This window comes from Helicobacter sp. (assembly GCF_014799995.1).
Taxonomy (GTDB): domain Bacteria; phylum Campylobacterota; class Campylobacteria; order Campylobacterales; family Helicobacteraceae; genus Helicobacter_D.
Genome location: NZ_JAAVGY010000003.1, coordinates 1 through 57,671, shown reverse-complemented (window position 1 = coordinate 57,671; position 57,671 = coordinate 1). Strand labels below are relative to the sequence as shown.

The window sequence follows — 57,671 nt, the reverse complement described above, 5'->3', positions numbered from 1 at the left end:
TTAGTGAGTTTAGAGCAGTCATAAAGATAGCAGGCGTTTCCTTGCCGCTTTTGCGAATCGCGCATAAGGATTCAAACCCACTCTGTCCCGTAACCATTACATCAAGCAATAAAATATCAAACTTCTCTTCATAAGCCAAATTAGCAGCCTCAATGCCATCGCTCACGCATACTACGGAATATCCCTCTTCCTCTAAACATTCCGCAATGATTTCTTGCAAAGCCATATCATCTTCAAGTAGCAAAATTTTCGCTTTCATTCTTTTCCTTTTATCCGCAAGATTATACCACAAGCAAAGAGTGCGAATCCAATTTCTTTACGTTATAATTTTGCGATTCAAACAAAAAGGCGTGGTATGGAATTAGAAAGAGTCTTGGAATCCTATCCTAAACATTTAAGCAAAATTCACCGCAACCTACCATTCACTTTAGATAAAAAAACCTGCGTATATGGCGCAAGAGGCATTGGCAAGACAGAAGCTATCTTGAATTACTACGCACAGACAGAATTTAACACATTCAAAAAAATGTATTTAAACCTAAACGATTCTAGGCTAAATCCTCATAAAATTTTAGAATCCTTGCCAAGTTTTCTCCAACAAGAAAAGATTGAACTTCTGATTATTGACCATTTTAACCCCTCTCTTTTTTCACCTGCCCTACTAGATTGCATTACCCATACACCACACATTACAATCATTTCGCAATCCCCTTTGACGCATAAGGATTATTCTCTCTTAGAGATTCCGCCTATTACTTTCCAAGAATGGACAAAAATGCGTAAAATGCCTATGGAGGAGAGTTTAAACCTATATCTAAAATTCGGTAATCTACTAGAACATTTAAACGAATACAAGAAAGGAGAATTTTTAAAGATTCTTGCTGGAGATTCTAGTAATTTTTGGATTTTGCAAAATCTTATCTCGCATTTAGGGCAGAAAGTCTCTATTCACCAAATCTTTACCAAACTCAAAAAAGAGGGAAAACTCTCAAAAGACAGATTTTATGAATATTGCAAGGATTTAAATGCAAGCAAAATATTGTTTTGGCTCACGAAATTTGAACACGAATCCACACCCAAAAAATTATACTTTTGGGACTTTACGCTTAAAAACGCTATCTCTTATGAGCGGAATTTTGCCTTATTGTTTGAAAATATGATATTTTTAGAATTGCTCTATCATTTCAAAGAGACAATCTTCTATACCGATAAGCTAGACTTTTATTTGCCCAATCTCTCTATTGGGATTCTTTGTGTGCCTTTCATTCAACCCTCCATTCTTGAAAAACGTTTGTATAAAATTACCAAAGAGCGTGAATTTTGCGATTCGTTTTTAATCCTAACACTCAACCATAAAGAATCGGGCGAGAATTTAGGCACACCTTACCAAATCTTGCCTTTTGGAGAATTTGCCTTGCAGGATTCTCTCCCCAAAATCTCTTAAAGTGTTTTCGCTCAAAAAATAATAAGAATCCTACGATGATAAAATAAAGAAAAAGTAAATTAAAAGAAATCAAGCCCAAAGGCTTGAGGAGAGTTATTTCAGCATAAAACGTCTTAAAGCGTCTTCTACTTCTACCGGATTGGATTTAGAAATAAATTCATCTGCATTCAATGAGCGCGCCATATCTTCATTACTGCTTCCACTCATAGAGGAATTGACGACAACAGGAATCTTAGAGGTGAGCGCATTGGCTTTGATTTGTTTAATAACTTCAAACCCGCTTGCCTCTGGCATTTCCAAGTCTGTAATAATAATCCCGATTTTAGAAATATCTGTCCCGTCAGCGAAAACATAATCTAGTAGTTTTTGCCCATTTACAAAAGACTTATGCTCCACACCGATTTTCTTAAGAATGTTTTGCATTGTTCTAATAACACTTGGAGAATCATCTGCGAGTAAAACTTCTTTGCTAGTGATAATCTGCTTAATCTTATTCATTTCATCGTTTTTCTCGGTTTCAATCCAAGGGAATACATCTACAAGCATTTTTTCAATATCCACTACTTGCACTAAACGTCCGTCAAAATAACGCGTTCTGCTGACGAGTTTGCTATTTAATCCAGAATTACCAATTCCTGCACTTTGTTCAATCTCTGTCCATTTTTTGTTTAGGATTCTATCTGCCTCATAGATTTTTACCCCTACCGTCCATTTAGAAAACTCGCAAATCATAATCACTTCGTCATCGCCGGGACTACGTGTAATTGCATAAGGTTCAAGATTTTTAGATTTATCTCTTGAATCATAATAAAACCATTTACGCAAATCAATCAAAGGAATCGTGAGCTCACGAATTGTAATCAGCCCCTCTACCAACGAGCTTCCCTCGTGAGAAACCACCGTGATTTCTCCACGATATTTGACAACTTCACGGATTTTAAACACATTGACTGCATACAAATCTTTATCTTTTTCAAGCCTAAAGCATAAGAGCTGTAATTCGTTGTTTCTGTGTAGATTGGTTATTTGATCAACATTGGATAAATTTGACATTTCCAAACCTTAAATTTAAAAATTTCCACTATTATAACATAAAGCGCATAAAAGTTTTAAATAGTTTTATAATATTCTCTAAAGGATTCGCATTTTTCAAACAATTCCGCTTGCGTTCCATTGGCGATGATTTTTCCATTTTGGAAAAAATAGATTTTTTGCGCTAATGAGACCGTTGAGAATCTATGAGCAATAATAATCACAATCCTATCCGCAAGCAAATTACTTAATGCTTCCCGAAACTCTTCTTCTGTTTTGTTATCTAATGCACTTGTGGCTTCATCTAAAATTAAAATTTCCGGATTCTTATAAAGCGCACGCGCAATGGCGATTCTCTGACGCTGACCCCCGCTTAAATTTGCGCCAAACTCATTTAACATTGTGTGAATACCATTTGGCAGTGATTCCACATATTCCAAGATTCTCGCTTGCTGCAAAGCAATCTTGACTTTTTCTTCGTCCATTTCACTACCATAAGCAATGTTTTGGGCAATACTATCATTAAAAATAAAAATTCTCTGCGTTACAATCGCGATTTTTGAGCGCAAACTCTCTTGTGTAAATTCCTGAATATTTGTCTCATTAATGCTCACTTCTCCACGATTTGGCTCATAAAGACGCAAGAGCAGATTAACCAACGAGCTTTTACCCCCTCCACTACTACCCACAAGTGCGATACTTTCTCCAAGTTTAATTTCTAAATTAATATTGCTTAACGCTTGCTTTTCTTGGTAGAACAAATCCACATTCTTAAATGCAACTTTTTTTATCTGTTCTTTTAAATTTTTTTCTCCATCTTGGATTCTTGGGCGTCTATTCAGCATTTCAAGGATTCTATCACTTGCAGCAAAAGCGATTTGAATTTTACTATAAAGATTGTTTAATGCCTTAAAAGGTGTATAAATCATAAAAAGCGCGGTTACAAAAGAAAAAAATGCCCCTGCAGTAATCTCATCATCAATGACTTTATATCCACCAATCACAATTACGACTGCAATCGCAATCGCACCTATCGTTTCCATTAAAGGTGAAGTGAGTTCAGAAACCCTCACGGTTTTCATTGAAAGTTTAAACCATTCTTTATTCTGATTTGCAAACTGCTGACACTCTATTTTTTCGCCCGCACTCACCTTGATGAGTTCCACATTATTAAAAATCTCAATGAGTTTAGAGGACAAATCTGCATTTTTCTCTTGTAGTTTTTTAGAATTTTTGCGCATACTCTTTGCGATTCTTGAGATAGGATAGAGAGCCAAAGGCATTACAACAAGTCCATAAAACGCTAATTCTGGGCTTTGGTAAATCGTTACACCAATTAACCCAATGATTGTTAATCCGTGTTTAATTGCATCAACAAAATAGTTTGAAACCGCATTTTGTATCGCACCTACATCGCCTATAACGCGTGAGATGAGTTCTCCCTTGCGATAACGATTAAAAAAATCCATTTCAAAAGTCAAGATTCTGCTTAAAAGAATTTCTTTAATTTGGCGCACAATGTCTTGCCCTATGAAATTCATAAAATAACTCTGAATCCACGCCCCCGAACCTTTAGCAAAATATGCCAATACCACCAAAAAGGGCAGAATCTGAAGCATTGTGGTATCTTTTTGAATAAAAATATCATCTAAAACAGGCTTGACAAGATACGCACTTGCAGCAGTTGAGCCTGCAACTAAAATTGTGCCAATCACAGCATAGAGAAAATATAATTTATAATTTTTGACATAAGGAAAAAAATGTTTAAAAAAATTTTTCAAAAACCAACTCCTTTAATTATTTCTATCAAAAAATAATCGTGTCATAATTGACTTTTGGCTGATATTTAATCGGGGACTCATCGGTATAATAAACCCTCTCGCCCTCTACTATGCGACTTTGCACGCCACTAGGTATTGTGAATTTACGTTCCAATCCGGGGTCAATTTCTAGGATTTTATCAAAAAAGTAAGCAAAGGCTGGTGCGGGTGCGATACCTCCCGTCTCACTATGCCCCATAGGCGTATTATCGTCTTTACCATACCATACAATCGCCTCAATACTAGGGGAGAATCCACAAAACCACGCATCTACATTATCGTTTGTTGTCCCTGTTTTCCCTGCTAATTCAATGCCCTCTACTTTTGCGCGTTTTCCTGTGCCTGCATTCACTGCATTTTGCAAAATATCCACAATCAAAAAACTCTGCTTAGGCTTGCTTAACTCACGCTCTTCACCGCTAAAATACGCTATATCTCCCCGCGTATCTACGATTCTATCTATAAGCATTGGGGTGATGACTTTGCCATAATTTGAAAACACCATAAAGTTTTTTGCCATCTCCAATGGAGAAGCCCCAAAACTCCCTAATGAAATCGTCAAATTTTTCGGCACATTTTCAAACCCATACTCTAAGATTTCGTTATAGATTCTATCAAATCCCACTTCTTCCACAAGATTGATTGTTGCTAAATTCAAGGATTTCGTTAAAGCAGTCTTAAGCGAGATGAAACCGCTCAAAGATTTTGCATAATTTTTGGGTTGCCACTTTTTGCGCACATTCCCCACCCTATACTCATAAGTGCGTGCAATGTCTGGAATCTGATAGTTTTGTGCCAATCCCGAATTGATTGCGCTAAGATATAAAAAGGGCTTAACGCTACTGCCAATTTGTCTTTTACTCTGCGTTGCACGAGAAAAATTACTTTTTTGATAATCCACACCCCCAACGAGTGCAAGAATCTTTCCTGTTTTGTTCTCTAGCACGACAAAAGCACCATTTAATTTTTCTTGTAAATCCTTGTCCTCTTTATGCCGTGATAAAATCTGTTCATAGCCAAAATACAATGCCTCTTGTGCAATGTCTTGATAATCCAAATCAATATTTAAATAAATCTTATAACCTGCGGTTTTTAAGTCCTCTAATCCCACTAACTGCCGCTGCACTTCATCTACCACATAGGGTGCGACATTTTGGGTTAATGTATCATTATAGACTTTAGGCTGCTCACTAAGCCCGGAATCTAGCACTTCTTGGGAAATCCAACCCACTTCATACATTCTTTGCAAGACATTGTTTGCGCGTCCTAAAGAGAAATCATAATTTTTTGTCGGGTCATAAAAACTCGGCGCACGTGGCAAAGAAACTAGCATTGCGATTTCTTTTAGCGTCAAATCTTCCATATTTTTACGAAAATACCCAAGTGCTGCGGTTCTGATTCCATAGAATCCGTGCCCGAAATAAGTATGATTCAAATAAACTTCTAGGATTTTTTCTTTGGTCAAGATTGTCTCTAAACGCAATGCCAAAAGAAATTCTTTAATTTTTCTTTCAATCGTTTTTTCACGCGTCAAAGCGATATTTTTAATCAACTGCTGCGTAATTGTACTTCCGCCCTCTGCATAGCGGGCATTTTTAATGTTTTTAAGCATTGCCCTTGCAATCGCATCAACATTCACACCGGGGTGTTCAAAGAATAAAGTATCCTCAATCGCCAAAAGAGCCTCAACTACGCGCGGAGGAATCTCCTCAAAAGTCGCGTAAAATCTAAATTCTTTATCAAAGATATTTGCAATTAATCGTTCCTGCCTATCAAAGATTTGCGTTGCAATTGGTGGCTGATAATGAACGATTTTATCTGTATCGTTACGAATTTCAGAATAGATTTGCACAACAAAAATCACGATTCCAATAGCAAAAACAATCCCAAAAACAGCTAAGATTCTCAAAAAAATTTTTATAAAACTCGCAAACAAACTCATAAATTCCCTAAAAATAAAAACTTTTAGATTTTAACATAGAAATTCTAAAGACGAGTTTTAAGCAATGCAATTCTGTGTCTGATATTGCGGGTTGTCATTGCAAGCCGATTTATCGGTGTGGCAATCTGTTCTACTATCGCCGTCATTGCGAAGCCTTTGTAAAAGGCTGTGGCAATCTATAATGCTACACTTCAGTAAATCAAACAATGGAATCGTAAAATTAAAGGCAAGATTTTAGATTATGGATTGCTTCGTCATTCGCTTACGCTCATTTCTCGCAATGACAGGATTAGAGAATCACAAGTATGCAAGATTATGGATTGTTTCGGCTAAAGCCTCGCAATGACGCGGTGGAAAATGTCATTGCGAGAATGCGTAGCATTCGTGGCAATCCATATATTGCATAGATTCAGTGTCCTACCTCGTCATTGCGCCCTTCCGCAAGGAATCGTGGCAATCCATCACTTGATAAAAAGGCTAAAGAGGCATTAGAAAGTATAGCGCACTTCTAGTTGCAAACGATTTCTGTCTTCAGAATCGGGAGCTGTTGCGGCTAGTTCTGCACCGCCATTTACACTTTTTGGTGTTACATTTTTATCCCTATCAGTCGTGAGCATCGCATAATACGCACTTAGAGTTAGGTTTTTGTTATATTGCCATCGCACGACAGGAGTGATTTCTTGGAAATCAATATCCCCTCTGTTTGTCCCAAGATATTTCAACTCATTTGTCCCATTGACATATTCAATGCCGACATTAAGATTATCCAAAACATCATAATTCAAGCTAGCATAGAAAACACTCAAGGAATTACCTTCAAGCACTCCGGGCATAGATTGTCCCTCAATTGGCAATGTAGAAATGCTCACACCTGTGGCGTTGTTTTCAAACCAAATTTGCCCTACTTTATTAAAGCTTCCCTCATTATCCAAAGAAACCGCATAGGAATCTTTTGTATTGCCCATATAGCCAAGCTTCAAGGCTAAAGGCACTTCATAGTCGTGGAATCTCACGCCTGCTTCCAAAGTATAGAGATCTGCTCCGCCACGTACTCTTCCGACATAAGCTGCTTGCGCAAGCAGATGTTTAGGATCATTGTCTAAATTCGCAAACGCATATTGCCCTGTGATATGGAAAAGGCTGTTATTGAAGCCTAGTTGCAAAAACATTCCGCTATCTAAAATATCATCAATCTTGAATCCCCAAATCTGCCCCTCAATATTTCCCGCACTCGTTTCATAGTTTGCCAATGCTGCAAATGTGTAGAGTGGCTTAGTGATAGAGCCACCATTGTTTGTTCCTGTCGCAGGATCTACATAGCCTGTTTGGAAATCATCAATACTCCAAGAATCAAACGCCCCACCGACAAATGTCCAATGCTCCAAATCCGAATTGACTGCCAAAATCCCTGTTCCTCTATCATCTAGCGGGTCGTTTAGCGGAGTAGTAAGAATCATTTTACCTACTTTGACCGTTGTATTGGTAAAGTCTGGAGTAATGACGGCATTAAACTCTCCTACACCGAAGCTGCTATCTTTACCCGAACCTAGTCCTTTGCCTAAACCCGGAAAATCATTCCCGTGATTCACATTTTGCTCTGGGTTATGGTAGCGCACGCTTAGATTCATAGACACTGCGTCCATTACGGGAGTTTTGAACAATGCCTCCGCACGCCATTGGTGTCTTGCAGCACCTTTATCCGCATTGTTTTTGACATAGTTTCTATCGGTATATCTATCATCTCTGTAACGATAACGCAACATACCGCTGACATCTACGCCCTTGATTGCTTCTTCTAAATCCTGCGCACTTGCAGAGCTTGCGATTCCGCATACTGCGATACAGGCTGCTAAACTAAGTTTTACAAATTTCATTTTGACTCCTTGTTATTGTTAAAGGGTGTGAATTTACTTAAAATTTACTTAAAATTTACTTAAAATTTACGCTTAGGGGGCATCAAAGTAATGGCAATTCGCTTTGACTTTAAATTAAATAAGAAAAAGCGCGAGAGGAACTAGAAGCGGAAGCAAAAAATCTAAAAATCACATTTTATTCTTTTTCCTTTTCAAGTTTATTAATTTCTTTCAAAAATTGTTTCTTGTATTTTTAATCTCAAAATAAAATTCTAATTAACTCATTGCAATATAGCAAGCAGTAAAGAAGTAACAAAAGCCGAACACTGCCGCACTTATCATTAAAATCTCCATTACAACTCTCCTATCTCTTTGATTAATTTCTTAATTTTTACTTGCAATATTATAATACCTATTCTAAGCACTATAACAGCAAAATAAGGTAACAATTAATAAAAGTGCATTGTGGATTCATTGCTTTTTGTAAAAATAAAAGCAATTAGAGCAAGCAAAGAAGTAACTGCATAGTTACGCCAAGTCTTTAGGTCGTCAAGTTCTGCTTTCTTTTTGTCTAATTTACTCATATAGAGATTATATCGCAAGACTAATTAATTTTAATCTGAAAATGCTATAATTCTACTAATAAAGGATACAAGCTATCCGCCACTTATTTCTAAGTGTCTGCTTGTAAGGGATTCCACCCCTTAATCCAAAGAAACAACCTGCGCTAAATCACAAACAAAACAAATGACAATACAAAAACTACTACGAAAGAGCTAATACATTTCAAAGCAAATCTTAACAAAACATAATTTAGCACATCTTGCTAAAACCCTAGCGGATATGGAACAGAGGCTAAAAGCAAAAAGTAGAGTAGAACTAGAAAAAAAGAGAAAAAGATGTTTTTGAAAGATTCAAAATGATTTTTGAGTATTAAGAAAGTATCAATAACAGATTTAATTTACAATGTTATTTTAAGTTTAGTTTAAATTTGAGTGATTTTTTGCTTTGCGATTCTTTTTTATTTCTTTTAAAGAGCTTGTAGAAGCGTATTTATTGCATAAATTAACAACAGAATTGCAAAATGTAAGAAAAGGTGAAATTATAGATTATGGATTGCTTCACTTACGCTTATAATGACGCATGGAAAGCTTTCATAAGCGCATAAGGAGAGATTAAAGCGCAAAATACTTCGCTTCCTTTTGTGGCACAATCAAAGCGGAGGTCGTAGCCTCTGGCGTCATTTGATAAGTTTGACTTAAAGTTATGCCAAATTCCTCTGGATTCAAAAGCCTAAACAGCCCCTCACTCAATGCCAAATCCGGACACGCAGGATAGCCAAAGGAGTATCGCTGCCCGCATTGAGAATCTAGCCCAAGCTCTCTACGAACCCGAATATGCACAAAATCTGCTAATGCTTCTGCTAAATCCATACCCAAAGCATGCACTAAATAATATTTATGGTATTGGGATTCTTGGTATAACTGCTGCTCAAAAGGCGCGAGTTTGTGTCCGCTTGAGACTAAATGCAATGCGCAAATATCGCCTTTGGGATTGAAATAATCCGCAAGACACAAATAAGGCACTTTACGACTTCTTGGAAACAAAAATTCTTCTCTTTTGCTAAAGGTAGAATCCGTGCTTAACTCCAAAATCAAGCCCTCTTCTAAATTCTCTGGCTTCTTTGTGCGCGTGTGGAAATATCCATAAAGCACAATAGGCGCAAAGATTCCTTGCGTGATTAATTCTTGCTTGAGCGTCTCAAACATCGGCTCTAATTCGCGTCTCTTTAACTCCAAATATTCGTCTTTCTTGAGTTTGCTATAACCCCAACGATGCTTAAACAACAAGTCTTTATCAAGAAGTCCGAAGACTTCCTCTATCTCTTTTTCGTTTAAAGACAAGACTTTGCGCCCCAAAAATGGCACTTGATAAGTAGGATATTCAAAGCTTAATTCACATTGTGTCGGCAAGGGTTTAGAATCTTGCACGCTTGTTTTTGCGAGTTTTTGGGCTAAACGCGATTCCTTGCGACTTTCTGCCTCACTCGCCTTTGAATGCGCCCTCTGGCTTGGCAAAGTCAAATCGCTAAAGTCTCCACTCTGAATGATTTGCATTGCCGCCACACTATCAAAGGCGTCTTTACAATAGAAAATAATGCCATCATAATTTGGCTTGCAGTATTCCTCTACAAAATTCCGATTAAGTGCCGCACCGCCGAGCATAATAGGAATCGTGATTCCACGATTTTTAAGCTCCTCTAAGTTTTCTTTCATCACCAAAGTAGATTTGACGAGCAAGCCACTCATTCCGATACAATCTACCTTTCTTGATTCTATGACTTCCAAAAACCGCTCTAATTCCGCCTTGATTCCGATATTAATCACTTCAAAACCATTATTGCTTAAGATAATATCTACTAAATTTTTACCCACATCATGCACATCACCTTTGACCGTGCCAAGCACAATGGTTGTTTTATGCTTGCTTTGTTTTTTGGGTAAAAATTCATTGAGGTAATCTACACTCTTTTTCATCACCTCCGCACTCTGTAAGACAAAAGGCAGCTGCATTTCACCCTTGCCAAACTTCTCGCCTACGACTTTCATCGCGTCAATTAGAATCTCATTGATAATTCTTTCAGGAGAAATGCTTTCTTTTGCTAGGGGCAGAAGTTTTTGCATTGCAGTCAAATCACCATTAATTAAGTATTTAGCGATTCTTTCTTCCTTGCTTAAATTCTCCTCCTCTTTTGTGCTTTGCAACTGCATACCTGCTTTGGATTCAAAATGCTTAATAAACGCATAAAGAGGCTCACTTGTGCGGGAATCGTTAAAAATCAAATCCTCGCAAACTTGAATGTCCTCTTTCTCCATTTGCGCATACGGAATCAAATGCGCGACATTTACAATTGCAGTGCTTAAACCGCTTAAAATAGCGTGGTGCAAGAAGACAGAGTTTAAGCAAATTCTCCCCTCTTTGCTCAAGCCAAAGGAGATATTAGAAAGCCCTAAAGTGCTTCCGGCTTTAGGATAAAGCCTGTGTAGTTCTTGAATCGCTTTGAGCGTCTCTATCCCTGCGGTGAAATATTCCTCATCTCCGCTCCCAATCGTAAAGGTAAGCGTATCAAAAATAATATCCTCTTCCCGCAGTTTATGCACATTTACAGCGCGTTCCATCATTCTTTTAGCACATTCAACTTTGCGCGCAAAAGTCTTGCACATTCCTTGTTCGTCAATGCTCAAACACACAAGCACCGCACCAAATTTTTTTGCTAGTTTCGCGACTTTATCAAACTTCTCTACGCCGTCTTCTAGGTTAGCAGAATTAATAATAGGGCGTCCGCCGATGAGTTTTAAGGCGATTTCTAACGCACTAACTTGCGTGGAATCTGGCATTAGAGGCAAGGGAATATGAGTTGCATAACGCGTAATGAGTTCTCGCATATCACGACTTTCATCTCTCCCTGCAAACGCTACGCTAACATCTAGGCAATGCGCCCCACTACGCACTTGAGCACTTCCGACACCCAATGCCCCTTCATAATCTTCGGCGAGTAGTAACTCACGAAACGCCTTAGAACCTGTGGCATTAGACCTTTCACCAATGAGCAGTGGAGCGGGCTCTTGCTTGAGCTCTAACGCGCCAAAAAGCGAAGCGATGCTCGGCTGATAATTCCCCTTTGGTGGCAAGGGAATCGCATTTTTTGTTTTCTGCACAAGCAATCTAATATGCTCTGGCGTCGTCCCGCAACAACCCCCAAGCAATGCCACTCCGGGAATCTCTAAGAATCCCTTTTCAATCTCGCTAAACTCCTCTGCCTCCATAGGATAGAAAGTTACACCCCCACGATTGCTTGGCAAACCCGCATTGGTATGGATTGAAATAGGGAATTTACACACTTCGCTTAGATGAAGCAGATGCTTGCGCGCCAAATCCGGTCCAAGCCCGCAATTCATTCCCAAAGAAAGCAGTGAAAAAGGCTCTAAAATATGAAAAAGCGTGGTAATGTCTGTGCCGATTAGCATTGCTCCATTGGTTTCAATCGTAACAGACACCATTATAGGAATCTCTGGAGCAATTGCCTCACACGCGTGCAAAGCGGCTTTGATTTGTAAAGGGTCTTGTGCAGTCTCTAGCAAGACAATATCCGCGTTTGCTTCTCTAAATCCCTCTACACATTGACAATATCCTTCAAACATTGTTTCATAATCAATATGCCCCAAACTTGGTAATTTTGTGCCCGGTCCTAAAGAAGCCGCGACAAAAAGCGCGTCCTGCTGATTTTCTAGCGCATTTTTGCGGTAGGATTCCATACAATCTTTTGCGAGCTGAACTCCACGTATTGCAATTTCTTTGCATTGGGATTCTAATCCATACTCCGCCAATACCCAAGGCATTACGCCAAAAGTATTGGTTTTAAGGATATTCGCTCCTGCTTGTAAATAGCTCGTGTGAATCCCTGCAATCACCTCCGAAGCATAGAGATTGAGAGCTTCGGAGCAGCCCTCTAGCTTCTCACCTCGTGCGTTTTCTCCCCAAGTGGGAATGGCTTGCTTTTGAATCTCTGTGCCCATTGCGCCATCAAGAATCAAGACGCGTTTTTTTAATAGTTCTTGAATGCTCAATTTAACGCCTTTTTGTCGCACGACTTAACCATAACCAAAGCCCACCCAACAAGACAACCAAAAACACAGGAGCTAAGGCGGGATAATCCCCTATGAGCTCAAAACCTTTGATGAGGATTCCACCCGAAAAATATCCCAAAACCCCGATGCTTACACTCCAAATCACCGCACCAATCGCATTATAAAGGTTAAATTTCACCAAAGAATAAGAGGTTAGTGCAACCGCAAGCGGCACGAGGGTTTTAAACCCATAAATATATTTTTTGATAACTAAAATCACCGAACCATACTTGCGCATAAGCAAATGCACTAAGGCAAGTTTGCGCCGATGTGTCGCAAGATAGGGCTGCATCATTGCCTTTTGATAACGCGCAAGATAAAAAAGCAACCAATCACCCAAAAAATTTGCCACACCGGCTACTAAGATACTAAGGCTCAAATCCATTTTCCCCGCAAAGCTCAAAATGCTTGCACCCACGAGCGCAATAAATCCTCCCCCTAAGGAATATAAAAATAAAATCGCATAGCCATATTTCGCAATTAAATCTATTGTTTCTTGCATATCTGTCCTTAAGTTCTAGCAATCAGGAATAAAACTTTAGCAAAATTTTTCTTTTTTGTAGTAGATTCTGCTTATTTTTATGGCTTTAAAAAACAAAAATACAAAATCTTATCCTTTAAGATTCCATTAATTAGTTTGATGAATATATTAAGATTATGGATTGCTTCGCTTTTGCAGTCCTCGCAAGGACGCACTACTTTTGCGCTTTTAGAGTTAAAAACGAAAGTTTTTATTCAATCATAATTAAACAAAAACTTTGTAGAATTGCGCAAATTTTATTCTCAAGGATTCATCTTATGGAAAAACCTGTGGCTAGCAAAGAAGCAATTAAGCAATTTTTTGATTTTTGTAAAGAAAATGAAGTAGAGTTTATTGACTTCCGCGTTACAGACATCAAAGGCGTTTGGCATCATTTTTCTTTCAGTGCAAGCTCTATTGATGAAAGTAGTTTTGAGGGGATTCCATTTGATGGAAGCTCTTTTCCTGCGTGGCAACCCGTAAATAAATCAGATATGATTCTAATCCCAGACCCTGTGCGTTATTTCATTGACCCTTTTACTGCGGATACGACGGTGGTAGTGTTTTGTGATGTGTGGGATATTTATGAAAACAAACCTTACGACAAATGCCCACGTAGCATTGTCAAACGCGCGGTAAAACACCTACAAACAAGCGGAATCGGGGATATAGCTTATTTTGGTCCTGAAAATGAATTTTTTATCTTTGATTCTATTAAGATGAAAGATTCTGTAAATTGTCAATATTATGAAATTGATACCGAAGAGGGAGAATGGAATCGCTCTAAAGAATATGAGGGGGTGAATCTTGGACATCGTCCGGGCACAAAAGGAGGCTATTTTCCTGTCGCACCGGTGGATTCTATGGTAGATTTACGCGCAGAAATTGTCAAAGTGCTAAACCAAGTAGGCTTGGAGACTTTTATCGTGCATCACGAAGTGGCGCAAGGGCAAGGCGAAGTGGGGATAAAATTTGGAGATATGCTAGAGGCAGCAGACAATGTCCAAAAGCTCAAATATGTCGTCAAAATGGTTGCCCACCTTAATGGCAAAACAGCGACTTTTATGCCAAAACCACTTTATGGCGATAATGGAAGCGGAATGCACACGCATATCAGCATTTGGAAAAATGGAAAAAATCTTTTCGCAGGAGACGCTTATGAGGGCTTAAGCGAAATGGCAATGCACTTCTTGGGCGGTGTCTTGAAACACGCAAGAAGCATTGCAGCTTTTACCAATGCCTCCACTAACTCCTACAAGCGATTGATTCCGGGGTTTGAAGCACCAAGCATTTTAACTTACTCCGCACAGAATCGCAGTGCAAGCATTAGGATTCCTTATAATAGCGGAGAAAAAGCAAAAAGAATGGAATTTCGCTTCCCCGATAGCTCAAGCAATCCCTACCTAGCCTTTGCAGCACTTCTAATGGGTGGCTTAGATGGAATCATCAATAAAACAAACCCCGGTGCTCCTATGGAAGTGAATCTCTTTGAACTCACCCTAGATGAGATTCGTGAAAAAGGCATTAAACAACTTCCACACACTCTAAGAAGTGCGATAGAAGAAATGCTATTGGATAAAGAATTTTTCAAAGCAGGCAAAGTCTTCACTGAAGATTTCATTCAGACTTACAAGCAATACAAATTTGAAACCGAAATTTGGCCCTGGGAAGCACGTCCGCATCCTTTTGAATTTATCACAACTTATAGCTGCTAAGATAATCTTGAATATGGCTTGCAATTCTGTTAAATTGCAAGCCACAACACCAATCAAAATCATCGCGATAAAGATTTCATCATAAACTTTTCCTATCAAGTCAATTTTATTTTAAAATATCTAAAATTTTGTTATAATAAAAAATTCTATCATTTTAATTTTTAGGGATTTAATATGGAGTCTTCAACCATCAAACTTCTAAGTAACTATATGCCAATGGTTCAACGTTATGAATCTCAATTTGCGTCATTCAACAACCTACTTAGCAAAACGACATTAACAGGAAAAATCAGCTCACTTGATATTGCGGAAAACCTCTTTACTTATATGGAAGAGACGCAAGAAAAGTTTGAAAATCTTCAAGATAAACTCATTGAAACCATATTAGAGCAAAACTTTTTCAATTCCTATGAAGAGGCGGACACTTCAGTCAAAATTGTTTCTGAAATTTTAAAATTCTATTTTCATAATCGCCACGAAGACATTTTGCAACTCGCAAACAGCAGGCATTTACTAAACTTATGCCTAGAATTTGATTCCCATAAAGGTAAAGACCCAGAAAAATCCAAAGCAGCCTTAGAAACGATTACCTCTTATCTTAAAAAATTTGGTTCTAATAGTACATTATATAAAGATATATTGCTTTATGAAAATGATGGTTCGCTTTTGCAAACGATTGATTTAGGACAAAAATACGCTATTGCCTATAAAACCAAATTAGCATCTGTCCTCGAAGCGCACAAGTTGGAAAGCTATGGAGAATTTTACCAAAAGGTTGATTTCTATAACACCAAAGAACAAGAGCAAGAAAGAACAGAATTTTTCTTTGTCGTGCCTTTGCGCCAAAGCAAAGAGCAAGCACCCATTATCACATTGGTTTTAGTTATTAATTTTCAAGAAGAATACAAAACAATCCTTGAAAGTTTCCCCTATCGTTTGCCACAATCCAACCTTATTATCATTGATTCTAAAAATCATATTTTGTTTTCCGATAATACGCGTGTATTTCCAAATGGGCAATTACTCAATCTTGCAGAGCACAAAGACTATACCTTTTTAGAATATCGTTCTAAAGCTTGTATGGTTGCATTACGAGAAATTGGAAACATAGGCGGCTTTACAAGCATTGCTGAACAATGGCGTATTTGTAGAATCGTGCCGCTTTACATTGCGTTTGACACCAAAAAACAAACCAATCATAAAATTGACCCCTTTTTATTGGAAAATTCTTTATTGGTTACAAAAGACTTGGATATGGTGATTGCAGAAAGCGAGAATATCAACGAGGAATTGGGAGATGTTGTTATTAATGGTGAAATCATTGCGTCTAAAAGCCACTCCTATGCGCTCAATCCGATTCTAAACAATATCCGAATCCTAAGCGAAGAAATGAATACACTCTGTGTCCAATCTACAGAAGAGCTACAAAAAGGAATTTATAATGCGCTCTTTAATGTCATTAGCTATTATTCTCAATACTCTGTGCTAATGATGGATAGCCTCTTTAAAGAATGCGGCAAGGATTCCAATTGGATAAAAAACGAAACAGAATTTAAAGCTTATTTGAGCGAACACGCACAAGGGAATCTCACACCTGAAACACTTACAAACACAAAAACACTTTTAGAGCATTTAAAAGAAACATTTAGAAACTTTTATAATATCATTTTGTTTGATAAAGAGGGTAATACCTTGCAAAACGCTTTAGACGATGCACAATATAATGCAAAAAAAGTTAGCATTATTGACCGCCTTAGTAGCAATACTGATAACCTCATCACCTCAAACTATGAACCCACAATCTTCTATGACAACAAAAAAACATTCCTTTTCTATAATGTTATCAAAGGGGAAAATAATCGCTTCTTGGGTGGTTTGCTTTATGTTTTGGATTCCAATAAAATTCAAGAATTTTTAACTAATGCTTTGCCTAAAGAAGATTCTGCGGTTTTATCAGATAAAAGTGAAATCTTTGGCGTTGCATTTGATAGTCAAAAAAATATCCTAGCAACTACAAAAGAGGATTTTAATTTTGAAAACTATAATTTAACTGAAAAATTTGACTTCAAAAATTTAAAAAGTTTCAAAAAAATTATTCCGATTGGACAAAAACATTATTTGATTTGTAGCGAAGTATGTAACCCTGCCCAAAGTGCTTTTACCGAATACACAAAACGTTCGCTTTATGTAATGATTTTTGTTGCAGTTAAAGAACAAGTTGAAGAATATCCACAAGTCGCACAACAACCCGCAGCAGAAGCTCCTAAAGACCAATAATTAGCGAGATTCTATCTCGCAATCTTAATCAATCTTTAGCACTGCTAAGAAAGCTTCTTGTGGCAAAGCAACTTTACCAATAGCTTTCATACGTTTTTTGCCTTCCTTTTGCTTTTCTAGTAGCTTGCGCTTACGCGTAATATCCCCTCCATAGCATTTTGCTGTAACATTCTTACCCATTGACTTGACGGTCTCGCGCGCAATGATTTTATTGCCTATGCTTGCTTGAATCGCCACTTCAAAGAGCTGACGCGGAATCATCTCTTTCATTGCCTCCACCAATTCCTTACCGCGTTCATAGGCTTTGGATTTTGGCACAATGATACTAAGCGCATCTACAATCTCATTAGCAACACGAATATCCAGCTTCACCAAATCCCCCTCTTGATAATCAATAGGTTCATAATCAAAACTCGCATAGCCTTTGGTGCAAGATTTTAATTTATCATAAAAGTCCATTACGATTTCATTTGTTGGAATCCAATACTCTAGCAAAACACGCGTTTCTTGCAAATATTCCATTTTCTTTTGGATTCCACGTCTTTTGTTTAGAAGCGTAATGATATTGCCTAAAAATTCGCTAGGGACAATAATCGTTGCACGTACATAAGGCTCTTTAATCTGTGCGATTTTTTGTTCTGGTGGCAATTCACTTGGATTTTGAATATAAACAATCTCACCATTGGTTTGACTCACTTCATAAACAACCGTTGGTGCAGTCGCAATCAAATCAAGCCCAAACTCGCGTTCTAGCCGTTCCTTGACTACTTCCATATGCAAAAGACCCAAAAACCCAATGCGGAATCCAAAACCCAATGCGACAGAAGTTTCAGGCTCATAAGTGAGGCTAGAATCATTCAGCTTTAATTTGTCTAGTGCATCACGTAAATCTTCAAACTTGTCTGTATCAATCGGATAAATCCCTGCAAATACAAAAGGTTTTGCCGGCTCAAATCCAGCCACAGGCTCTTTTGTGCGCACCTTAAAGTCTGTCATCGTGTCGCCCACTGCAATATCTGTTACATTTTTAAGCCCCAAAATCACGATTCCAATCTCTCCGCTTTGAATCACTTTTGTTTTTTCTTGATGCAAAGGGTGAGGATACATCAACCCTAACACCTCGTGATTCTTCCCACTGCCCATAATATAAAGATTCTGCCCCACCTTAATACTTCCTTCAAACACACGCACAAGCGCAAGTGCTCCTAAATAATTATCAAACCAAGAATCATAAATCAATGCCTTAGTGGGAGCATTCACATCGCCACTTGGAGCTGGGATTTTTTCTACAATCGTATTTAATAACTCCGTGATTCCAATGTTTGCCTTGGCACTTACCTGCAAAATATTGGAACAATCCAATCCTATGGTTTGTTCAATCTCACTTGTTACGCGTTCAACATTCGCAGCAGGCAAATCAATTTTGTTTAGCACAGGGATAATCTCAAGGTTATTTTCTAGCGCAATATACACATTTGCAATCGTTTGCGCCTCCACTCCTTGACTTGCATCTACAACAAGCAATGCCCCCTCGCAAGACGCAAGAGAACGCGAAACTTCATAGCTAAAATCCACGTGTCCGGGCGTATCAATGAGATTCAAGATATAATTTTCGCCTTTATAATGGTAGTTTAAACGTACACTTTGAGCTTTGATTGTGATTCCACGTTCTTTTTCAATCTCCATTGTGTCCATTACCTGTGCGCTCATTTCCCGCGCACTAATTGCGCCGCAAGCTTGGATTAAACAATCCGCTAGAGTAGATTTTCCGTGGTCTATATGCGCAATGATAGAGAAATTACGAATCTTTTGTGCCGCGTCCATTAAAATTTAACCTTCAATCATCAATATTAAAGCCAAAATCTTAGCAAATTTACACTTAATATTTTTGGCTATGCTATAATTTGGGCTTTGATTTTTATCTCAAGGCGTTTTATGAAAATTCTTGATTTTTTAACCAAACCGCTAGACTTCATCACTAAATATTTTAAAGCATTGGTATTTTTACTCGTGATTGTTTTGATTTTTATGCCTAAAGACGACTTGCCATTAGAAGACGCAAATGTCGCTAGAATCAATTTATATGGCGCGATTCTACAAAGTGATAGCTTCTTAGAGGAATTAAAAAAACTAGAACAAATTCCAAATCTCAAAGGAATCTTGCTTGTTATTGACTCACCCGGAGGCGCGATTGCCCCAAGTGTAGAAATCTCTGAAACTATTAAACGTATCAATGCAAAAACTCCTATCATCGCCTATGCACAAGGTGTAATGGCAAGTGGAAGCTATCTAGCCGGCGTTTGGGCGGATTCTATTGTAGCCAATCGTGGCGCACTTTTAGGCTCTATTGGCGTGATTATCAATGGAGCAGATATTAGCGAATTAGCGGATAAGTTAGGAATCAAGCCACAAACTCTTAAGGCAGGAATCTATAAGGAAGCGGGCACTTTTATGCGTCCTTGGACAAAAGACGAAGAAACAATGCTCCAAGATTTAGTCTATGAACAATATCAAATGTTTGTAGAGGAAGTCGCGACTGCGCGTAAGATTCCATCACAAAAAGAACCAAATTTCGCACAAGGCAGAATCCTAAGTGCTCAAAGTGCGCTAGAACTTGGTTTGATTGATAAAGTCGGTAATCTTGACGATGCACAAAACTTACTCTTCCAAAAAGCCAATATCACAAACCCCAAATGGCACAAAGAAGAAAAAGATAAAATTGACATTTATTTAGAAAAAATCTTTGGAGAAAATCTCGCACTTGGCGTGCAAAATGGAATCGTGCTTGCGTTAGAACAATTCTCTAAAATTTGGCTAAAGGGAAATGAATGCAAATTATACTAAAGATTCAGACACCAGACCAAAAAGGCTTGATTGCAGAGATTACGCGCGTGATTTTTGAATTAAATTTAAATATCCTCAAAAATGACGAATTTGTAGATAAGGAAAATAATATTTTCTTTATGCGTTCTGAAATAGAGGGAAACTGCGAGATAGAATCCTTAAGGGCGAAAATTTGCTCCCTACTCTCTCCGCAAGCCCATATAGAGGCTTTTGAAGCCAAACGCAAAAAAATCGTAATCCTCTGTACCAAAGAGAATCACTGCTTAGGGGATTTACTGATTCGCTACGATAGCGGCGAGCTTAACGCAGATATTTTGGCAATCATTTCTAATTACACACTCTTAGAGCCATTATGCCACAAGTTTAACCTGCCGTTTTTTTGTATTCCAAGTGAGAATCTTACAAGAGAAGAGCACGAAACAAAGGTATTAGAAGTTCTAGAAAGATTCCCAAGTGATTATATTGTGCTCGCAAAATATATGCGAATCTTAAGTCCAAAATTTGTCCAAAAATTTGAGGGCAAGATTATCAATATCCACCATAGCTTTCTTCCCGCATTCATTGGGGCAAATCCTTACAAACAAGCTTATGAACGTGGCGTGAAAATCATCGGGGCTACGGCGCATTTTGTCAATAACGCACTTGATGAGGGACCTATTATCTATCAAGACATTACCAAAGTAAGCCACGCGATGAGTTGGAAAGAGATGCAAAAAAGCGGACGCGATGTAGAAAAAATCGTGCTCGCTAAAGCACTCAATCTCGCCCTAGAGGAAAAGATTTTCGTTTATAATAATAAAACCATTGTTTTTTGATTCACAAAAGCTAAAAGATTCTAGCTTGGAATCTCAAAACAGGCTCAAACTTTTGCTTTGATTCTGTAATTGTATGTCAGAAAAAATTTCTTTTTCCAAATAAAACCACTCTAAATCAGACGGGATAGACGAATCTCGCAAAGATTGCCCACCACTACTTTCTCCAGCACTTTGTAATGAGCGCGCACTATATCCCGCAATCTCACCACCTTTCATAAAATACGCCGTTATTCCCGCACCAATCCCAGCACCTAGCAAGAATGCATCTGTTTTGGGTGAAATACACCCGCCAAAAAACATTGCAACACACGCGAGGTAACCAAAAATAAACAATTTCTTGAGGGTTTTTTGTTTCATTGTCTGCCTTTTTCTAAAATAGAATTCTGCAATTCTCTAAGCACACTTTATTCCAAAATTGGATAGAATCGCAAAATTCTGACAAAAACAAATAAAAAGGCAAGATTTAGCAATGTTTGGAATGGGATTTTTTGAAATTTTAATGATTGCAGTGGTAGCAATTATTTTTTTAGGACCAGAGAAACTACCCAAAGCCCTAGTGGATATGGCAAAATTCTTTAGAGCTGTCAAAAAAACAATGGACGAAGCAAAGGAAAGCTTAGAACGTGAAGTTAATCTAAGCAAAATCAAAGAAGAAGCCCTTGCTTACAAAAATAGCCTCACGCAAGAAGTCCAAACTCTAAGCAAGGATTTAGAGTTAAAAGAGCTCAATTTAGACCTTGAAGAAAGTCTTTTAGAGCCTAAAAAATCTCCAAATTCAAGTGAGAATCCTATACAAACCCCCATTTCCACACAAAATCTACAAGATTCTGCACCCCAAGCAGATTCCACACTCGCAGAATCTCATACTAATGCGTCATCAAAAAGAGAAATTCAACTCCATAAAAACGACAAGACCACTTTGAGTTTTGGTGCAAATCTCACACCCTCGCAAACTCAAGAAGCCCAAAATGACGCATCCCAATCTAGTTCAAAGCCTAAGGAATAAAAATGTTTGAAGACTTAAAGCCCCATATTCAAGATTTACGCAAATGCCTGATTCGTATCACACTTGCGATTCTCATTACTTTTCTTGCTTCTTTTTATTTTTGGGAATTTATCTTAGATTGGATGGTTGCCCCTCTTAGCACTGCACTGCCAAATGGACGCGAAAGCGTAATCTTTACACAAGTAGGAGAAGCATTTTTTACAGCTATTAAAGTCGCATTCTTTAGTGGATTTATTTTTGCTTTGCCTGTGATTTTTTGGCAAATTTGGGCTTTTGTCGCACCGGGATTATACGATAATGAAAAAAAACTCGTTTTGCCCTTTGTCATCTTTGGGACTTTTTTCTTTTTATGTGGTTGCGCCTTTGCTTATTATATCGCCTTTCCCATTGGCTTTGGGTATCTCATTAACTTCGGCTCTCAACTCTTTACCGCACTTCCTAGCATTGGGGAATATGTGAGCTTCTTTGCTAAACTAATGGTTGGTTTTGGAATCTCTTTTGAACTGCCTGTGGTTACATTTTTTCTCGCCAAAATTGGACTTATTACAGATAGAACGCTAAAGGAATATTTCAAATATGCCATTGTGTTTATTTTTATCCTCGCGGCAATCCTCACTCCGCCTGATGTGCTTTCCCAATTTTTAATGGCGATTCCGCTTGTCTTGCTCTATGGATTGTCTATTTTCATCGCCAAAGTCGTGAATCCCTACCAAGCACCAGAAACCGATGAGGAGACAACAGAATAAATGCGTGAATTGCAATTGAGTAGCTATGACTACATTCTCCCAAAAGAGCGCATTGCCACACACCCCATATTCCCAAAAGAAGCAGCGAAATTATTGGTTTATGAGCGCGCAACCCACAAAATCACACACACAACTTTCAAGGAATTTGCGCAATTTCTCCCACGAGAAACTTTACTTGTGTTTAACAATACCAAAGTTTTGCCCGCAAGGCTCTATGGGACAAAAATCGTGCAAGATTCCAAAACACCTTATGGGAATGGTGCAAAAATTGAAGCACTTTTTCATAAAGAAATTGCTCCCAATGTTTATTTAATGCAATTCAAAGGACGCTTGAAAGTAGGACATTGGGTAGCTTTTGAGGGAGGGATTGTCGCGAGAATCCTTAAAAGCAATCCAAGTGATGCGCTTGGTGTGGGGTTCAAAGAAGCAGAGTTTTTTAAGATTCCCAATCTGCAAACTAATGCAAATCCCTCTTTGGATTCCTTAAAAGAACCTTTAAGTCGTCAGGAATTTTTTAACTTTTTAGAACATTTTGGACACATTCCCTTGCCCCCTTATATCAAGCGACACGACACGCAAGCGGATAAAAACGACTATCAAAGCGTGTTTGCCAAACATCTAGGAGCGATTGCCGCCCCTACTGCCTCCTTGCATTTCACCAAAGAGGCATATCAAAACCTTAAAGCACACTTCCAAAGCACAGAAATAACGCTCCATGTGGGTGCTGGAACTTTTGTAGGAGTGAGCGCAGAAAACATTTTAGAACACAAAATGCACAAGGAACATTTCTTTCTTTCGCAAGATTCCGCCAATAAGATTCAGAATGCCTCCCATATCACCGCGATTGGGACAACTGCTGCACGCACGATTGAAGCATTTGCTAGAAGTGGTGCTCTAAGCGGGGAATGCGATTTGTTTTTGCACCCACAAAACAAACCGCGCAAGACAAATGCGCTTCTTACTAATTTTCATTTGCCAAAGACTACGCTCTTAATGCTTGTGGCGTCTTTTATTGGTTTGGAAACCACCCAGCAGCTCTACCAAGAGGCAATTGCGAGAAATTATCGCTTTTACTCCTATGGAGACGGAATGCTAATCCTATAAGATTCCAAATGAGCTATACTTTACAAAACTCACAAATCACATTATTAGAATCTTATGCGAAACTATTATTGCATTGGAATGCTATCCATAGTTTAAGTGGGGCAAAGGATATTCCAAGCATTCAAAAAAACATTCAAGATTCGCTTTATCCTTTGAGTTTAAACGAACTTAAATTAGAAACAAAAACCTGTCTTTTAGATGTTGGTAGTGGCAATGGCTTCCCAAGCATTCCACTTGGAATCGCATTAAATATCCCCGCGATTCTATGCGAACCTAATGCAAAAAAAGCTGCTTTTTTGCAGAATGTTAAAGCGAATTTAAATTTAAAAAACTTTACAATTAAGCGTCAAAAAATAGAATTGCTAAAACTAGAAAGCAAACCGAATCTCATTACTTCAAGGGCGACCTTTAACGTAAAAGAGTTTTTGGAAAAATGCCGTGCGCAAATCACCAAAGAAACGACTATCCTACTCTATAAGGGTTCAAATTTTAAAAATGAGATTCCAAAAGACTTGGAATATATGCACTTTCAGAATGGTTTATTGCATTATCTTATGATTTCAGGGGAGAACTTGAAATGCTGAAATGGTTTTTATTGATTTTATTGCTTGTGGGGATATATCTTCTCTTTTTTCGCAAAAATACCGCCCCAACAAATCATTCCAAATCGCAAGATTCTATTATGCTGGAATGCACGCAATGTGGCACTTATGTTTCTAGCGAAGAAGTCATCATCAAAAATGGAAAATACTATTGCTCTAAAGAATGTGCGGCACTCTAATCAAGGATAAACTATGTTGATTTTAAACCACCCCTCTCTTGAATCCTTAAATATCCTCACGATTCATTCTAAAGAGCAAATCGCCAAAACATTGCCCTCTGATTTTTTGGTGCTTGCTTGCGATTCCTTTCAGCAAACTTTATCTTTAGCGCGTTTTTGTTGCGACAATACTCTTGCCTATGCAAGTCTTGTCAGCAGTGTCAAAGAGGCACTTCTGCTTATCAATTTAAATGTGCGATTCTTACTTTGCAAAGAAATAGACCTTGCGAAAACCTTGCAGAATCTCGCAGAAACTTATCTTTTTGACGCAAAGATTTTATTTTGTATCCAAGAGGAAGAAGAGATTGAAACCATTGCAAAATATGGTATAGACGGGGTGATTTTTGCAAGTCTTTGAATCTTTAGAATCTTTTGCGCCTTTTAACACGCTTGAGCAAAAGGATTTATTGGAATTAAACAAAATCGTAACTTTCAAAACTTTCACTCCTAAGCAAATCGTGCTTTATGAGCAAACAGAAGTGAATGCGTTGTTTTATTGTGTCAAAGGCTTATTGAAGCTCTACAAAGTCAATCGCTTTGAAAACGAAATCTTTTTGGGACTTTTAGAGAATGGATTATTGCTAGATTTGAACTTAGAAAATTGTGGGAAATTCGTTTCTTTTGCTAATATTGAATGTCTGCAAGATTCCCTTATTGCGTGCTTTGATGGCGAGAAGCTAGCCCAAGCCTTAAGGACAAATCCTCGCATTTTGGCTTTATTTTTTAAAGAAACTCTCAAAAAACTCCAACTCTTTGAGGAAGTAATCCAAAAAAACCTCATCTTTGATAGCACAGCTAAGATTGCTTGGAGTCTTTATTTTCATTTGGAGAGTTTTAACACATACAAAAAACAAGAAAATGCAAGTTTTTTAAATATCCAACCCGAAACGCTCTCAAGAACGCTTAAAAAACTTCATCGGGACAATATTATAAGCACCAACAAACAAGGAAAAATTGAAATATTAAACCCACAAAAACTTTACGATATTTTTAAACAGGATTAGCAATGACTATTACAATTCGCCTCATTATACTTGGGATTCTCACTACTTTTTGTATCTCTGTGATGATTTTATCTGTCATCTTTATCAACCGACTTGGAATCCAAGATGGCTATATTATTAATATTGCCGGAAAAGAGCGAATGCTGACACAGAAAATCACAAAAGAAATCTTTATGATAAATTCTCAAAATAGTCAAGACTATACTGCACTCAACTTAGCGATAGAAGAATTTGAAAATAACCTACATATTCTGCGCTTTGGCGATGACACAAAAGACATTAATCCTCCAACCAAACAAGCCATTATCACAAAACTAGAAGCAATCAATACGCGATGGATAGACTTTAAAGCATTGGTAGAAGATTTTAAGGATATTTCTAGCAAGCTTTATGAGGATAGAAAATTTTTAGATGAAAACAATACTAAAATGCTTATTTTATCTGACAATATCGTCAAAGCAATGGTGGAATCCCAAATATCTAGCAACCTGATTGACGATTCTGGACGCCAACGTATGCTCACGCAACGTATGGCATATTTAATGATGCACCATCTCTACATTTGGAATGATAAATCCTATCGTGATTTTAAAGAGAGTTATAATCTCTATGATACGATTATCACAGATTTTTATCAAAATTCCACCTACAAACGCACTCCAAAACTTGCAAAATCCATTCAAGAAGCTTATGAATTTTGGCAAATCTATTCCCAACATATTGACAAGGTATTGGGCTTGCAAGAACATATTGTGAGGGATTTAAAGCAAATCACCACACAAAATACCGCTATTTTAGACGAAATAGACTGGACGGTCAATCTTTATTCGGATATTTCTATTCACTTGCGCACTTATTTAGAAAAATTCCAATATACTGCGGCTTTTATTATGCTTCTGCTTGCACTCTATTCTCTTGACAATCTCTTGCGCATTAAAACACATTTAAAACATTTCCTAAACAAAATACAACTTCTTGCAAGCGGAAAGCTCAATAGTAATCTAGCCGAAACTATTCAACTAGAGGGAGAAAGCGAACTTTCCCAAGCCTCGCAGAATCTCTCACATTTCTTGCAGCAAATAGAATCAACCAAAAAAACTTCCAAACAAGCCATTGATTTGAGCGAACTGATTAATGAGGAAATCACAAACATTAGTGAGGAGATTCGGCATAAACTTGCCTTTGCAAAAATTAGCGAAGAAAGACGCAAGAGCATAGAAAATTCTATCAGCCTAAGCGAAGACATTGCAATCCAATCTAGCGAACAGCTTATCATTACCGCAAGATTGCTTGACAAGCTTCACAGAATCCTAGAAGAAATGGAAAATTGTTGCGAGTAGCCCTATTTTCTCCAAAACCGATTGAAAACTTGAAAATGTCTAGGCTGATAAAGGTTGATAAGATAAGTTGCAAAAACTGCAATACTTCCTCCAATGAGCGTTAAAGCACTTGGAATCTCATCTAAAATAATAAAACTACTCACCAACGCCGTAACAGGAACAAGCAAATTAAACGAGCTTGCTTGCGCTGCCCCTATACGCGCAACTCCTAAATAATAAATACTTGTTCCAATCGCCGTAGATAAGACCGCCACAATAAACATCATCCACCAGAATCTAGGCTCAAAAGTAAAAATATCCAACATTGCCGGTTGAAAGACGAAAATAGGCGAACACAAAAGCACGCTAAAAAATGTAACATAGAAATTAATCGCCACAGGGTGGATTTTGATATTCCGACTTATAAGCGTTAGGATTGCCCAATCCAATGCGCAAAACACAAAAAGTAAATTAAACTTGCCAAAAAGCTGCTGCCAACTCCCTAAGTTTAGCAGACAAAGCCCTGCAAGGATTCCTAAAAATAAGCCTAAGATTTCGTTCTTTTTCATTTTTTTTGTGGAATCTTTTTTAATCTTATAAAGACCAAAAGTCAAAAGATAAGCAAACACAGGAATTAAAGCCTGCACAAGCACACCACTTTTCCCCGCACTACCATAGTTTAAGCCGATAAAATACATCAAAGAATACAAGCCATTGCAAAGAGCAGTTAGTAAGAGAAATTTAAGAGATTGCCTATCAAGACGCAAAGGAATCCTTAAAAAAATCACGATGAAAAAAGAGGCGACAAAAGCGAAAAAGAAACGCCAAAAGGTAACTATATCCGCACTTGCATACTCAACTAATACTTTGCTAGCAGCCCACGAAGTGCCCCAAAAGCTCATTGTTACTACAAGCAAAAAATAAAAAAGATTATTTTTCATTATAATGCTTTTCTAGGTTTTCAAGGCGGATTTCATATTCCTTTTGCATTTTGACCAAATTTGCTGTTGCGGTAATTTGGTTTAATAACACCCAAAGACTAAGTGAGGCAAAAATAATCACGACACAGCAGGCAATTAAAGAAATCTTAATTGCTTTTGTTGCCGTAGCCTGTGCGCGTTCTAAGTTATCTTGTTGTTTTTTATCTTGCATAGCAATCCTTTAAGTTGTTTGAAGTTTTTTAAAATAATGAAAAAGAGCTACAACGAAAGAAAAAATAGACAGAATCATCACAATGCTAGCCCCTGCTTGTAAGTCATAAAAATAAGCTAGCGCGATTCCACATAGCATACAAACCAATGAAATCAAACTCGCTCCTAACATCATTTTTGCAAGAGAAGTTGTAAAGATTTCACTGCAATAAGCCGGTATGCTCAAAAGTGCCACAATGAGGATAATCCCGACTGAACGCATAGAAATCACAATCCCCAATGCAATTAAAATCATCAAAAAGACGCTAAAAAATCTTGTATTAATGCCTTGCAGTTGCGTAAATTCACTATCATAAGAAATTCCCAAAATCACCCGATAGTTAAGCCAAACAAAAACAATTAGAAACAAACCAAAACAAGCCATAAGATAAATATCATTCTCTGTAATGCTCAAAATACTACCAAACAAGTATCCCATAAAATCCTTATTGTAGCCCGGAGTTAATTCCACTAGAATGATACCCAATGCCATACCAAATGCCCATAATGAGCCAATAAGAGAATCCAAACGCTCTTTTGCAAAAAGCAGCATATAGGCTAAAAGAATCGCACAAAATACGCTAAACCCCATTGCCCCAACCAAGATTGGCAAGCCCAAAAACGCTGCGATTCCAACCCCTCCATACACACTATGAGCAATCCCTCCTGCAACAAATACCATACGATTCGTTACAACAAGTGCGCCGATGATTCCACAAATAATACTCGTGCAAAACGCACCCCAAAGAGCATTTTGCACAAAAGTATATCCTAAAAGATCAATCAACTAGCCACTCCAAATTTTCTTCATTTAATTCAAGCTTAATTCTATCCATTTTCACATTAGCATTAAGATATTTTGTAATCTCAAGCATATCAATGAGGGCATTGCGTATGCAGCTTGTCGCACCGGGGCTTGGAGTCATATTAAAGGTAATGCCCTCTCCACTTTGAATCTTTTTCTCACCCAAGATGAGCTTTTTTTGTTTCTTATCAAGCACTTGCGGACGGATTCCACCAAAACCACTAGCATAGGTTAATTCCTCTAAAGTCAGAGAGGGAATAATTTTTTGTGCCTCTTTGATAAAGAATTTTTTACCAATTATTGGGATTTCATACAAGAAATTTCGTAAAATATAATTACGAATCTCACTATCTGAAAACAAATCCCACATAATTTTAGTTGTCGCCGCCTCTCCAAAACCGGAAGTTTTAAAGAAATCTAAATAAGTTCCGGGCTTGAATCTCTCTAGTTTCGGCAAGGAAAGGGCTGTCGGACCTAAGCGATTCTTCCCATTTGCCACGACATCAGGGTCTCCGTGAATTGCTGCAAAGGGCAATTTTGGGTGTTGCACCGTATAGACTTTGCCCCTTAGTTTATCACTTGGGATAAAGAAAAAGCTACCCGCCACAGGCAGACAACCAAGATCCAAACCAAATCCCATATTTTGCGCCAAAAGCAAGGAATGCGCACCCGCATTCACAAGCACAAAAGATGCAGTAATGGGCTCTTTGTCTTTTGCGCGCAATGTATATTTTCCATCTCCTTGCTTGATAATATCTCTCACTTGATAATTAAACTCTGCTTTGTGCTCACCAAATACGCTTTGTTCAATCATATGATGCGCCACAGAACAAAAATTCATTGCACAAAAACTCTTGCGCACTCCAGAAGCTACGACATTTTCTACCCTATCACTCCCGTCTGCCATTTTAATGACATTGGGTTCAATCTCCTTAATGTCCTCTTTGGTAAAAAATTCCAATTCTGGATAAATTTCTTTAAATTCTTGATGACGTTTTTGCATAAATTCTACTTCTTTATCGCCTACACCAATTGCTATTTTTTGATATTCAAAGATACTTTTGTTTTGTAGTTGATGAAAGAGTGCGTAAGAGACTAGCATTTTTGCCGACCTTGCGACCTTTTTCGCTTTTTCAAAGGTATAATTTGTTTCAATATCTCCTGCGTGAATGGTTTGAGAATTGTTATTGCCACTAGAGCTAAGTGATGCGGGCTCGGAATACTTTTCTAGCAAAATCACTCTTTTCAAATCTGTATAATGCGTCAAAACATAAAATAATGCACTTCCAGAAATCCCACCTCCAATAATTGCCACATCATAAGAATTATTCATTTTTACCTCCTAAACTTTAGAGTTCCACAAACCCATAAGCTCCACTTCGCAAAAATGTTCGCTTTCTCTATGAGAATCGCAAGGAACATTCATATTGCTTGGCAAGTTATGTGTCGTAACTTCTTTATTAACATATAAAACTTTTTTTGCGCAACTTAGCAAAACAGATACATCGTGACTAATCATTATGATAGTCTTTTCTTGATTGATTTGTCGCAACAAATCATAGATTTCTTTTTGGTTTTTCTGGTCTATACTTGCGGTGGGTTCATCTAAGATCAAAAGATTCGGATTCCCACACAATGCACGCGCAATCAACACTCTTTGACGTTGCCCTCCAGAAAGTTCTCCCACTTTTTTATACGCATAAGATTCCATATGGAATTGCTTTAATTTCTCCATTGCGATTTCTTTTGCATTTTTGGGCAACAATCCACCAAAAAGTTTTGGTTTTAAAAATCCCATCATCACAACCTCAAGTGCCGTAATAGGGAAATGACGATTTAAAAAAGTATTTTGTGGCACATAACCAATCTGCAAATCTTTACTTTTGATGATTTCGCCACCTGTGGGCTTCAATAATCCGACTAAAAGACGCGCCAATGTGCTTTTGCCACCGCCATTTGGTCCAATGACTGCCCAAAAATCACCTTCACAAATCGTCCAATCCACATTATACAAAATTCGTTCTTTGGTAAAATAAAATTTAACATTTTTGCATTCAATAATTTTTTTGTCATTTTGGATTTGCATTATCAAAATCACTTTCTAAAAACAAATTTCGCATACCATAAATGCGATGAATTAGCAATTTGTCTTGATTGATACCCTGTATATCTTTGCCAATTTCAAGTGGAGTAATTGCAATTTTACCGATAATTTTTCTTCCTTCTTGTGTTTCATTTTGTAGCGTTCTTAATCCCCAAATGTCGTGTAGGATATAAATTTGCCCATCTAGCTGCCCAAGATAAAGCATAATATGTCCCCTCATACCAAACAATGTTCCAAATGGAATCGCATTTTGCAAAATCATTGCTTTCTTTTGCTCTACATTGAAAGCACTCAAATCAAAATACAAATCTTGGGTGTCTTTTGCAGGATTCTGTCGTATTTGCGCTTGTGAATTTCTAGGCAGATAGAATCCAAAATTTCCTAAAATATCTCGCAAAAACATAGAACAATCTCTATTTCCAAACATTCCACCCCAACCATATTTTTCACCTATGATTCCTTGTGCTAAAAAAGCAACCTTTTGACTAGAAAAACTCATCGGGAATTTTGCAAAGGAATCTTGGTCTAATACCACTTGACGCGCATAAGCATATCCGCGAGAATCGCGTAAAAAAATTTGACTTTCGTATTTACTTCTAGTGCTTCCAAGTAGGGGCAAAAGCATACCAATGCGTGCAGATTCTAAATACTCTTGATGATAATTCTTGATGGGTGTTAAGTCTTTTGTAACTACCAAAAAATCTTTTGTCTGCTTCAAATCTCTCACTTGATTATCGTTGAGGATTCCGACATCTAATGTCAAAATCCACCCACTGACAAATCCACTCTCCACAAATGCCCATTTCTTTGAACGCGAATAGTGTGTGATAAGCACAGGAGTGCCCAAATAAATAGAGGAATTTTGCCAATAATCAAAAGGAAATCCCTCCCCCGCCTCGCTTGGGTTGTAGAATCTTGGTTTATTGGTAGGCAAAACGCGTAAATTGGAACTTCGTGTAATAATTGCTGGTTTTTTCACGCTTGGATAAGCGTCCAAATTGGCTTCAAACTCCAACAATTCAATTTCTTTTTTTTGATAAGGTAGTAAATTTTCTCCAAAGCCCAACTTTTGATAGGCTGCATTCAAACTCCACCGCATTTCTTCCACACTATATCTGGGTTGCTTTTCAAAAGGAGAAAAAAATTGTGTCAAATATTCTTGTTTTAGCATTACTTGCTCGGAATGCTTTAAACTTCGTGATTCTTTGACAAAAGGCTCTAAATCTTGCGCAGGGAGATTGATGAGAATCTCTTGTGGATTCCCTAATCTTGCACAACCACTAAAAATTAATAAAGGAATTAATCCCATAATGAAAAATATTGAGATTTTTATTTTTATCATCATTGATTTTCTCATCTTAACCATTGCACATTTTTATAAAATTCCTCATCAAATCCTACAATAACCCCGTTCGGATATTCAATCACAGGTCGCTTAATTAACATAGGTTGTTTTATGAGCCATTCCTCAATCTCTGCTGAAGTTAATTCCAAATTCTTCAATCCCAAGTTTCTATAAGTTGTACCTTTTTTATTGAATAGTGCCTCTAGGCTAACAAACTCTAACCAATGCTCTAAATCTTTATGCGTTGGAGAAATGGCTTTGAAATCTACAAATTGATAGGGAATTGCTTTAGATTCTAAGAAGTTCAATGCCTTTTTAACGCTTCCGCAGTTTTTAATCCCATAAACTCTTATCATTTCATTCCTTTTAAAACATTTTCAATGCAAAAATATAAAAAATAATCCCTACAAATATGCTTAATACGGAGTTTTTAGATAGGATAAAACACACGCTAGCACAGAGAATCCCTCCAATTTCATAAGCCCCATAAGTCTCACTCCAAGCAGTATCTTTGAGACTAAAAAACACAAGAAGCGTCATAATAAGCAAAGGCATTGTTTCTTGCAAATAACGCAACAAGGGATTATGGGTTGCATTTTTAAGCGCGAAAAAAGGTAAGAATCGCGTCAAAGCAGTGCCAAAAGATGCGGCAAAAATTGCCCAACAAATATAAAGCGTATCTAAATCCTCATTGATTTGCACTTCCATATCTACCCCTCGTTAGATAGCTTTTGTGTCTTGCTTTCATTCGCTGCAATCCATTTTCTAAAAACCAACAAAATTACGATTCCACACACCATACTTAAAATCAAAAATTGCTCATTTGGAAAAATAAGAAGCCCTAAGATTCCAAGCACCAAGGCAAGATAAAAAGGCTTTTTGTTTGCGGAATTTCGTAATAATGCTAGAGTGAGCACACTAAAGAGTGCTGTTAATGCAAACTCAACACCATCGGGTTGGAATCCCAACTTCTCACCCAAAAAGATTCCAACTCCACAACCAAATACCCAATAAAGATGGTCAAAAAAAGTGATATAAAGGTAGTTTTTTTCTATTTCCTTTTGGCTAAGATTCAAAGTTTCTTTATTGGTTTTTAACACCGCAAATGTTTCGTCTGTAAGCCCAAAAAGAATGTAATATTTGCCAATACCAAAACTCTTGATTTCATCAGTAATTGCCAAAGAATAAAACATATGGCGAATATTAAGGAGAAATGAAGCAAGGGCAATCTGAAAAAATCCAGCGTGGATTGCAAGCAAGGAAACAAGCAAAAACTGCCCTGCTCCTGTAAAAATTAAAATTGAACTCAAAATGCCAAAGTACCAAGCCAATTGCAATTTAGAAAATAGAATCCCAAATGCGATTCCAAGAGGCAAATAGCCCATAAATACCGGTAATGTCTGCACAAAACTTCTAAAAAGCATTAATGAAGCAAATCCTTAAGAATTAACCCGCAATATCAAGTCTTGGAATATAAGAATTGCTTGCTGCATTTGCCGTATAACTTTTTATCGCATAGGCGGCAAGCGCATTTTCAAGAAATGGCTTTCTCTCTTGCGCGTCTGAAGTATTTGCATTTACGGATTCTATATTGGCAAAATCCCGATTCATAGAACCCTCTGAACTCTTAGAATCTAGCCCTTGAGAATCTTGCGTATTGCTAGAATCCTCTGTTTGTTGCTTGATTTCCTCTGTTCGCTCTGCTGCTTGTTCGCTTCTTGCCTGTGCTTCCATTTGTGCAGCATTCGCCGCTACTTTATAATCTTGTGGGCTTGGGTCTGCCGGAGCCATCGCAGCAGAAACAATTTGACGCGCATTTTGGATAGTTTCCTCTGGCGTCCTACCCTCTTTCATAGAGATTGGCACTTCACCGGAAGTCGCATACATTTTACCATCTGGTCCGCGCGTATAACCAAAAGTAGCACCTCCACTGACTACACCCGCTCCTGCCCCAATATGTGCCGCTTCGTGCGCACGCACGCTCGCATCAATTGCAGCTAACTCACGCACATATTGTTGCTTGCTTGGGTCTAGCTTTTCGCCATTAGGAGATTCTGGTGCAGTTATGTCTGTATTTTGCGATTCCTTTTCATTGGCTGCTTCATTAAATGGCACACTCTGCGAATCTCGCGCACCAAAAGTTTTTTGAGAATTTTGTGTCTGAAAATCATTGGAGTAATTTTGCAAGTTAAAATAAGAGTTTGTTCCTATCTGCATTGTTGCTCCTTTCATTTGAAATTATTTCATTATAGCCAAAATTAGAATAAGAATTGATAAATCCTGCAATTCTTTCAAGGCGCGTAAAAATTGCAGAATCTTAAATCAAACCTTAAAGGAATCTAATTGACTATTTAACGCACTCGCCTTTTGAGAAATTTCTTTAGAGATTCCATCAATCAAATGCACTGCCTTGCTGTTTTCATCAGTTAATCTCTGCACTTCACTGACTTGTTTTAAAATATCATTCACCGCCTCAAAAAGTTCGTTTGTTTTCTGCAAGGATTGAGAAGAGGCTTCTACGGCATCTTCTAAAGACTTCACGCTTGTTTCTAAATCATCTGTGCCTTCTATTGAAGCGTCTGCGATACTGATAGTGTTTTGTACATTTGCCCCCATTGCATTATTCGCATCAGAAACAGATTGGATAATCGTATTGACTACCGCATTGATTTCACCTAAACTTTTTTGTGTGCGTTCCGCTAGTTTGCGCACTTCATCGGCAACAACTGCGAATCCTCTTCCTGCTCCTCCTGCGCGTGCCGCTTCTATATTGGCATTTAACGCAAGTAAGCTTGTATGGTCGGCAATTTCTGCGATAATAGTTAAAACACCCTTGATTTTATCTGTTTCTTGCGCAGTTTGTGAAAGACGTTCCGCAATATCCCGTTCTGTGCTGACATTCCCTTGCACTTCGTTAATTACTTTTAACAAAAGTTCTTTTGTCTTAGCAAGCTGCTTAGCAGAATCTTGAATATCGTGCGCACTTTTTTGCACTAAAGCCATAGAATCGTTTAGCATTAATTCAATATTATTGCCAAGCTTCGTGCTTCGCTCTACAATTTGCACCAAACATTCAATGCGTTCGTCAATTTCTTTTGATGCGTTAGAAAGTTGTGTGGATTGCAAAATATTTTGATGACTTGCGTCCTTTGCGTCTGCAACGGTATTATCAATCTTTTGGATAAAGTCATTGATATAAGAACTTGCTTTCGCAATCTCATCTTCATTTTTAATTGGCAGACGTTTCGTTAAATCTCCCTCCCCTTGTGAAAGGTCATAAGCCACATTCGCAAGATTTGAAATTGGATTAAACACCCAACGATTAAACAAGAAAAGCAAGACGAGTAAAGCAATGATACTAACACTCACCATCCAAAACAGAATCTTAAACTGAATCTCTTGGGAGCGATTCATCAATTCTTGGCTTGAAATTTGCATTTCAGCCACTCCTAACACCTCTCCTGCTTGTGAAGTCGCGTGACACATCAAACAAGAATCCTCTGCAATGATAGGCTTTGCCATCAAATAACCTTGGTCGTTATCCGCTTTATAGGTTCTGATAAATTCTTTTTTGCTCTTAAAGACTTCCAAAATCTCTGGAGCTGTGGTATAAGCTTTACTCAAGCCCATTAACTCAATAATCGCTTGAGAGGGGAAAACTTCCATATTTGTGATACCCGGAACTTTCTTAGAGCCCTCAATAAATCCGCCAATGATTTCTGGATCTCCCGTATTCATCGCGACTTTCAAGCCCTCAAAAAGCATAGCATTTAACTGATGCAACTCATTAGTAGAACTGCTTTGGGCAATAGTGTCAAAACCTCTTAACAAATTATAATGAACCATTCCCAAAAGAGCTAACAAAAATACAATAATCATTACGATGATTTTAGCTCGGATTGTCTTTAGCATTAATTGCCTCTCTCATGATAGCTTACAAAACTTAAAGCTTAATCAATATTTATGCTATTATAGCAATGCTATTATAAAAATTGGTTAAACTTTGTTTCTCTAGTGCAATTAATCAAATCATTTAAAATAGCTTGGACTATTGATTTTTGATTTGTATCGGTAGCTCAATCTTAAACTCCGCCCCCTCTTTTTCATTGACAAATGTGATTCTCCCCTCCATTTTATCTAAAATCATTTGCGCCATTGCTAACCCCATTCCACTACCACTTCCTTTAGTGGTGAAAAATGCGTCAAATATCTTTCTCGCAATTCCTGTATTAATCCCTCCTCCATTGTCTTGCACGCGAATCACGCAGACTTTAACTCCTGCAATATTTTGTTCCATTGCACAATGAATGCGGATTTTTCCCTCTTTAATTTCTCCATTATTGAGGCGCGCCTTGATAGCATCAATCGCATTATCTAATAAAACAATCATTACTTGCTGCAATTCGTTTTTGTTTGCATAAGTTTTGAGCTGCTTCTTTTCCTTACAGGGCTGCATTTTGATACTGATTCTTTTATCCACAAGCCCATAAAACAATTCCAACATTTCTTTGATTGCATAATAAATTTCAAATTCCTCTTCATTCTTGCTAGGATTGTAAAATTCTCGGAATGCGTCAATCGTCTTGGACATAAAGTCAATTTGTTTTGCCATCATTTGAATATATTTTTCAAAATTTTCACTATTTAATTCATTGTATTGATTCATTTCTTTGAGATTCTGGCAAAGCAGATAGAGAGAGTTTAAAGGCTGTTTCCACTGATGTGCGATATTTCCTAGCATTTTGCCCATTGCTTCTTCTTTGTTTTTCTGCATTAAGACTACGCGTTTATTGCTCAATTCATTTTCTAGTTTTGCAATATCTGAAATATCCACAAATGCAAAGTATAGGGTGATTTTTTGGGCGAAGTTCATAAAGTGAATAGAGACAACCACAGGGATAGTGGAATCCGCTACGCATAAATCTAAACGAAAGTTTTGACGCAATTTGCTTTGTTTGAGTTGGGTGATTTTTTCAAATACAGACTTTTTATGCGTCTTATCACTAAACAATTCTAAAATATTATGATTTAAGATTTCCCCTCCAAACAGATTCAAGGCTGCGTTATTGCGCCTGATAATTTTCAAATCCTCATCTTGTGCTAGAATAATCGCATTAAGGCTATTTTCAAACAAATAATCGTAAGTATAATCACTCTTGAGCCTCTGTGCAATCTCATATTCAATCTGATTAGCAAGCTCTTTGCCTAAGCTCTCAATTTGCATATTTTTATTCAATAACTCACTTTCAAGCTTTTCTTTGTTTTTCATTTCATCTAAAAGCTTTCTATAATTTAAAAACAAATAAATAATGATTCCAAAAAAACAAACTGCAAGCCCAAAAAATAGAATCGCAAGCGAATAATTCTCATTCCAATTAGATAGCCATTCCACCGATTCTCCCTGATACATTTACTTTAAATTAATTATATCCTAAAATTCAATATTTATGGATTTTAAAGTTTTTTCTTGCGTTTATTTTGTTACAATTTTAGAATTTTTAATTTAGAGGTAATAATGACAACTGCACTCAATACAAGTCCTTTTTTGCTTGAAATTGGCACGGAGGAGCTCCCTGCAATTCCATTTTTGGCTGAACTTCCAAATATCAAAGGCAAATTCCAAAAAATCTTAACAGCTAATCGTCTTACTTGCGCATTTGACTTTTTTTATACGCCGCGCCGCCTAGTCATCACTGCTTCAAACTTCCCCCAATTTCAAGCTGCAGAAACCTTAGAATTTTTCGGACCTCCCTTAAGCATTGCTTACAAAGATAATATGCCTACTCCAGCGGCTTTAGGATTTTTCAAAAAATGCGGAATCTCTCAAGAAGAAGCCACGACAACTATCAAAGAGGGAAAAGAGATTCTATATTGCCAAAAACAAGCCCCGCAAGTGCCAGCTACTGAACTCCTAGAAACAATGATTAAAGAATTTTTAGAATCTCTAAATTTTGGCAAAACAATGCGTTGGGGAAGCTTGAAAGATTCCTTTATCCGCCCTATTTCTTGGATTTTATGCCTACTTGATAACAAACTTGTTCCTTTGAATCTCTATGGTATAGAGAGCAAAGCACAGACTTTTGCGCATCGCAATGTAAGCTTTGAACCCTTTGAAGTGCAAAATATTCCAAATTATTTTGACATTTTATGCAATGGGGGCGTGATTTTAGACCAAGCCAAACGCAAAGAAAAAATTTTGGCAGAAATTGAACAGATTGAAAATGCACAAGGGATTAAAGTTGAATTAGATACAGAGCTTTTAGAAGAAATCGTAAGCATTACCGAATATCCTACGGCACTTTTTGGCGAATTTAGTGCGCATTTCTTGGAGCTTCCAGCTCCTTGTATCATCACTTCTATGAAAACAAACCAACGTTATTTTGCCACCTACAAAGACGCAACGTTAAACAATGGCTTCATTGTGGTTTCCAATAGCCTCGCCAAAGATTCTAAAGCAATCATAGAGGGTAATCTCAAGGTGCTTCGTGCGCGTTTAGAAGACGCATTATTCTTTTATCATAATGATTTGAAAGCAGGATTCCAACCCGAACGGCTCAAAGAAGTAACATTTGTAGAGGGTTTAGGTTCTATGTGGGATAAAACAACTCGTGAGCGCAAAATCGTCCAAATTTTACACCAACTCTTTGAACAAGAACTCTCTACAATGGAATCAGATTTTGGGCTTTTAAGTGAAATCCTAGACCAAGCTACAACACTTAGCAAAGCGGATTTGATGAGCGAAATGGTATATGAATTTACTGAATTGCAGGGGATTATGGGCTATTATTATGCCAAATCTCTCCGCTATGATGAGAGAGTCGCACTTGCAATCAAAGAACAATATCTGCCAAATTCTGAAGAAAGTGCCTTGCCCTCAAACCTTATCAGTGCCCTTATCGCCCTTGCTTATAAGTTAGATAATCTAATGGGGCTTTTTAGCATTGCAAAAATCCCGAGTGGCTCACGCGACCCTTTTGCTCTGCGCCGTGCGGCAAATGGAGTGATTAAGATTGCCTTGCATTTTCATTTACCCCTTAATTTAAAGACGATTTTAGAAAAACTTGCACCACTTTATCAGACTTTTGAACTCAAAACGCTTGAAAATTTCATTTTAGAGCGGCTAGATTCTATGCTCAACTTCAATCCCTCACTCTTGCGTGCCGTTTTAGCCACAAACGAACGCGATTTAATGCAAATTTCTCAAAAACTAATTGCGCTAGATTCCACACTTAAAAATCAAGATAAGAATCTTTTATCACAAACCTTTAAAAGACTTGCAAACATTACCAAAGAAGTGGATTTAAATTCTGATTTAAGCATTCAAGAGGACAAACTGCTTGCAACAGAAGAAATAGAGCTTTATAAGGCTTTTAATGCTTGCTTGCTTGAGGGCGGTGATTATGCTGCGCGTTTAAACTCACTGCTGACACTTAATCCAATCTTGGATAGATTCTTTGATAAAGTGCTCGTCAATGCGCCTGACGAGGATTTCAAAAAGAATCGCAAACACCTCATCGCAAGGATTTACAAAGCATTTTTGGAGATTGCAGACATTAAAGAAATTAGCTTCTAGGGCTTAGATTTGCGTGATTTTTCTAAGAATGAAATAGCCAAAATCAAACAAGCTGTTACTAAAAAATCACAAAGTTTCCCGCAAGAATGGCTTGGGCGAGCACTCGCCTATACGCCCTATCAACCGCGCCCATTACATTTAAAAAAATCTGCCCATTTTACCCCTCAAAACCTCTATGGTTTCTCTGAAAATTTATTTGCAAAATCCCAAAAGACGGATTTCAATGAGGCACAAATAACATTTTTGCAAATTGCTAAAAATTGTGAAAAGGAAGCAAGTGCGTTTCTGATAGAATCCCTAGAGATTCTAACCTATATCCGCCGTTATGTGAGCCTTCCACTGATTTATGATTTTTTAATCCTAGATTCTTATCAACTGCTAGAATCTCTTGTATATGGAGCAGATGGGGTGATTTTGCTTCCCAAATTTCTAACACAAGTGGAACTTAAAGATTTAAGCGACTATGCACTAAAAATTGGTTTGGAGCGAATCTTTCGGATAGAATCCAAAGAGGACTTGACTAAAGCAATTTTTGCCAAAGCCGATATTTTAGATTTAAGTGGCAATCTTTCTTTGATTCCACTTATTCCAAACAATAAAATTATCCTTAGTGAGATTCCACAAGAGATACCCAAAAATCAAGAAAATAACTGCAAGGCACTTGATACTAGAATCTTGAGATTGTGAAACCTATTTTAGCTAAATTTGTGAAACACCACCATTTTGACTGATAACCACTACATTGAAGCTACCCTCCCAAATCAATACATTCTCTATTGCAGGTTCATGTCCATACCAAAGTGCTCTAATTTTCTCTGATAACCTTTTATATCCCTCAAATCCCTTATACCAATGCCTATCATTTAGCAAAATATCAAAAGGATTTGTATTTTTATCGCCATTAACTCTACTATTTTCAACTCTTGGAGGATTACCAAAAAGTGGTGAAATTTCGCTTTCATTTTTCTCGACAAATATCAAAGTATTTCCTCGCCTTTGCACAAACCACTTATGATAAGTTCTACCAAATATATACTCCGCAAATACATTAGGACAAATAATAACCCCACTTTGAGAAACTCTCATAATCTCCTTGCAAGCTACAATCGGATTATCTACATGTTCTATCATATGCCGACTCAAAGAAACATCAAAAAACTTATCGTCAAAGGGCATTTTTTCCACTGCAGATTCTATAAATTTGATTCCTCTCTCTTTGAGGCTCTTTTCATCTATAATTCCCCCCCCCCCGCGTGTCTATGAATTGTCTTTGAAGCAAACATATCAACTGCATATTTAGCATTTCTATGGGGACTTGGACCACAACCAATATCTACTAGATTTTTTGCATTTTCACAAATTTGCATTGCCTTTTGATAGTTTTGATTGAGAGGATAAGACCCATACTTTGCTCTAAAAGCACGTCTTTTTTCTCTATCCGAAATAAAACAACTAAGAATCTTGACCATTCTATGATTTCGCTGCATTTTTATCCTTTATTCTTGAATATATCTCTGCCTCCTGTGCATCAATTTTTTCTTTAGCAAATTTACTAGCTACTTGGACTGCACCCTTTTTCAAAACTTCCGCATAATTTTTATTTTCACATACAGCGAGAATTGCTTCACTTAAGGCTTTGGGATTCTCATAATCATCTACCAAATAAGCACTGACATTATGCGTCAAAAACTCATTCATTGGAGAAATATTGGAAGTTACAATGGGCATTCCACAAGCCGCCGCTTCTATAAAAACTATTCCAAAGCCTTCCCAACGACTTGGCACACAAAAGCAATCCATAAAATTATAATACTTTGGCAACTCTTCATTTGTAATTGCTTCTTTCCAAACAATACGTTTCTGCACTCCTAAACTTTCACTCAAAAGTTGATATTTTGAAGCTTCACCTCTACCCACAATAAGTAGCCTATATTCATCAGGTAATAGAGAAAAAGCTTGTAAGAGTGTATCAAGATTTTTCTGCTCTGCCAATCTACCAATATATAAAATCCATTTAAAGTTTTTAGAAAAATTCTCTAAATTCATAATTTTTTGGGGATAGAATTTAGAAATATCTACACGATTCGGCAAGATTTCAATCTTAGATTCTTGCACCCCCCTATTCAAGCATAAAGTAGCTACTGCTTTGGACATCACTATGACTTTATCCGCACCACAAATTTCTTTGTATAACAATGATGGGTTTGTATCATGCACACTACAAACCACAGGGATTCCATTCACGCGATGAGAAACTGCAAAAGTAGTCGCCCAATATCCCCCATAAGCGCGAACACAAACAGGCTTAATAATCTCTAATGCCTTGCGATAAATCTTTGGTGAAACACCAATTATCGTCATACCAAATTTTTCATCAATCCCTAGACAAAACACCTTATCAAAAAATCCATTAGGATTATAGTAAGTGGATAAGCGAAGTGAATTAAATCCTTTTTTGACATAATCTTCCAATTTATCACTGGGAATGACTACAAGAAATTTCCCTCTATGGATTTCTGAAACTTCACGTGTGATTTTATTAAAAATTTCTTTGACGTTGCAATTCCAAGAAGTCCCAATCCGAATACCAAACAAATAGTGTTTACATTTGCAACCAACAATCTTTTTAAGATAAATTCTTTTAAAAATTTTTTTACTTAAGGTTTTTATTCTATAAAACAAACTAAGTCTTTTGATTGCCTCCAAATAAATAGCATCTAAAGATTCTTCCCAAAAACTTTTATATAGTTTATAAAGCACTTTCTTCGAAATCTCCTTTTGACTATTGATTTTTTCAATTAAATTCATATCACGAGTTTGTCCCAACTCTATCATTTGCTCTTCTATCATAGCTTTCTTAAATTTTTGTGCTTGCTTCAAATATGGAAATTTTTGTAAATACCTTTGTAAATATGAATGACGCAATATTCTTGTCTTTTGAATGATTTCTAATTTCTTTTGTGAAGTTAAAGAATCTATATGGTTGCGATAAGAATAAAGACTTCTATTAATATGTCCTATCTCTCCAATAAGTCCCATTCGCAACCAAAAATCATAATCCTCTGTTAAATATTGTTTTTCATTATAATTCCCAATTTGCTTAGCGATTGATGAACGATAGAGAAAACAAGCCCCACAAGGATTTCCATCAAATATCAAGCGTTCTATATCATTTGGGATAGTAATTACTTCAAATTCTATTCCTTTAATTACATCAATATAAATATAATTAGCACACACAGCAACTTTATCTTGATGAGACTCCAAATAATCTACCATCTCCTCTATGGCATTCTGTTGATAATAATTATCATCAGAAGTCCAAGTATAATATTCTCCCTTTGCTTCTCTAAAGCCAACATTTAAAGATTTTGGTAGTTTGTAATTTTGAGAATTTATGATACTCACTACACGTTTATCTTGTTTTGCATATTCTGAAATGATACTTTGCGTGTCATCACTAGAACAATCATTAACAAGAATTAGTTCTAAATTTTCATAAGACTGATTTAAGACGCTTTCAATGGATTGCCTCAAATATTTTTCGCCATTATAAGTTGGCAACACAACACTAACTAATTTATTCATTAAAAAACTCCCTAATTTTATTCTCTATTTTTTGACTTGCCTTACCATCTCCATAAGGACTTGGTTTATGAACTCTCGTTGATTGCTTGTCTTGAGTTAAGATTTGACTAGATTCTCCTAAAATCCTCTGATAATCCGCACCAACCAACTTCGCAAATCCAGATTCTACACCCTCTACACGTTCTGTTTTATATCGTAGCACTATAAGTGGAACACCAAAGGCGGTAGCCTCTTCTTGAATCCCTCCACTATCAGTTAAAATTAATTTTGCGGATTTCATAATAAGGACAAGTTGAGGATATTCTAAGGGCTGTAACAAAAAAATATTAGGAGATTTTTTCAAACTCGCAAAAATTGAAGCAACATTAGGATTAGGATGAACAGGTATAACAAAAAGGTGCGTGGGGAATCTATATGCTAAATCACGAATTGCATTTACAATAACTTCTAAACGTTTTCCGTGATTTTCTCTACGATGAACAGTAACTAAGACAATTTCACTATTTAAAAAGCCCCCCCCCCCACTAGATTATCAAAGAATTGTAATGATTGCTGCATTGAATTTTGAGATAGTAAAGATAGGGCATCAATACTTGTATTGCCTACTTGGTAGATGTTGGAATGAATGTTTTCTCGTATCAAATTGGACTTGCTTTGCGAAGATGGAACAAAATGAATCCTTGCGATTCTGCTCACACACTGCCGAATCACCTCTTCTGGAAATGGCTCAAATAAATCATTAGAACGCAAACCTGATTCAACATAGGCAATGGGTACTTTATGGTAAAAACTAACTAAAGCACCCACAAAAACACTCATTGTATCACCTTGAATAATAGTCAAATCAAAATGTTCGCGGAATACTCCCTCCAATTTGGATAAAATCTTGCTTTGAATTTGACATAGAGTCTGATTATTTGTCATAGAATCCAAAGAAATATCTGCTTTCAATCCAAAAAACTCCAAAGCCTGATTAGAAATATCTTTTTGCTGCTCTGTATTACAAAGTACAACATTGTAGAGGTATGGATATTTTTTTAATTCTAAAATTACAGGAGCCAATTTAATAACTTCTGGACGTGTGCCAAAAATCACAATAATTTTTTTCAAAGAATCTCCTAAAAAATTAAAATCCAAAAAAAATTTAGCAATTATAGCAATTAATTTCTAAAAAAAAAGGGGTGGGGGGCTTACAGAAAAATAATTTTTAAGTAATTCTTTAGAATTTTTTAGTTAAAAACTTTATTTTAAAATTTATTAAATTAATGGAGCAACTTATGTCTTTAATGATTAATGAAGAATGTATTGCGTGTGATGCCTGTCGTGAAGAATGCCCCAATGAAGCGATTGAAGAGGGAGACCCTTATTATACCATTGACCCAGAACGTTGCACAGAATGCTATGGATTCTATGATGAGCCTGCTTGCCTCTCTGTTTGCCCCGTAGATGCAATCGTTTCTGACCCTGACAATGTAGAAACACTAGAGGAGCTAAAATTTAAACATTCTCAACTACATCAAGAAGATTTAAGGTAAAGCAAAGTGGCACAAATCACTGCAATTATTGATATTGGCTCAAACTCCGCAAGAATGGCGATTTTTGAAAAAACAAGCCATTTGGGATTCCACTTGCTTTATGAAACCAAAAGCAAAGTGAGAATCTCTGAATCTACCTATGAACATCAAGGCTATTTACAACCCAAGCCAATGGAACGCGCCCTTTGTGCCTTGAAAGATTTTCTATGGATTGCCAAAACCCATAAAGCACGCAAGATTCTATGCGTTGCCACTTCGGCGGTACGTGATGCACCCAACAAGGCAGATTTTCTAAAGCTCGCACGAGAAATCGGACTTAAAATTAAAGTCATTACAGGCGAGCAAGAGGCGTATTTCGGGGCATTAAGCGCATTGAATTTATTGCCTTATCGTGAGGGGCTTACGATTGACATTGGCGGAGGAAGCACAGAATGCGCACTCATTGAGAATTGCAAAGTGATTGATAAAATCTCGCTCAATCTAGGGACAATCCGCCTCAAAGAATTATTCTTTGACAAAGGGGATTTAGAAGGAGCAATTGCATTTGTCAAGCAGAATCTCGCACAGATTCCCCCTCACTTTCGTCATCAACGTATTTTTGGGATTGGAGGAACTGCTAGGGCATTAAGCAAAACGATTCAGCAGCAAATCAATTATCCGCTAGATACTTTACACGCTTTCGAATACGACTTTTCTGCACATTCTGATTTTTTCCGCCAAATCTACACCGCTAAACCTAAGGAATTGCCGCAACTTGGCATTAAAGAGGACAGGATTGATTCTATTCAAGGGGGCGCACTCATCTTTCATCTAGCCTTATTGAACTTTGAAGCAAAAAATGTCGTTACAAGCGGGGTTGGCGTGCGTGAGGGAGTGTTTTTAGAAGACCTTTTGCGTTACGAAAATGGACACTTTCCACCCCGTTTTAATCCCAGCGTGAGAAATCTAAAAGACCGATTTATTCGCGACATTAAACAATCTAATTTGCAAAAATCCTTAGCACTAAAGCTCTTTAAGGCACAAAAGGATTATTCGCTAGTTAGCACTTCCTACGAACAGCATTTAAGCATTAGTGCGGAGCTATGCAATATCGGAATCGCATTAAACTTTTATGAAAAAAGTCATCACGGAAACTATATTCTTTTTAATGCTCTTAATTATGGCTTAGGTCATCAAGACCGCCTACTCATTGCCACACTTGTAAAATTTGCCTCTAAAAAGATTCCAGATTCTCTGCATTATGCAGACTTACTACCGGAGATAAAAGAGATTCGGATTCTTAGCTTTTTTGTCGGGCTTTGTGAAATCCTAAGCCAAAACCAAACCCCAAAAGACTTTGAATTTGCTTTCCAAACCCACCCTAAGGGACTAAGACTACAAATCGCACACCCTAGCCCCTCTTATCTCGTGCGCGAACAAATTGATAAGTTAATCCTACCCAATCCAATCGTAGAAATTGCATTTGTTCAAGCCTCAAAAGATTCAAGTTTAAATTAATGAAAACTCCTCTTAAGATTGCTATTGTTCGTTTAAGTGCAATGGGCGACATTATCCATAGTGCAAGCGTCTTGCCTATTTTATTGGAATCTCTAAAAACAATGCACAATATCACTTTGCATTGGTATGTTGATAGTGTTTTTAGCGCAATTTTAGAGGATTCGCCCTGCATTGATAGACTAGTTACCCTACCATTCAAGCAAGCCATTGCTACTAAAGATTTTAAGGCTCTCAAAGCCATTTACCATACTCTTAAACAAGAATCCTACGATATGGTATTAGATTTGCAAGGCTTACTCAAGTCTGCTTTTGTTAGCAAAATTCTAACGACAGCCCAAATCATCGGCTTCCAATCGGCTAAAGAATCTCTCGCCACACTTTTTTATCATCGAAAAATTCCTATTCCTTATGAGGAGCATATCCTACTACGCAATGCGACTTTAGCTTTTGGTGCATTAGGCTTAAGCGTCCCAACTTTAGAAACCTTAAAAAATCCCAAAGACTTTTTAGGATTCCAAAACCTCCCCTTGCCTTTTGCATTACCACAAGGCAAAAAAGTCCTCTGCGTATTAGAGACCTCTAAAGCCAATAAAACCTATCCCCTAGAATCCTTTGTCGCACTCGCTTCGCTCTTGAATACAAGAGAGATTACACCGCTTTTTCTAAGTCGCTACAATTTGACGATTCCAAATCCTAAAAGTGTGCAATTCCAAAATATCCACAATCTTAACCTAAATCAAGTCAAAACACTCGTAGCACAAATGGATTTGATTATCGGGGGCGATACAGGTATCACGCATTTGGCTTGGGCTCTTCATCGTCCCTCTATCACGCTCTTTGGAGCAACTCCACCGCAAAGATTCAATCTACACACAATGCAGAATCTCTCTCTAAGTGCTAACGCAGAAGCAAATTATCAAAAAGATGATTTTAGCATTCGCACGATTTCTCCTGCGAGTATCTATGAAGTGGCTTGCAGACTTTTAGACCAAACCCCTAAAGACGCCCTATGAAATTCTTTCAATCCCTAAAAGAAATCGCATTTTTTGCTAGTTTAAAGGCTCTAGGCTACTGCTTTTTATATCTACCTCATTTCTTGCGTCTTGGCTTCGCAAAAGGAATCGCGCTTCTCTTGTATCTGCTAGATTCTAGGCGCAAATTTGATTTATTAGCCAACCTTGATTTTGCCTACAATGAATCCCTAACTGAAACCCAAAAGCAAGAGATTCTCAAAACAAACTATGTCAATCTTGTCTATAATTCTATTGCCTTTTTTATGCTATCTGTGAGCCACAAGCAACACATTTTAGAAAAAATTTCTTTTGAAAATCCAGAGATTATTGAATCCTTGCTTCAAAAGGGTGAAAGGATTATTTTTGTTACTGCACATTATGGAAATTGGGAATATGCTCTCCCGGCTTTTAGCTGCTACTTCAATCACCCCATTACAGCCCTTGCGAGAATGACAAACAATGCCTTATATGATTCCTATTTGATACAAACGCGCTCTAAGTTTCAAATCAAAATATTAAACAAAGGTGGAGGGGGGGCAATGCTAGGGCTCGTGAAAGCACTCAAAAAAAATAAAGTTGTTGGGGCAGTAACAGACCAAAACACAAAAAAAAGCGATGGTTTATTGGTAAAATTTTTTGGCAAAAATGTCCGCCATACACCCATTGCTTCTATTTTGGCATTGAAGTATAATGCCAAAATTGTGCATGCCTTTACTTCTTATTCCAAAGATTATCGCAAAATCATTATCAAGATTCTGCCTCCTATCACCTTTCACAAAACAGATGATTTACAAGCAGATATTCAAAACCTAACCCAAATCCAAAGTGATATTTTAGAACAAGCTATTCGCGAAAATCCTAAGGAATGGCTATGGTTTCACAGAAAATTCAAAAATCAGTATGAGCATATTTATGAAAATCCTAATCATCAAACTCAATAAAATCGGCGATGTTTTATTAGTCAGTCCCATTTTCCAAAACCTGAAAGCACATTATGGGAAAGAATGTATCCTTGATTTACTAGTCAATGAGGGCACACAAGGAGCAATAAGCCACGAAAATTTGCGCAAAATCCACCTCCTCAAACGTCCCAAAAATCCTTTTTACAGACTCTATACAGAAATTTCTCTCTTGCTTGCAGTCAAAAAAGAACGATACGATATTGTGATAGGATTGACTTCCGGAGAGCGCACGGCGTTTTTGAGCTTTTGGAGTGGAGCAAAGATTCGTGTAGGATTCCCTCCCTCTAGCTTTTGGGCAAAACACCTCTATAACCTTAAATTAACGCACAAAGGCGGACACAATATTGAGTATAATTTAGAATCCTTGCGCGCACTCAAGATTCCAATCCTTACAAAATGCGTTCGTGCAAACACTGCACAATCCTGTGAGAAATTCGCGCAACTTCCAAAACATTTTGTGCATTTGCACCTCTTTAGCGATTGGATGTTTAAATGCCTAGAGGATAGCTTCTGTGCTAAGATGATTGACTTTATCACGGAAACCTATCAAGTCCCTTGCATACTTACAACCTCCAATGACATTAGGGAATCTACAAAACTACAAAATATCCTCAAACTCACCCATACAAAACCACTTTCCTTTAATGGAAATTTATCTCTTGCGGAAGTTTCTTTGCTTAATTCCAAAGCACTCGCATTTGTCGGCGTAGATACCGGCATAATGCACCTAAGCGCAAGCAACGATACGCCTACTTTTGCATTTTTTGGTCCAAGTTTTTCTAAAGTCTGGGGACCCTGGGACAATGCTTTAATGGAATCCGGCTATACTGCAAACAACGGAATCCAAAGTATGGGCAAACACCGCATCTATCAAGAAACAATGTCCTGCATTCCTTGCGGTAGAGATGGTTGCAATGGAAGCAAAAAAAGTGATTGCTTGCTTAGCAAACTACAAGAAGATCTCGCATTAAAAGCCTTACAAGACTTCTTAACACCTCTTATGCCTACAAACTAATCGCACTCTCTGCATTCAAGAGGGCATTTAATGTGGCTTTTGCATTGCCGACTTTGCCTACTTTTAAGGATTCCATTAACCCAAAATGTTCCAAGCAAGTTTGGCAGGCAAAGATTGTGATTCCTTGTGCCTCTAAGCCCTTAAGCACTTCAATCCCCGCTTCGTTTTTCGTAGCTAACAAAACTCCACGATTGAGCAAGTAAATTTCTTTAGGCTGCGGGCTGCATTCTTTTACCATACCCAAAAAACCAAGCATAAGCTTGCGTCCAAGCTCACTATTTTCACCGATTGCATCGTCTTTAATCAATAAGATTTTATTCATTTTCTCTCCTTTAAGTTTGCAATTTTATCCAAAACTCTTTGTTCTGCGCCTAAAATCCTTGCGCAAAAGAGAAAGATTCTAAATTTTTTTGGAATCCCAAGCAAACGATACCTTTCACGAATTCGTCTCGGAATCGTTGGCTTACAATGCAAATAAGGTGCAAAAAATAATTTACCTCTCGCCTTTTCTATTGAGATTCTATGCTTGAAAACTAGCGAGAAATTCTCCTCTCTCAAAAGCTCTTTTAACTCCAACTTCTGCGCACGCGAAAGCAAGACACCGCAAACTTTACACACAAAATCCGCCACCCCTAATGCGTCTTGCAAGGATTCTAGCTCTAATACGCAAAATAGCCCCAAAGTTGGAATCTCAAAAATCTTGTTGTTTAAATTTTCATTGTCTTGTCGGGATTCCTCATTGAGCAGCCTTAGACTAAATGCGATTCCACTTTGAAACTCACTTAGAAGCTTATCGGTGAAATTGGCTCTAAAGTAATTGCGCCTAAAGTGTGGATTCCAATTACTAAAATCCTCAAAATAAAAGATTTGATTCTTTTGCAGATAATGGAGAATCTGCGCACGGCTCGTCTGCCATAGGGGACGCAAAATGCAATAGGTAGCCCTTGGAACTCTGGGCGATATTTGCATCATTTGCACGCTTGTACCTTTGCAAAACTGCATCAAAAACCATTCTAACGCATCGTTTAGTTGGTGCGCTAAAATTAAATGCGTATATCCAAAACGCGCAACGAGGGATTCAAAAAACTCATAACGCAACTTGCGCGCATTGCTTTCAAAATTCCCTAGAATTGGAGGTGCATATTCAACAAAACATTGCTTCTTATCAAGAAAACATAAATTTTGCGCATAGGAAACCTCAAGGCGAGATTGCTTTCTTGTCCCATAATCCATAATGGCAATATCAAAAGGGATTCCATAGTCTTGGAGCAAAAAATATAGAGCACTAGAATCCGCCCCTCCAGAAAACGCCAAAAGATTCCGACCCCTCTTTAACTCCTCTAAAAATTCTAGTGGAATCAAGTCTGACATTATGCGCGCCCAAGCACGCAGCCAAGCACACTTTCCCCTATGACTTCTGTGATTTTGACGCGATAATATCCCGTCTCTAGCTCCTCTTCTATTTCTTTATCATTAATCAAAATCTCCCCGTCAATCTCCGGAGCGAAACGAATCTCACGCGCGCTATAAAAATATTCTGATTCTGTGGATTTCCCCTCCAATATCGCGATAATCTCTTTCCCTACTAGAGCCTTTAAATCCTTTTTGTATTGCTTCAAAAAAATTTTATTAATTGCTTTTAAGCGCGCATTAATAACCTTTTGCGGGATTTGCTCTAGTTTCGCACTTTGAGTTCCCTCCTCACAAGAGAATCCAAAAAGATTCATTCTATCAAAGTGATAAGCTTGAATAAACTCGCACAATTCTGCGAACTCCTCCTCACCCTCACCCGGATGTCCGATAATAAAACTCGTGCGCACAAAGCTATTGGGCACGGCACGCATTGCATTGAGCAGCTCTTGAAACTCTCCGCTCCTTCCCATTGCCTTTAAAACTTTTTGACTGCTATGCTGCAAAGGCATATCAAAATAATTCTGAAAGACTTTAGAATCGCGGATCGCAGCAATTAGACGCTTAGAAGTCGTGGAGGGATAAAGATATAAAATCCTAGCACTTTTGATTTCCAATCCCTCCTGCGCAAGCTTGTCAATGCTCAAAATCAACTCCACTAGCCCCTCTTTGATTCCAATATCACGCAAATAAGAGCTAGAATCCTGTGCAATAAAGCTAAAATCTCTAAAGCCCTGCCCAACAAGATTTTTCACTTCTTTAAGTGTGGATTCTAAAGTGCGCGAATGCAATTTGCCCTTAAAGCTTGGAATCGCACAGAAACTGCACTTTTGATTGCAGCCTTCAGACAATTTAACATAAGCGTGAATAGAAGAGCCGCTAATAATGCGCTTGTGATTCTCATTTGCTAAAAATACGCCGCTTTGATTGGAGAGGATTTGATTTCCTTTTTTATGCGATTCTATGAGTTGATGAATCTTATCATAATCCCCCACGCCTGTAATAATGTCAATCTCTGGAATCTCCTGCTTTAACTCTTTAGCATAACGTTCGCTCAAGCAACCACTTGCGACTAGAATCGCGCCTTCCTTTTTGGATTCTATTGCATTAAGAATACTTTGCACACTCTCTTGTTTTGCCGCTTCAATAAACCCACAAGTATTGATAATCACGACATCGGCTTCGCTTAACTCTTGCGTATTTTCATATTCACTTAAAGCCCCCAACATCACTTCGCTATCTACTAGATTTTTTGTGCAACCAAGAGAGATTAAGTGTAGTTTTTTGCTCATTCTTTCCAACTTATCCTTATAATGTCTGCAATCTTTTCAATGCGGCTTTGACCATTTCACCCACTTCGGCATTTTCTAAGCCTTGAGTGGCTTTTGCAATCCAATCACTTTTATAACCCAAAGATTCCAAAGCCAAGATAACTTGGTGCAAGTTGGAATCCTCTGCGACTTTGACACTCTCACCCTGCATTAGTTCTAACGACCAGCCAGAGAGCTCAACTAGAATCCTGCCCGCGCTCTTAGGACCAATCCCCGGCACTCTTTGCATAGACTTAATGTCATTGCTTTCTACAATTTTGGCAAAAGTTTGGGGATTATAGGTAGATAAAATCGCTATGGCGACCTTAGGACCCACGCCATTAATTTTAATCAAACGTTCAAAAAGGCTTTTTTCTATCAATTCCACAAACCCAAACAAAAGCTGTGCGTCCTCACGAATAATATGCGTAATGTGCAAAGTAAGATTCTCGCCTACTTTGGCTTTGATTTGGTTAGAAGTCTGCAAAGAAACAAACACTTCATAGACGACACCCGTACATTTGAGTGCCACACGCGTGGGCTCTTTGATAAAAATCTCACCCTCTAATGCGATAATCATAAGATTCCTTTATAAAATCAGCTGAATTTTTCCCTTTTGATAGACGACTTTAGAGGGCTCACCCGGCTTAGGCACACAAAGCAATTCGCGACTAGGAGAATAAAAGATATAATGCACTTCATTATAGCCAATCCAACCGCTATCAATCGCAATCGTAGCGTTTTTTGTCATCTCATCTAGCATATTGAGGGCTTCACGCGCGTTTTTAAAGTCCATACTCAATTCATTGATTTTTTGTTTTTTATTTTTGAGCGCAAGGACGCGTTGATGATATTCTTCAAACTTCGCAAGCAAATAACTTGGAGGGGTTGTTTTGGTGTTTTTGTAATGAATCAAAGTGCCACGAATCTCATCGGCTGTTGCTTTGAGTTTCTTAAGCTCCAAACTCTCAACTTTCAGTTCCTTTGTCATACGAATGGCTTCTTTAATAGATTCATTCTTTTGTTTGACTAAAGATTCGTATTTTTCTCTTCCCAAAGGACTATAATTTGCCGCTAAAAAGAATTTATTTTCTCCCTTTACCATTTTGGCAATGTGGATATTTTTTGTTGCATACAAAAACGCATTCGCGTGTAAGGTATTAATCACAATCTCTTCTGCATAAATCTTACCGCCATAGACTTGGTCTACTTCTACCTTTTTGCCCTCAATAATCCCTGTTTCAAGCATATCCACCTTAATATATTCGCCCCTAACATAGCCTTTATGTGTTGCGATTTCCGCATCATTGGCATAGATTTTGGAGCTTTGATGCGTAAAACCCCCAATGCTCACTTCTTTTGAATTAATCTCCGCATTGACGCCGATATTACCCTCAATATTGACTTTACTAGCTTGGATTTTCATTCCTTGCCCTAAAGCCTCTTTCATCGCGTCTTTTTGTGTAATATTTACCACCGTGCCACTATTCATATCCCCAATCAATGAACCTGTGGTTTTGAGCGTAACGGATTCTGTCTCTAAAACATCTCGGATATACAAGAATCCATCTTCGTATTTTAAGATTCCACCAATCACACTCACATAATAAACGCAACAAGGATAATCTCTAAGCGCAATGCTTTCTTTATCGTATTGCAAGGAGCAAGGCTGGTGTAATGTCTTAGGACTTTGTGGAATAATATATTCTCCACGAATATTGCGTCCGGGTTTGCCTTGTAGTGGCTTTCTGTATTCACAAATAATATCGTCTTTTACCACCGTTTGAAACTGCCCTGTAATATCTTTTTTGAACTCTAAGTTTCCTTCCACACTTGGAATCAGATTTACCCCGCTTAAAATCTTATATTTCACTTCCTCTCTCAAAGGATATTCTAAAGTTTGTAAAAATTCCTCTAACGCTTCTCTTTCTTGCTTTTCATTGAAGCATAGAATCTTATTCCACGCTTTTTCTTTTTGGATTTGCATATAAACATTGTCAAAATCGTCTTTATCATAGTTAAATCCCACACGAAAAATCAAAAACGCTTCACTAAAGGCTTTATCCGCAGTGAAATGGAATCGCATTTCTCCCTTTTTCTCTTTTTCTTTAATCAAAATACAATAACGTTGGTTCATTACGAGATTCGGCTCTAGCATATTATCTCGCTTACTAAAAAACTCATCTACTTCTTGGGGGGGAATTAATTGGGATTCATAGTCATAAAGATTTTTTTTGTAGGTTGTAATGGATTGTAACTCAAAATCAAAGGAATCTGCGTCCATACTGAATTGAGAGGAAACCTGCTTAATCGCAAATTTAATATCTTCGCATTCATTAACATAATAAGGTCTAAATGTTTGCAATGATTTTTTTAACATAATTTCTCAAACCTTTTACAAAATAACATTATTTTATCCTAAGTTGTTATAAAATTCATTTAAAAATCACGATTTTAACGCTAAAGAGAATCAAAAATGTTTTTTAAAGCCTTTTTTACCAATAGCAGTGGAATCCTCACTTCAAGGATTCTTGGATTTTTTCGTGATTTGCTCACCGCTACGATTCTGGGCTCTAGCGTTTATAGTGATATGTTTTTTGTGGCTTTTAAACTGCCCAACCTTTTCCGCCGCGTTTTTGGAGAGGGGGCATTTAATCAAGCTTTTTTGCCCGGATTCTTTAATGCGCGCTTACGCGGAGGATTCGCACTGAAAATTGGTTTAATTTTTTGTGGAATTTTAATCCTCCTTTCTGTTTTTGTATGGATTTTTAGCGTGCCGCTGACTAAACTTCTAGCCTTTGGGTTTGAGGAAGAACTCATTTCCCTAACCGCACCCTTAGTCGCCATTAACTTTTGGTATTTGCTTTTGATTTTTATCGTAACGCTTTTTGGCGCAATGCTACAATTTAAGCGCAATTTCACCGCTTGGGCTTACTCTCCTGCCCTCTTGAATCTCGCAATGATTATCGCGCTTCTCTTGGCGCAAGGAAGCGAATCCTATCAAGTGATTTTAATCCTAAGCTACGGCGTGCTTTGTGGTGGGGTAGCGCAAATCCTTTTGCATTGTTATCCTATGTGGCGTCTAGGATTCTTTAAGCTTTTATGCGCAGGCTTTAAGGAATTAAGAGCAAAATCACATTGTGCAACTCCAAACAAAAAAGCCTCTATTGACAAAAGCGTCAAGGCGTTTTTCAAGCAATTTTTTCCTGCAATGTTTGGCAGCTCCACCGCACAATTTGCGTCTTTTATTGACACACTTTTGGCTTCTTTTTTGGTCAGTGGCAGCATTTCATCTCTGTATTATGCCAATCGTATTTTTCAGCTTCCTTTAGCTATTTTTGCTATTGCCACTTCTACTGCTTTGTTTCCAATGGTTGCAAAATACATTAAAGAGTCCAAAGAATCCCTAGCCTTAAAAGAGCTTTCCCGCTCTTTTTGGCTGCTTAGCATTTTGCTTAGTTTGTGCGTTGTAGGGGGAGTTTTGCTTCAAGATGAAATCATTTGGCTACTTTTTGAGAGAGGCAAATTCACGCGTGCGGATACATTCCAATGTGCGGGCGTCTTTGGTATGTATTTAATCGGCTTATTGCCCTTTGGATTGGCGCGCATTTTTTCACTCTGGCTTTATTCCAAATCTCAACAAGCACTCGCAGCCAAAATCTCGGCATTTTCACTCTTTATTGGCACTTTTTGTTCTTTTATTCTTATGCAGTATCTAGGTGCAAGGGGGCTTGCTCTTGGGGGGAGTATTAGCGGATTCTTTGTTTTTTTCCTCACTTTACATTTTTTTGGTTGGAATCGCTTTTGGAATATCTTATGGAATCCCAAATGGATTTTGATTCTTTTCCTCCTTTTAAGCGGAGAATTTTTGATTCTCATTGCTTTTAAGACTTATATTTTTAGCTTATAATTTAATTTGGTTACAATGCTGGCTAACGCTATTGACGAGATTCTTGCTTTTTGCAGGTATGAGCAAATTGCTGTTGCAATGTGTGCCACGAGGCTTCAGATTATAAATTGCCGCATTTAGGATAAAATTTTCTAAAAAGCTTATAGATTATCAATGCTCCAATTCCAATTCCTAACACAAGATAATGAAGTGTCAAAATCTTTTGAATCATTAGCAAATGCACAAGCCCAAAACCTAAAGCCAAATAAGCCAAATAATAAAGCTTGAATCTTTGAAAGCCCCACAAACTCCCTAAAGCACAAGTCATAAGACACAAAAAGGATAAAACACCAAAATACAAATAATACTTTTGCTTTAATTCCGTAAAAATCAATGCAAGATTCCAACCAAAATCCAAAATCACAAAAATGCCACTATGCAAGATTCCAGCCACAAAAGCGGCTAAACCAATCTCTCTTTTGTATTTTGGCGCAATCAAAGAAAGGCTTAAAAGAAAAATGCAAATCCAACCACTCCAAAAATAAAGCGTAGCAATCGGGTCGCCCAATCCTCCTAAGGATTCCACAAGTAAAATCACCTGCCAAGAGACAAAAGCAAGCAACGCAAAACAAGCAATTTCTATTAAATGCAAGCAAGCAGACCCTAATAAAGTTTTGTTCTATCTAGCCCAGCATAAAGATATTCTACCTCTTTTGCATAGCCATTGAGATAAAGTGTCGGCACGCGCCCTCCTCTTTGTCCAATCACACGCTCACTTGCTTGAGACCATCGCGGGTGGGCGACTTGCGGATCTACATTGCCATAGAATCCATATTCTTTGGGATTCTCTTTTTCCCAAGTAGAAAGGGGTTGCTCTTTTAAAAATTCAATTTTATGAATAGATTTAATCATCTTATATCCATATTTCCAAGGCACAACTAAGCGAATCGGGGCTCCATTTTGGGGCAAAAGTTTCTTTTGATACATTCCCACTGCAAGAATCGTCAGAGGGTGCATTGCCTCATCAAGTCGTAAAGATTCTTGATAAGGAAAATCTAAAAAGCTTGTATTTAACCCAAACAATCCCCCTTGCATAGGAAACTGCTTAGGGTCATACAAGGTTGTAAAGCGAATATATTTTGCCTCTTTTGTTGGTTTTACATATTCTATCAACTCCCGCAGTTCAAACCCAATCCAAGGAATCACCATACTCCACGCCTCTACACAGCGGAAGCGATAAACTCGCTCTACCAAAGTCATTTTTTTATATAATTCATCTACAAGAATCTTAAAGGGCTTCTCCACTTCTCCTTCAATGCTGATTTCCCAAGGACGTGCTTTGAAATCTTTGGATTTATTTTTTGGGTCTGACTTAGAATATCCAAACTCATAAAAGTTATTATAACTTGTCGCTAAATCCTCTGGAGTATTTGCAAGAGCCTGCCCATTGACTTTTATCATCTCTTGTTGGCTCATAGAACGATAA

At 37.6% G+C, this 57,671-nt stretch carries 54 protein-coding genes (1 of these 54 running past the window's edge); 21 read left to right on the top strand and 33 right to left on the bottom strand.

The window, feature by feature from the left end; translation table 11 throughout:
- On the bottom strand, positions 1-259 hold the beginning of the coding sequence (locus tag HDT10_RS00315; RefSeq protein WP_290878732.1) for a response regulator transcription factor. 419 nt of this gene lie to the left of the window's left edge; 259 of the gene's 678 nt are visible here — the first part of the coding sequence; it begins with the start codon at positions 257-259; its stop codon lies off the left edge, out of view.
- Positions 260-355: 96 nt separating this feature from the next.
- Here HDT10_RS00315 and HDT10_RS00310 point away from each other — a divergent pair, with 96 nt between their 5' ends.
- On the top strand, positions 356-1,444 hold the full coding sequence (locus HDT10_RS00310) for an ATP-binding protein (protein WP_290878730.1): 1,089 nt from the start codon (positions 356-358) through the stop codon (positions 1,442-1,444).
- A 93-nt stretch (positions 1,445-1,537) separates the two neighbouring features.
- On the opposite strand, the gene HDT10_RS00305 is transcribed toward HDT10_RS00310, so the two are convergent.
- The 6 genes from HDT10_RS00305 to HDT10_RS00280 all read right to left on the bottom strand — a co-directional run bounded on the left by HDT10_RS00305 (position 1,538) and on the right by HDT10_RS00280 (position 13,281).
- Positions 1,538-2,497 carry a chemotaxis protein gene (locus HDT10_RS00305; RefSeq protein ID WP_290878728.1) on the bottom strand — a complete coding sequence of 320 codons (960 nt, stop codon included), beginning with the start codon at positions 2,495-2,497 and terminating at the stop codon, positions 1,538-1,540.
- A 56-nt stretch (positions 2,498-2,553) separates the two neighbouring features.
- Positions 2,554-4,257 (bottom strand): ABC transporter ATP-binding protein, encoded by a 1,704-nt coding sequence (locus HDT10_RS00300; protein WP_290878726.1) that lies wholly within the window; start codon positions 4,255-4,257, stop codon positions 2,554-2,556.
- Positions 4,258-4,282: 25 nt separating this feature from the next.
- Positions 4,283-6,238, bottom strand: a complete 1,956-nt coding sequence (locus HDT10_RS00295) for a penicillin-binding protein 1A (RefSeq protein WP_290878724.1) — start codon at positions 6,236-6,238, stop codon at positions 4,283-4,285.
- A 488-nt stretch (positions 6,239-6,726) separates the two neighbouring features.
- A complete protein-coding gene (locus tag HDT10_RS00290) occupies positions 6,727-8,112 on the bottom strand; it encodes a major outer membrane protein (RefSeq protein WP_290878722.1) in 1,386 nt (461 codons plus the stop codon).
- A gap of 1,154 nt (positions 8,113-9,266) precedes the next feature.
- Complete coding sequence (locus HDT10_RS00285) at positions 9,267-12,719, bottom strand: homocysteine S-methyltransferase family protein (protein ID WP_290878720.1); 3,453 nt, start codon at positions 12,717-12,719, stop codon at positions 9,267-9,269.
- A gap of 1 nt (position 12,720) precedes the next feature.
- Complete coding sequence (locus HDT10_RS00280) at positions 12,721-13,281, bottom strand: DedA family protein (protein ID WP_290878718.1); 561 nt, start codon at positions 13,279-13,281, stop codon at positions 12,721-12,723.
- Positions 13,282-13,577: 296 nt separating this feature from the next.
- Between HDT10_RS00280 and glnA the strand changes: the two genes are divergently transcribed.
- Both glnA and HDT10_RS00270 read left to right on the top strand, forming a co-directional pair.
- Entirely contained in the window at positions 13,578-15,014 is a 1,437-nt protein-coding gene (glnA, locus tag HDT10_RS00275; protein WP_290878716.1) for a type I glutamate--ammonia ligase, read from the top strand.
- Positions 15,015-15,188: 174 nt separating this feature from the next.
- The gene (locus HDT10_RS00270; RefSeq protein WP_290878714.1) at positions 15,189-17,291 is read left to right on the top strand and encodes a hypothetical protein; all 2,103 of its coding nucleotides are present in this window, start codon (positions 15,189-15,191) and stop codon (positions 17,289-17,291) included.
- 24 nt (positions 17,292-17,315) lie between these two features.
- On the opposite strand, the gene lepA is transcribed toward HDT10_RS00270, so the two are convergent.
- Positions 17,316-19,115 carry a translation elongation factor 4 gene (gene lepA, locus HDT10_RS00265; RefSeq protein ID WP_290878713.1) on the bottom strand — a complete coding sequence of 600 codons (1,800 nt, stop codon included), beginning with the start codon at positions 19,113-19,115 and terminating at the stop codon, positions 17,316-17,318.
- Between the two features lie 111 nt (positions 19,116-19,226).
- Between lepA and sppA the strand changes: the two genes are divergently transcribed.
- Together sppA and purU are read left to right on the top strand one after the other, a co-directional pair.
- On the top strand, positions 19,227-20,135 hold the full coding sequence (gene sppA / locus HDT10_RS00260) for a signal peptide peptidase SppA (RefSeq protein WP_290878712.1): 909 nt from the start codon (positions 19,227-19,229) through the stop codon (positions 20,133-20,135).
- A complete protein-coding gene (gene purU / locus HDT10_RS00255; RefSeq protein WP_290878711.1) occupies positions 20,120-20,950 on the top strand; it encodes a formyltetrahydrofolate deformylase in 831 nt (276 codons plus the stop codon). Before sppA ends, purU begins: the two co-directional genes overlap by 16 nt.
- A gap of 33 nt (positions 20,951-20,983) precedes the next feature.
- Here the strand turns inward: purU and HDT10_RS00250 are convergent, their stop codons facing one another.
- Positions 20,984-21,307, bottom strand: a complete 324-nt coding sequence (locus tag HDT10_RS00250; RefSeq protein ID WP_290878709.1) for a hypothetical protein — start codon at positions 21,305-21,307, stop codon at positions 20,984-20,986.
- A 112-nt stretch (positions 21,308-21,419) separates the two neighbouring features.
- Between HDT10_RS00250 and tatB the strand changes: the two genes are divergently transcribed.
- From tatB to HDT10_RS00210, 8 genes are read left to right on the top strand one after another with little or no spacing between them, the layout of a single operon-like run.
- Positions 21,420-21,956, top strand: coding sequence for a Sec-independent protein translocase protein TatB (gene tatB, locus HDT10_RS00245; RefSeq protein WP_290878707.1), 537 nt, complete (start codon positions 21,420-21,422; stop codon positions 21,954-21,956).
- A gap of 2 nt (positions 21,957-21,958) precedes the next feature.
- Positions 21,959-22,702, top strand: a complete 744-nt coding sequence (gene tatC / locus HDT10_RS00240; RefSeq protein ID WP_290878706.1) for a twin-arginine translocase subunit TatC — start codon at positions 21,959-21,961, stop codon at positions 22,700-22,702.
- Positions 22,703-23,806 carry a tRNA preQ1(34) S-adenosylmethionine ribosyltransferase-isomerase QueA gene (gene queA / locus HDT10_RS00235; RefSeq protein ID WP_290878705.1) on the top strand — a complete coding sequence of 368 codons (1,104 nt, stop codon included), beginning with the start codon at positions 22,703-22,705 and terminating at the stop codon, positions 23,804-23,806. It abuts the gene before it with no gap.
- An 8-nt stretch (positions 23,807-23,814) separates the two neighbouring features.
- Entirely contained in the window at positions 23,815-24,390 is a 576-nt protein-coding gene (gene rsmG / locus HDT10_RS00230) for a 16S rRNA (guanine(527)-N(7))-methyltransferase RsmG (protein WP_290878703.1), read from the top strand.
- Positions 24,384-24,587: a PP0621 family protein gene (locus HDT10_RS00225; RefSeq protein WP_290878701.1), complete on the top strand. Its 204-nt coding sequence runs from the start codon at positions 24,384-24,386 to the stop codon at positions 24,585-24,587. The genes rsmG and HDT10_RS00225 overlap by 7 nt, the downstream gene beginning before the upstream one ends.
- A gap of 13 nt (positions 24,588-24,600) precedes the next feature.
- Complete coding sequence (locus HDT10_RS00220) at positions 24,601-24,984, top strand: hypothetical protein (RefSeq protein WP_290878699.1); 384 nt, start codon at positions 24,601-24,603, stop codon at positions 24,982-24,984.
- The gene (locus HDT10_RS00215) at positions 24,971-25,630 is read left to right on the top strand and encodes a Crp/Fnr family transcriptional regulator (RefSeq protein ID WP_290878697.1); all 660 of its coding nucleotides are present in this window, start codon (positions 24,971-24,973) and stop codon (positions 25,628-25,630) included. Before HDT10_RS00220 ends, HDT10_RS00215 begins: the two co-directional genes overlap by 14 nt.
- Positions 25,631-25,632: 2 nt before the next feature.
- Positions 25,633-26,970, top strand: a complete 1,338-nt coding sequence (locus tag HDT10_RS00210) for a type IV pili methyl-accepting chemotaxis transducer N-terminal domain-containing protein (RefSeq protein ID WP_290878695.1) — start codon at positions 25,633-25,635, stop codon at positions 26,968-26,970.
- 2 nt (positions 26,971-26,972) lie between these two features.
- Here HDT10_RS00210 and HDT10_RS00205 read toward each other — a convergent pair whose 3' ends face one another.
- The 12 genes from HDT10_RS00205 to HDT10_RS00150 form a co-directional block, all read right to left on the bottom strand.
- Complete coding sequence (locus tag HDT10_RS00205; protein ID WP_290878693.1) at positions 26,973-27,890, bottom strand: DMT family transporter; 918 nt, start codon at positions 27,888-27,890, stop codon at positions 26,973-26,975.
- On the bottom strand, positions 27,880-28,101 hold the full coding sequence (locus tag HDT10_RS00200; protein WP_290878691.1) for a DUF5408 family protein: 222 nt from the start codon (positions 28,099-28,101) through the stop codon (positions 27,880-27,882). The genes HDT10_RS00205 and HDT10_RS00200 overlap by 11 nt, the downstream gene beginning before the upstream one ends.
- Before the next feature lie 9 nt (positions 28,102-28,110).
- Positions 28,111-28,926, bottom strand: coding sequence for a metal ABC transporter permease (locus HDT10_RS00195; protein WP_290878689.1), 816 nt, complete (start codon positions 28,924-28,926; stop codon positions 28,111-28,113).
- The gene (locus tag HDT10_RS00190; RefSeq protein WP_290878687.1) at positions 28,919-30,277 is read right to left on the bottom strand and encodes an FAD-dependent oxidoreductase; all 1,359 of its coding nucleotides are present in this window, start codon (positions 30,275-30,277) and stop codon (positions 28,919-28,921) included. The genes HDT10_RS00195 and HDT10_RS00190 overlap by 8 nt, the downstream gene beginning before the upstream one ends.
- Positions 30,278-30,286: 9 nt before the next feature.
- A complete protein-coding gene (locus HDT10_RS00185) occupies positions 30,287-31,030 on the bottom strand; it encodes a metal ABC transporter ATP-binding protein (RefSeq protein ID WP_290878685.1) in 744 nt (247 codons plus the stop codon).
- Complete coding sequence (locus HDT10_RS00180) at positions 31,014-32,393, bottom strand: SH3 domain-containing C40 family peptidase (protein WP_290878683.1); 1,380 nt, start codon at positions 32,391-32,393, stop codon at positions 31,014-31,016. The genes HDT10_RS00185 and HDT10_RS00180 overlap by 17 nt, the downstream gene beginning before the upstream one ends.
- 8 nt (positions 32,394-32,401) lie before the next feature.
- Complete coding sequence (locus HDT10_RS00175) at positions 32,402-32,749, bottom strand: arsenate reductase family protein (protein WP_290878681.1); 348 nt, start codon at positions 32,747-32,749, stop codon at positions 32,402-32,404.
- Between the two features lie 10 nt (positions 32,750-32,759).
- Complete coding sequence (locus HDT10_RS00170) at positions 32,760-33,101, bottom strand: branched-chain amino acid transporter permease (RefSeq protein ID WP_290878680.1); 342 nt, start codon at positions 33,099-33,101, stop codon at positions 32,760-32,762.
- 2 nt (positions 33,102-33,103) lie between these two features.
- Entirely contained in the window at positions 33,104-33,817 is a 714-nt protein-coding gene (locus HDT10_RS00165) for an AzlC family ABC transporter permease (protein WP_290878678.1), read from the bottom strand.
- A 22-nt stretch (positions 33,818-33,839) separates the two neighbouring features.
- Complete coding sequence (locus tag HDT10_RS00160) at positions 33,840-34,610, bottom strand: putative metalloprotease CJM1_0395 family protein (protein WP_290878676.1); 771 nt, start codon at positions 34,608-34,610, stop codon at positions 33,840-33,842.
- Positions 34,611-34,715: 105 nt separating this feature from the next.
- Complete coding sequence (locus tag HDT10_RS00155; RefSeq protein WP_290878673.1) at positions 34,716-36,305, bottom strand: methyl-accepting chemotaxis protein; 1,590 nt, start codon at positions 36,303-36,305, stop codon at positions 34,716-34,718.
- 136 nt (positions 36,306-36,441) lie between these two features.
- Positions 36,442-37,785 (bottom strand): PAS domain-containing sensor histidine kinase, encoded by a 1,344-nt coding sequence (locus tag HDT10_RS00150; RefSeq protein ID WP_290878670.1) that lies wholly within the window; start codon positions 37,783-37,785, stop codon positions 36,442-36,444.
- Between the two features lie 123 nt (positions 37,786-37,908).
- On the opposite strand from HDT10_RS00150, the gene glyS reads away from it, so the two are divergent.
- Both glyS and HDT10_RS00140 read left to right on the top strand, forming a co-directional pair.
- A complete protein-coding gene (glyS, locus tag HDT10_RS00145; protein WP_290878667.1) occupies positions 37,909-39,966 on the top strand; it encodes a glycine--tRNA ligase subunit beta in 2,058 nt (685 codons plus the stop codon).
- 9 nt (positions 39,967-39,975) lie between these two features.
- Positions 39,976-40,653, top strand: a complete 678-nt coding sequence (locus tag HDT10_RS00140) for a hypothetical protein (RefSeq protein WP_290878664.1) — start codon at positions 39,976-39,978, stop codon at positions 40,651-40,653.
- Positions 40,654-40,665: 12 nt separating this feature from the next.
- On the opposite strand, the gene HDT10_RS00135 is transcribed toward HDT10_RS00140, so the two are convergent.
- From HDT10_RS00135 to HDT10_RS00115, 5 genes are read right to left on the bottom strand one after another with little or no spacing between them, the layout of a single operon-like run.
- On the bottom strand, positions 40,666-41,202 hold the full coding sequence (locus HDT10_RS00135; protein WP_367159052.1) for a class I SAM-dependent methyltransferase: 537 nt from the start codon (positions 41,200-41,202) through the stop codon (positions 40,666-40,668).
- Positions 41,199-41,453, bottom strand: coding sequence for a hypothetical protein (locus HDT10_RS00130; protein WP_290878661.1), 255 nt, complete (start codon positions 41,451-41,453; stop codon positions 41,199-41,201). Before HDT10_RS00130 ends, HDT10_RS00135 begins: the two co-directional genes overlap by 4 nt.
- On the bottom strand, positions 41,437-43,554 hold the full coding sequence (locus tag HDT10_RS00125; protein ID WP_290878658.1) for a glycosyltransferase: 2,118 nt from the start codon (positions 43,552-43,554) through the stop codon (positions 41,437-41,439). Before HDT10_RS00125 ends, HDT10_RS00130 begins: the two co-directional genes overlap by 17 nt.
- Entirely contained in the window at positions 43,547-44,050 is a 504-nt protein-coding gene (locus HDT10_RS00120; protein WP_290878838.1) for a UDP-N-acetylglucosamine 2-epimerase, read from the bottom strand. Before HDT10_RS00120 ends, HDT10_RS00125 begins: the two co-directional genes overlap by 8 nt.
- A gap of 8 nt (positions 44,051-44,058) precedes the next feature.
- On the bottom strand, positions 44,059-44,664 hold the full coding sequence (locus HDT10_RS00115; protein WP_290878655.1) for a UDP-N-acetylglucosamine 2-epimerase: 606 nt from the start codon (positions 44,662-44,664) through the stop codon (positions 44,059-44,061).
- Between the two features lie 167 nt (positions 44,665-44,831).
- Between HDT10_RS00115 and HDT10_RS00110 the strand changes: the two genes are divergently transcribed.
- Genes HDT10_RS00110 through HDT10_RS00090 form a run of 5 tightly spaced genes read left to right on the top strand, consistent with a single transcriptional unit; the run spans position 44,832 to position 49,576 of the window.
- Complete coding sequence (locus HDT10_RS00110) at positions 44,832-45,089, top strand: YfhL family 4Fe-4S dicluster ferredoxin (protein WP_290878652.1); 258 nt, start codon at positions 44,832-44,834, stop codon at positions 45,087-45,089.
- Positions 45,090-45,095: 6 nt separating this feature from the next.
- The gene (locus HDT10_RS00105; RefSeq protein WP_290878648.1) at positions 45,096-46,586 is read left to right on the top strand and encodes a Ppx/GppA phosphatase family protein; all 1,491 of its coding nucleotides are present in this window, start codon (positions 45,096-45,098) and stop codon (positions 46,584-46,586) included.
- A complete protein-coding gene (gene waaC, locus HDT10_RS00100) occupies positions 46,586-47,599 on the top strand; it encodes a lipopolysaccharide heptosyltransferase I (RefSeq protein WP_290878645.1) in 1,014 nt (337 codons plus the stop codon). The genes HDT10_RS00105 and waaC overlap by 1 nt, the downstream gene beginning before the upstream one ends.
- Positions 47,596-48,540: a lipid A biosynthesis lauroyl acyltransferase gene (locus HDT10_RS00095; RefSeq protein ID WP_290878642.1), complete on the top strand. Its 945-nt coding sequence runs from the start codon at positions 47,596-47,598 to the stop codon at positions 48,538-48,540. The genes waaC and HDT10_RS00095 overlap by 4 nt, the downstream gene beginning before the upstream one ends.
- The gene (locus HDT10_RS00090) at positions 48,512-49,576 is read left to right on the top strand and encodes a glycosyltransferase family 9 protein (protein ID WP_290878640.1); all 1,065 of its coding nucleotides are present in this window, start codon (positions 48,512-48,514) and stop codon (positions 49,574-49,576) included. Before HDT10_RS00095 ends, HDT10_RS00090 begins: the two co-directional genes overlap by 29 nt.
- Here the strand turns inward: HDT10_RS00090 and yedF are convergent.
- The 5 genes from yedF to HDT10_RS00065 are packed head-to-tail and all read right to left on the bottom strand — an operon-like array spanning position 49,566 to position 54,676.
- Positions 49,566-49,898, bottom strand: coding sequence for a sulfurtransferase-like selenium metabolism protein YedF (gene yedF, locus HDT10_RS00085; protein WP_290878638.1), 333 nt, complete (start codon positions 49,896-49,898; stop codon positions 49,566-49,568). The genes HDT10_RS00090 and yedF overlap by 11 nt on opposite strands.
- On the bottom strand, positions 49,895-50,947 hold the full coding sequence (gene tilS / locus HDT10_RS00080) for a tRNA lysidine(34) synthetase TilS (protein ID WP_290878637.1): 1,053 nt from the start codon (positions 50,945-50,947) through the stop codon (positions 49,895-49,897). Before tilS ends, yedF begins: the two co-directional genes overlap by 4 nt.
- Positions 50,947-52,278 (bottom strand): 30S ribosomal protein S12 methylthiotransferase RimO, encoded by a 1,332-nt coding sequence (rimO, locus tag HDT10_RS00075; protein ID WP_290878634.1) that lies wholly within the window; start codon positions 52,276-52,278, stop codon positions 50,947-50,949. Before rimO ends, tilS begins: the two co-directional genes overlap by 1 nt.
- Before the next feature lie 16 nt (positions 52,279-52,294).
- Positions 52,295-52,876, bottom strand: a complete 582-nt coding sequence (gene ruvA, locus HDT10_RS00070) for a Holliday junction branch migration protein RuvA (protein WP_290878631.1) — start codon at positions 52,874-52,876, stop codon at positions 52,295-52,297.
- Positions 52,877-52,885: 9 nt separating this feature from the next.
- On the bottom strand, positions 52,886-54,676 hold the full coding sequence (locus tag HDT10_RS00065; protein WP_290878628.1) for a flagellar assembly protein A: 1,791 nt from the start codon (positions 54,674-54,676) through the stop codon (positions 52,886-52,888).
- A gap of 96 nt (positions 54,677-54,772) precedes the next feature.
- On the opposite strand from HDT10_RS00065, the gene murJ reads away from it, so the two are divergent.
- Positions 54,773-56,206: a murein biosynthesis integral membrane protein MurJ gene (gene murJ / locus HDT10_RS00060; RefSeq protein WP_290878624.1), complete on the top strand. Its 1,434-nt coding sequence runs from the start codon at positions 54,773-54,775 to the stop codon at positions 56,204-56,206.
- Between the two features lie 100 nt (positions 56,207-56,306).
- Here the strand turns inward: murJ and HDT10_RS00055 are convergent, their stop codons facing one another.
- Both HDT10_RS00055 and msrP read right to left on the bottom strand, forming a co-directional pair.
- Entirely contained in the window at positions 56,307-56,837 is a 531-nt protein-coding gene (locus HDT10_RS00055; protein WP_290878621.1) for a hypothetical protein, read from the bottom strand.
- Positions 56,838-56,848: 11 nt separating this feature from the next.
- Entirely contained in the window at positions 56,849-57,661 is an 813-nt protein-coding gene (gene msrP, locus HDT10_RS00050) for a protein-methionine-sulfoxide reductase catalytic subunit MsrP (protein WP_290878834.1), read from the bottom strand.
- Between the last annotated feature and the right edge of the window lie 10 nt (positions 57,662-57,671).

Excerpts from the sequence above, each read along its gene's own strand:
- tatC (WP_290878706.1), top strand. The coding sequence starts at position 21,959 with ATGTTTGAAGACTTAAAGCCCCATATTCAAGATTTACGCAAATGCCTG.
- HDT10_RS00225 (WP_290878701.1), top strand. The coding sequence starts at position 24,384 with ATGCTGAAATGGTTTTTATTGATTTTATTGCTTGTGGGGATATATCTT.
- HDT10_RS00155 (WP_290878673.1), bottom strand. The coding sequence starts at position 36,305 with ATGCTAAAGACAATCCGAGCTAAAATCATCGTAATGATTATTGTATTT.
- glnA (WP_290878716.1), top strand. The coding sequence starts at position 13,578 with ATGGAAAAACCTGTGGCTAGCAAAGAAGCAATTAAGCAATTTTTTGAT.
- HDT10_RS00095 (WP_290878642.1), top strand. The coding sequence starts at position 47,596 with ATGAAATTCTTTCAATCCCTAAAAGAAATCGCATTTTTTGCTAGTTTA.
- HDT10_RS00295 (WP_290878724.1), bottom strand. The coding sequence starts at position 6,238 with ATGAGTTTGTTTGCGAGTTTTATAAAAATTTTTTTGAGAATCTTAGCT.
- murJ (WP_290878624.1), top strand. The coding sequence starts at position 54,773 with ATGTTTTTTAAAGCCTTTTTTACCAATAGCAGTGGAATCCTCACTTCA.
- HDT10_RS00125 (WP_290878658.1), bottom strand. The coding sequence starts at position 43,554 with ATGAATAAATTAGTTAGTGTTGTGTTGCCAACTTATAATGGCGAAAAA.
- HDT10_RS00305 (WP_290878728.1), bottom strand. The coding sequence starts at position 2,497 with ATGTCAAATTTATCCAATGTTGATCAAATAACCAATCTACACAGAAAC.
- sppA (WP_290878712.1), top strand. The coding sequence starts at position 19,227 with ATGAAAATTCTTGATTTTTTAACCAAACCGCTAGACTTCATCACTAAA.
- HDT10_RS00200 (WP_290878691.1), bottom strand. The coding sequence starts at position 28,101 with ATGCAAGATAAAAAACAACAAGATAACTTAGAACGCGCACAGGCTACG.
- tilS (WP_290878637.1), bottom strand. The coding sequence starts at position 50,947 with ATGTCAGACTTGATTCCACTAGAATTTTTAGAGGAGTTAAAGAGGGGT.
- yedF (WP_290878638.1), bottom strand. The coding sequence starts at position 49,898 with ATGAATAAAATCTTATTGATTAAAGACGATGCAATCGGTGAAAATAGT.
- HDT10_RS00220 (WP_290878699.1), top strand. The coding sequence starts at position 24,601 with ATGTTGATTTTAAACCACCCCTCTCTTGAATCCTTAAATATCCTCACG.
- rsmG (WP_290878703.1), top strand. The coding sequence starts at position 23,815 with ATGAGCTATACTTTACAAAACTCACAAATCACATTATTAGAATCTTAT.
- HDT10_RS00165 (WP_290878678.1), bottom strand. The coding sequence starts at position 33,817 with ATGCTTTTTAGAAGTTTTGTGCAGACATTACCGGTATTTATGGGCTAT.
- purU (WP_290878711.1), top strand. The coding sequence starts at position 20,120 with ATGCAAATTATACTAAAGATTCAGACACCAGACCAAAAAGGCTTGATT.
- HDT10_RS00170 (WP_290878680.1), bottom strand. The coding sequence starts at position 33,101 with ATGGAAGTGCAAATCAATGAGGATTTAGATACGCTTTATATTTGTTGG.
- msrP (WP_290878834.1), bottom strand. The coding sequence starts at position 57,661 with ATGAGCCAACAAGAGATGATAAAAGTCAATGGGCAGGCTCTTGCAAAT.
- HDT10_RS00250 (WP_290878709.1), bottom strand. The coding sequence starts at position 21,307 with ATGAAACAAAAAACCCTCAAGAAATTGTTTATTTTTGGTTACCTCGCG.
- glyS (WP_290878667.1), top strand. The coding sequence starts at position 37,909 with ATGACAACTGCACTCAATACAAGTCCTTTTTTGCTTGAAATTGGCACG.
- waaC (WP_290878645.1), top strand. The coding sequence starts at position 46,586 with ATGAAAACTCCTCTTAAGATTGCTATTGTTCGTTTAAGTGCAATGGGC.
- HDT10_RS00210 (WP_290878695.1), top strand. The coding sequence starts at position 25,633 with ATGACTATTACAATTCGCCTCATTATACTTGGGATTCTCACTACTTTT.
- HDT10_RS00090 (WP_290878640.1), top strand. The coding sequence starts at position 48,512 with ATGAAAATCCTAATCATCAAACTCAATAAAATCGGCGATGTTTTATTA.
- HDT10_RS00130 (WP_290878661.1), bottom strand. The coding sequence starts at position 41,453 with ATGCAGCGAAATCATAGAATGGTCAAGATTCTTAGTTGTTTTATTTCG.
- tatB (WP_290878707.1), top strand. The coding sequence starts at position 21,420 with ATGTTTGGAATGGGATTTTTTGAAATTTTAATGATTGCAGTGGTAGCA.
- HDT10_RS00185 (WP_290878685.1), bottom strand. The coding sequence starts at position 31,030 with ATGCAAATCCAAAATGACAAAAAAATTATTGAATGCAAAAATGTTAAA.
- lepA (WP_290878713.1), bottom strand. The coding sequence starts at position 19,115 with ATGGACGCGGCACAAAAGATTCGTAATTTCTCTATCATTGCGCATATA.
- queA (WP_290878705.1), top strand. The coding sequence starts at position 22,703 with ATGCGTGAATTGCAATTGAGTAGCTATGACTACATTCTCCCAAAAGAG.
- HDT10_RS00180 (WP_290878683.1), bottom strand. The coding sequence starts at position 32,393 with ATGATGATAAAAATAAAAATCTCAATATTTTTCATTATGGGATTAATT.
- HDT10_RS00160 (WP_290878676.1), bottom strand. The coding sequence starts at position 34,610 with ATGCAGATAGGAACAAACTCTTATTTTAACTTGCAAAATTACTCCAAT.
- HDT10_RS00270 (WP_290878714.1), top strand. The coding sequence starts at position 15,189 with ATGGAGTCTTCAACCATCAAACTTCTAAGTAACTATATGCCAATGGTT.
- HDT10_RS00190 (WP_290878687.1), bottom strand. The coding sequence starts at position 30,277 with ATGAATAATTCTTATGATGTGGCAATTATTGGAGGTGGGATTTCTGGA.
- HDT10_RS00280 (WP_290878718.1), bottom strand. The coding sequence starts at position 13,281 with ATGCAAGAAACAATAGATTTAATTGCGAAATATGGCTATGCGATTTTA.
- HDT10_RS00290 (WP_290878722.1), bottom strand. The coding sequence starts at position 8,112 with ATGAAATTTGTAAAACTTAGTTTAGCAGCCTGTATCGCAGTATGCGGA.
- HDT10_RS00205 (WP_290878693.1), bottom strand. The coding sequence starts at position 27,890 with ATGAAAAATAATCTTTTTTATTTTTTGCTTGTAGTAACAATGAGCTTT.
- ruvA (WP_290878631.1), bottom strand. The coding sequence starts at position 52,876 with ATGATTATCGCATTAGAGGGTGAGATTTTTATCAAAGAGCCCACGCGT.
- HDT10_RS00175 (WP_290878681.1), bottom strand. The coding sequence starts at position 32,749 with ATGATAAGAGTTTATGGGATTAAAAACTGCGGAAGCGTTAAAAAGGCA.
- HDT10_RS00310 (WP_290878730.1), top strand. The coding sequence starts at position 356 with ATGGAATTAGAAAGAGTCTTGGAATCCTATCCTAAACATTTAAGCAAA.
- HDT10_RS00065 (WP_290878628.1), bottom strand. The coding sequence starts at position 54,676 with ATGTTAAAAAAATCATTGCAAACATTTAGACCTTATTATGTTAATGAA.
- rimO (WP_290878634.1), bottom strand. The coding sequence starts at position 52,278 with ATGAGCAAAAAACTACACTTAATCTCTCTTGGTTGCACAAAAAATCTA.
- HDT10_RS00110 (WP_290878652.1), top strand. The coding sequence starts at position 44,832 with ATGTCTTTAATGATTAATGAAGAATGTATTGCGTGTGATGCCTGTCGT.